At 47.0% G+C, this 56,561-nt stretch carries 56 protein-coding genes and 1 tRNA gene; 28 read left to right on the top strand and 29 right to left on the bottom strand.

Annotated features, from left to right (window positions below; all coding sequences use genetic code 11):
* Positions 1–2 precede the first annotated feature (2 nt).
* Both JW727_06350 and JW727_06345 read right to left on the bottom strand, forming a co-directional pair.
* On the bottom strand, positions 3–1,244 hold the full coding sequence (locus JW727_06350) for an AAA family ATPase (GenBank protein ID MBN2095645.1): 1,242 nt from the start codon (positions 1,242–1,244) through the stop codon (positions 3–5).
* A gap of 164 nt (positions 1,245–1,408) precedes the next feature.
* Positions 1,409–1,948, bottom strand: coding sequence for a hypothetical protein (locus JW727_06345; GenBank protein MBN2095644.1), 540 nt, complete (start codon positions 1,946–1,948; stop codon positions 1,409–1,411).
* A 30-nt stretch (positions 1,949–1,978) separates the two neighbouring features.
* On the opposite strand from JW727_06345, the gene JW727_06340 reads away from it, so the two are divergent.
* Entirely contained in the window at positions 1,979–2,662 is a 684-nt protein-coding gene (locus JW727_06340) for a hypothetical protein (GenBank protein ID MBN2095643.1), read from the top strand.
* 65 nt (positions 2,663–2,727) lie between these two features.
* Here the strand turns inward: JW727_06340 and JW727_06335 are convergent, their stop codons facing one another.
* Entirely contained in the window at positions 2,728–3,594 is an 867-nt protein-coding gene (locus tag JW727_06335; protein MBN2095642.1) for a hypothetical protein, read from the bottom strand.
* A gap of 28 nt (positions 3,595–3,622) precedes the next feature.
* A complete protein-coding gene (locus tag JW727_06330) occupies positions 3,623–5,875 on the bottom strand; it encodes a hypothetical protein (protein MBN2095641.1) in 2,253 nt (750 codons plus the stop codon).
* Positions 5,876–5,935: 60 nt separating this feature from the next.
* Between JW727_06330 and JW727_06325 the strand changes: the two genes are divergently transcribed.
* Positions 5,936–6,280 (top strand): hypothetical protein, encoded by a 345-nt coding sequence (locus JW727_06325; protein ID MBN2095640.1) that lies wholly within the window; start codon positions 5,936–5,938, stop codon positions 6,278–6,280.
* Positions 6,270–9,326: a hypothetical protein gene (locus JW727_06320; GenBank protein ID MBN2095639.1), complete on the top strand. Its 3,057-nt coding sequence runs from the start codon at positions 6,270–6,272 to the stop codon at positions 9,324–9,326. The genes JW727_06325 and JW727_06320 overlap by 11 nt, the downstream gene beginning before the upstream one ends.
* Before the next feature lie 20 nt (positions 9,327–9,346).
* Here JW727_06320 and JW727_06315 read toward each other — a convergent pair whose 3' ends face one another.
* The 5 genes from JW727_06315 to JW727_06295 form a co-directional block, all read right to left on the bottom strand.
* Positions 9,347–9,730, bottom strand: a complete 384-nt coding sequence (locus JW727_06315) for a hypothetical protein (GenBank protein ID MBN2095638.1) — start codon at positions 9,728–9,730, stop codon at positions 9,347–9,349.
* 4 nt (positions 9,731–9,734) lie between these two features.
* Positions 9,735–11,099 carry a hydroxymethylglutaryl-CoA synthase gene (locus tag JW727_06310; protein MBN2095637.1) on the bottom strand — a complete coding sequence of 455 codons (1,365 nt, stop codon included), beginning with the start codon at positions 11,097–11,099 and terminating at the stop codon, positions 9,735–9,737.
* A gap of 2 nt (positions 11,100–11,101) precedes the next feature.
* The gene (locus JW727_06305) at positions 11,102–12,295 is read right to left on the bottom strand and encodes a thiolase domain-containing protein (GenBank protein ID MBN2095636.1); all 1,194 of its coding nucleotides are present in this window, start codon (positions 12,293–12,295) and stop codon (positions 11,102–11,104) included.
* 161 nt (positions 12,296–12,456) lie between these two features.
* Positions 12,457–13,095: a hypothetical protein gene (locus tag JW727_06300; protein MBN2095635.1), complete on the bottom strand. Its 639-nt coding sequence runs from the start codon at positions 13,093–13,095 to the stop codon at positions 12,457–12,459.
* 80 nt (positions 13,096–13,175) lie between these two features.
* Positions 13,176–14,252 (bottom strand): Gfo/Idh/MocA family oxidoreductase, encoded by a 1,077-nt coding sequence (locus tag JW727_06295; GenBank protein MBN2095634.1) that lies wholly within the window; start codon positions 14,250–14,252, stop codon positions 13,176–13,178.
* Between the two features lie 116 nt (positions 14,253–14,368).
* Here JW727_06295 and JW727_06290 point away from each other — a divergent pair, with 116 nt between their 5' ends.
* Positions 14,369–15,949 (top strand): DUF262 domain-containing protein, encoded by a 1,581-nt coding sequence (locus tag JW727_06290; protein MBN2095633.1) that lies wholly within the window; start codon positions 14,369–14,371, stop codon positions 15,947–15,949.
* A gap of 170 nt (positions 15,950–16,119) precedes the next feature.
* Positions 16,120–16,785: a Type 1 glutamine amidotransferase-like domain-containing protein gene (locus tag JW727_06285; GenBank protein ID MBN2095632.1), complete on the top strand. Its 666-nt coding sequence runs from the start codon at positions 16,120–16,122 to the stop codon at positions 16,783–16,785.
* A 32-nt stretch (positions 16,786–16,817) separates the two neighbouring features.
* On the opposite strand, the gene JW727_06280 is transcribed toward JW727_06285, so the two are convergent.
* The 4 genes from JW727_06280 to JW727_06265 form a co-directional block, all read right to left on the bottom strand.
* Entirely contained in the window at positions 16,818–17,579 is a 762-nt protein-coding gene (locus JW727_06280; protein ID MBN2095631.1) for a glucosamine-6-phosphate deaminase, read from the bottom strand.
* Positions 17,580–17,688: 109 nt separating this feature from the next.
* Positions 17,689–20,775: an isoleucine--tRNA ligase gene (locus tag JW727_06275; protein MBN2095630.1), complete on the bottom strand. Its 3,087-nt coding sequence runs from the start codon at positions 20,773–20,775 to the stop codon at positions 17,689–17,691.
* A gap of 48 nt (positions 20,776–20,823) precedes the next feature.
* Positions 20,824–21,216, bottom strand: coding sequence for a 30S ribosomal protein S9 (gene rpsI / locus JW727_06270; protein ID MBN2095629.1), 393 nt, complete (start codon positions 21,214–21,216; stop codon positions 20,824–20,826).
* Positions 21,206–21,625 (bottom strand): 50S ribosomal protein L13, encoded by a 420-nt coding sequence (locus JW727_06265; GenBank protein MBN2095628.1) that lies wholly within the window; start codon positions 21,623–21,625, stop codon positions 21,206–21,208. Before JW727_06265 ends, rpsI begins: the two co-directional genes overlap by 11 nt.
* Positions 21,626–21,725: 100 nt before the next feature.
* Between JW727_06265 and JW727_06260 the strand changes: the two genes are divergently transcribed.
* Both JW727_06260 and trxA read left to right on the top strand, forming a co-directional pair.
* The gene (locus JW727_06260) at positions 21,726–21,920 is read left to right on the top strand and encodes a DNA-directed RNA polymerase subunit N (GenBank protein ID MBN2095627.1); all 195 of its coding nucleotides are present in this window, start codon (positions 21,726–21,728) and stop codon (positions 21,918–21,920) included.
* Position 21,921: 1 nt separating this feature from the next.
* Positions 21,922–22,230: a thioredoxin gene (gene trxA / locus JW727_06255; GenBank protein MBN2095626.1), complete on the top strand. Its 309-nt coding sequence runs from the start codon at positions 21,922–21,924 to the stop codon at positions 22,228–22,230.
* A gap of 27 nt (positions 22,231–22,257) precedes the next feature.
* On the opposite strand, the gene JW727_06250 is transcribed toward trxA, so the two are convergent.
* Complete coding sequence (locus JW727_06250) at positions 22,258–23,610, bottom strand: hypothetical protein (protein ID MBN2095625.1); 1,353 nt, start codon at positions 23,608–23,610, stop codon at positions 22,258–22,260.
* A gap of 191 nt (positions 23,611–23,801) precedes the next feature.
* Entirely contained in the window at positions 23,802–25,169 is a 1,368-nt protein-coding gene (gene secY / locus JW727_06245) for a preprotein translocase subunit SecY (protein MBN2095624.1), read from the bottom strand.
* 66 nt (positions 25,170–25,235) lie between these two features.
* Here secY and JW727_06240 point away from each other — a divergent pair, with 66 nt between their 5' ends.
* A complete protein-coding gene (locus JW727_06240) occupies positions 25,236–25,793 on the top strand; it encodes an HD domain-containing protein (GenBank protein ID MBN2095623.1) in 558 nt (185 codons plus the stop codon).
* A gap of 26 nt (positions 25,794–25,819) precedes the next feature.
* Here JW727_06240 and JW727_06235 read toward each other — a convergent pair whose 3' ends face one another.
* The 4 genes from JW727_06235 to JW727_06220 form a co-directional block, all read right to left on the bottom strand.
* Complete coding sequence (locus tag JW727_06235) at positions 25,820–26,767, bottom strand: hypothetical protein (protein MBN2095622.1); 948 nt, start codon at positions 26,765–26,767, stop codon at positions 25,820–25,822.
* Between the two features lie 477 nt (positions 26,768–27,244).
* The gene (locus tag JW727_06230; GenBank protein MBN2095621.1) at positions 27,245–27,733 is read right to left on the bottom strand and encodes a hypothetical protein; all 489 of its coding nucleotides are present in this window, start codon (positions 27,731–27,733) and stop codon (positions 27,245–27,247) included.
* A gap of 112 nt (positions 27,734–27,845) precedes the next feature.
* Positions 27,846–28,223, bottom strand: coding sequence for an uL15 family ribosomal protein (locus JW727_06225; protein MBN2095620.1), 378 nt, complete (start codon positions 28,221–28,223; stop codon positions 27,846–27,848).
* 52 nt (positions 28,224–28,275) lie between these two features.
* Positions 28,276–29,358 carry a hypothetical protein gene (locus JW727_06220; protein MBN2095619.1) on the bottom strand — a complete coding sequence of 361 codons (1,083 nt, stop codon included), beginning with the start codon at positions 29,356–29,358 and terminating at the stop codon, positions 28,276–28,278.
* 33 nt (positions 29,359–29,391) lie between these two features.
* Here JW727_06220 and JW727_06215 point away from each other — a divergent pair, with 33 nt between their 5' ends.
* Positions 29,392–29,949 (top strand): methyltransferase, encoded by a 558-nt coding sequence (locus JW727_06215; GenBank protein ID MBN2095618.1) that lies wholly within the window; start codon positions 29,392–29,394, stop codon positions 29,947–29,949.
* Between the two features lie 64 nt (positions 29,950–30,013).
* A complete protein-coding gene (locus JW727_06210) occupies positions 30,014–30,319 on the top strand; it encodes an MscL family protein (protein ID MBN2095617.1) in 306 nt (101 codons plus the stop codon).
* 62 nt (positions 30,320–30,381) lie between these two features.
* Here JW727_06210 and JW727_06205 read toward each other — a convergent pair whose 3' ends face one another.
* Entirely contained in the window at positions 30,382–31,797 is a 1,416-nt protein-coding gene (locus JW727_06205; protein ID MBN2095616.1) for a chloride channel protein, read from the bottom strand.
* Between the two features lie 113 nt (positions 31,798–31,910).
* Here JW727_06205 and JW727_06200 point away from each other — a divergent pair, with 113 nt between their 5' ends.
* The 10 genes from JW727_06200 to JW727_06155 all read left to right on the top strand — a co-directional run bounded on the left by JW727_06200 (position 31,911) and on the right by JW727_06155 (position 38,120).
* On the top strand, positions 31,911–32,549 hold the full coding sequence (locus tag JW727_06200) for a peptidylprolyl isomerase (protein MBN2095615.1): 639 nt from the start codon (positions 31,911–31,913) through the stop codon (positions 32,547–32,549).
* 19 nt (positions 32,550–32,568) lie between these two features.
* Positions 32,569–32,877, top strand: a complete 309-nt coding sequence (locus tag JW727_06195; GenBank protein MBN2095614.1) for a hypothetical protein — start codon at positions 32,569–32,571, stop codon at positions 32,875–32,877.
* 22 nt (positions 32,878–32,899) lie between these two features.
* On the top strand, positions 32,900–33,448 hold the full coding sequence (locus tag JW727_06190; protein ID MBN2095613.1) for a GNAT family N-acetyltransferase: 549 nt from the start codon (positions 32,900–32,902) through the stop codon (positions 33,446–33,448).
* A 23-nt stretch (positions 33,449–33,471) separates the two neighbouring features.
* A complete protein-coding gene (locus JW727_06185; protein MBN2095612.1) occupies positions 33,472–33,771 on the top strand; it encodes a 4Fe-4S binding protein in 300 nt (99 codons plus the stop codon).
* Between the two features lie 71 nt (positions 33,772–33,842).
* A complete protein-coding gene (locus tag JW727_06180) occupies positions 33,843–34,604 on the top strand; it encodes an HAD family hydrolase (GenBank protein ID MBN2095611.1) in 762 nt (253 codons plus the stop codon).
* Positions 34,605–34,626: 22 nt separating this feature from the next.
* Entirely contained in the window at positions 34,627–35,031 is a 405-nt protein-coding gene (locus JW727_06175) for a hypothetical protein (GenBank protein ID MBN2095610.1), read from the top strand.
* A gap of 35 nt (positions 35,032–35,066) precedes the next feature.
* A complete protein-coding gene (locus tag JW727_06170; GenBank protein ID MBN2095609.1) occupies positions 35,067–35,396 on the top strand; it encodes a hypothetical protein in 330 nt (109 codons plus the stop codon).
* Positions 35,397–35,458: 62 nt separating this feature from the next.
* On the top strand, positions 35,459–37,138 hold the full coding sequence (locus tag JW727_06165; GenBank protein MBN2095608.1) for a hypothetical protein: 1,680 nt from the start codon (positions 35,459–35,461) through the stop codon (positions 37,136–37,138).
* 105 nt (positions 37,139–37,243) lie between these two features.
* On the top strand, positions 37,244–37,831 hold the full coding sequence (locus JW727_06160) for a pyruvoyl-dependent arginine decarboxylase (protein MBN2095607.1): 588 nt from the start codon (positions 37,244–37,246) through the stop codon (positions 37,829–37,831).
* Between the two features lie 19 nt (positions 37,832–37,850).
* Positions 37,851–38,120 carry a hypothetical protein gene (locus tag JW727_06155; GenBank protein ID MBN2095606.1) on the top strand — a complete coding sequence of 90 codons (270 nt, stop codon included), beginning with the start codon at positions 37,851–37,853 and terminating at the stop codon, positions 38,118–38,120.
* Here JW727_06155 and JW727_06150 read toward each other — a convergent pair.
* From JW727_06150 to JW727_06140, 3 genes are read right to left on the bottom strand one after another with little or no spacing between them, the layout of a single operon-like run.
* Positions 38,117–38,263: a 30S ribosomal protein S14 gene (locus JW727_06150; GenBank protein MBN2095605.1), complete on the bottom strand. Its 147-nt coding sequence runs from the start codon at positions 38,261–38,263 to the stop codon at positions 38,117–38,119. The two genes, JW727_06155 and JW727_06150, sit on opposite strands and share 4 nt — an antisense overlap.
* 19 nt (positions 38,264–38,282) lie before the next feature.
* Positions 38,283–39,233: a pyruvate ferredoxin oxidoreductase gene (locus JW727_06145; protein MBN2095604.1), complete on the bottom strand. Its 951-nt coding sequence runs from the start codon at positions 39,231–39,233 to the stop codon at positions 38,283–38,285.
* A 49-nt stretch (positions 39,234–39,282) separates the two neighbouring features.
* Positions 39,283–40,839: a glycine--tRNA ligase gene (locus tag JW727_06140; GenBank protein MBN2095603.1), complete on the bottom strand. Its 1,557-nt coding sequence runs from the start codon at positions 40,837–40,839 to the stop codon at positions 39,283–39,285.
* A gap of 123 nt (positions 40,840–40,962) precedes the next feature.
* Here JW727_06140 and JW727_06135 point away from each other — a divergent pair, with 123 nt between their 5' ends.
* The 4 genes from JW727_06135 (at position 40,963) to JW727_06120 (ending at position 46,971) form a co-directional block, all read left to right on the top strand.
* Positions 40,963–41,949 (top strand): hypothetical protein, encoded by a 987-nt coding sequence (locus JW727_06135; GenBank protein MBN2095602.1) that lies wholly within the window; start codon positions 40,963–40,965, stop codon positions 41,947–41,949.
* 194 nt (positions 41,950–42,143) lie between these two features.
* Complete coding sequence (locus JW727_06130; GenBank protein ID MBN2095601.1) at positions 42,144–42,614, top strand: hypothetical protein; 471 nt, start codon at positions 42,144–42,146, stop codon at positions 42,612–42,614.
* Between the two features lie 530 nt (positions 42,615–43,144).
* Positions 43,145–44,566 carry a hypothetical protein gene (locus JW727_06125; GenBank protein MBN2095600.1) on the top strand — a complete coding sequence of 474 codons (1,422 nt, stop codon included), beginning with the start codon at positions 43,145–43,147 and terminating at the stop codon, positions 44,564–44,566.
* Positions 44,567–44,640: 74 nt separating this feature from the next.
* Entirely contained in the window at positions 44,641–46,971 is a 2,331-nt protein-coding gene (locus JW727_06120; protein ID MBN2095599.1) for a valine--tRNA ligase, read from the top strand.
* A gap of 43 nt (positions 46,972–47,014) precedes the next feature.
* Here JW727_06120 and JW727_06115 read toward each other — a convergent pair whose 3' ends face one another.
* The gene (locus tag JW727_06115; protein ID MBN2095598.1) at positions 47,015–49,690 is read right to left on the bottom strand and encodes a hypothetical protein; all 2,676 of its coding nucleotides are present in this window, start codon (positions 49,688–49,690) and stop codon (positions 47,015–47,017) included.
* A complete protein-coding gene (locus JW727_06110; protein MBN2095597.1) occupies positions 49,668–49,961 on the bottom strand; it encodes a DUF424 family protein in 294 nt (97 codons plus the stop codon). Before JW727_06110 ends, JW727_06115 begins: the two co-directional genes overlap by 23 nt.
* A gap of 148 nt (positions 49,962–50,109) precedes the next feature.
* Between JW727_06110 and JW727_06105 the strand changes: the two genes are divergently transcribed.
* On the top strand, positions 50,110–51,237 hold the full coding sequence (locus JW727_06105) for a hypothetical protein (GenBank protein ID MBN2095596.1): 1,128 nt from the start codon (positions 50,110–50,112) through the stop codon (positions 51,235–51,237).
* A 43-nt stretch (positions 51,238–51,280) separates the two neighbouring features.
* On the opposite strand, the gene JW727_06100 is transcribed toward JW727_06105, so the two are convergent.
* Positions 51,281–51,829, bottom strand: a complete 549-nt coding sequence (locus JW727_06100; protein ID MBN2095595.1) for a hypothetical protein — start codon at positions 51,827–51,829, stop codon at positions 51,281–51,283.
* A gap of 189 nt (positions 51,830–52,018) precedes the next feature.
* Positions 52,019–52,255 (bottom strand) — tRNA-Ala (locus tag JW727_06095).
* Positions 52,256–52,351: 96 nt separating this feature from the next.
* Here JW727_06095 and JW727_06090 point away from each other — a divergent pair.
* On the top strand, positions 52,352–52,906 hold the full coding sequence (locus JW727_06090; GenBank protein MBN2095594.1) for a DNA-directed RNA polymerase subunit D: 555 nt from the start codon (positions 52,352–52,354) through the stop codon (positions 52,904–52,906).
* A gap of 116 nt (positions 52,907–53,022) precedes the next feature.
* Entirely contained in the window at positions 53,023–54,075 is a 1,053-nt protein-coding gene (locus tag JW727_06085; protein MBN2095593.1) for an NAD(P)/FAD-dependent oxidoreductase, read from the top strand.
* Between the two features lie 48 nt (positions 54,076–54,123).
* Here the strand turns inward: JW727_06085 and JW727_06080 are convergent, their stop codons facing one another.
* Positions 54,124–54,705 (bottom strand): 30S ribosomal protein S3, encoded by a 582-nt coding sequence (locus JW727_06080; protein MBN2095592.1) that lies wholly within the window; start codon positions 54,703–54,705, stop codon positions 54,124–54,126.
* 32 nt (positions 54,706–54,737) lie between these two features.
* On the opposite strand from JW727_06080, the gene JW727_06075 reads away from it, so the two are divergent.
* Positions 54,738–54,953 carry a 30S ribosomal protein S27ae gene (locus tag JW727_06075; GenBank protein MBN2095591.1) on the top strand — a complete coding sequence of 72 codons (216 nt, stop codon included), beginning with the start codon at positions 54,738–54,740 and terminating at the stop codon, positions 54,951–54,953.
* A 62-nt stretch (positions 54,954–55,015) separates the two neighbouring features.
* Here the strand turns inward: JW727_06075 and JW727_06070 are convergent, their stop codons facing one another.
* On the bottom strand, positions 55,016–56,500 hold the full coding sequence (locus JW727_06070) for a hypothetical protein (GenBank protein MBN2095590.1): 1,485 nt from the start codon (positions 56,498–56,500) through the stop codon (positions 55,016–55,018).
* Between the last annotated feature and the right edge of the window lie 61 nt (positions 56,501–56,561).

Below are 56,561 nucleotides of genomic sequence, written 5' to 3'. Positions count from 1 at the left end.
CATCAAAATGACCAAATTTCTCCTTTATATAACCAATCTGGCACTTCATAAGATCTGGTTCTAGGATTATTTGCAAGAATTAATCTCAAAGTTCTTATTGCATTATATGCTTCAATAACTAACTCTCTTTGTTCTTTGAAATATTTTTGGTCAAAAACATCTTCATCAACTTTATGAGCAGGATGTTGACGCATAGTTCTAATATTTCTTATTGTTTTTATCATTTCTTCCTTAGGTTTTGGATCAGGAAATTTGACTACTTTATCTAACCAGTCTTTCAGTAGAGTAATCGTTGCTTTTTGTCTAACAATAATCTTACCATCTGTTCTAATTTCTTCAGATTCTAACTCAATATCATCCTTAAAAAAATCTTTATTGATATTGTCAGAAATCATTTTATCTAACAAATGAATAAATGAATTAAATTCTTTAAGTGTTGGTCGGATTAAAAATGCAAAATCTCTAGGTTTATTATTTTTGAAATCTTCCTTAAATAAAGTTGGTCTATTCATTAATTTAGAAAACTCATTAATCGTTTTTAGTTCTTCAATAAATGCTTCAAAAATTGAAACTTTTTCAGGCCAATGTCCCATAGAACTTCGGGCATAATCCGGGTGTAAAAAATAATCTCCACTCAAAAGTTTAGCATGCCATATTTTTTGATGTTCATCAGATAAATTAGCCAGATATCTATAAAATACTGCAACTGCTCTATTAAACTTTTCTTTTTCATAACAAAAACCAAACGTCTGAAGTAAAATTTTATCGGAGGATTTTACTTCTGTAGATTTATAGTAATCATCAGAGATGTTAATTTGCCCACCAACATCATCAGTAGAATATGAAAACCTAGGATCATTTCTATATATTTCTAGAACACTTAAATCAAACACCGCAAAGTTTAGTGTTGCTTCACCTAATGCAATCAATCTCGTAAATGGTTTATCTTTATATTTTCCATAAGGTATTTTTGTTTTGAGATATTTTTTTGTTGGATATGCACATGAATTATTAAGTCCCATTGAATCAATTTTTTTTAATTGAGTATCTACATTATCACAATCAAATGCTTTAATATGAAAATTCGGATGCCCATCACCAAAATTTATTTCAATTTTTTCATCCTTAACTAATTCAATTATCTTTTGTATTTCATTTTCCAAATTATAAAGAGCATAACCATTGAATTCTTCTGAACCAAGATATTTATCTGTTATCTCTTTCAATATTTCATCTTTTTCCATTATAAATTTAATAATGCTTACTTCTATATAAATATAATTGCAAACGCCTCTAGATTCTTGTTCTTGATGTATAGCATTCGCTCATTTGATAGAACGCCCTTTCTCCCGACTCTGCGGACGCAGGTTTCCAGAACTTCGTAACTGGAAACGAAACTAACAGGAATTTAGCGGCTCGCTAACGCTCGACCCAACTTTCTGCCCTTCCTAAACATCCTCTCGGCAGGGCAGCCAAGTTCTCTCTGCCTGCAGAACCTGCAGGCAAGTTTTCCCCGGACAAAGCCGTTCCCAGCAGAAGTAAGAACTGCCAGCAGGACAACAGAAGCCAGCACCGCCCAGCTGAAACTGAATATTAAAAGCCCGAGGCCTGCAATTAACGGAACGAGTGACGCGAGAAGCTCAGGAATTAGGTCCTTCGGGGAAATTTCCCTTTTGGCGAATTTGCCGGGGCTTCCCTTTTTGAAAAACAATGCGGCGAGTTTTCCCTTCCCAAAGGCGCAGGTTTTGCCATAGTAGTGGCAGCTCACGCAACTGTTTTTCATCACCCGGAATTCAAGGGCAAGGGCATAAAGGAGGTAAAGCCCAAGCCACAGGGCACCAAACTGGTAGAGAATGTATCCGCCCAGAAAGTAAATCGAAAGTGTCAGCAAATTGGAAAGCGCCAAAGTCCGGCAGGGATAATTTTCAAAGGGCTTTTGCTCCACCATAATCTAGTTTAATACTTCCAATAGTAAGTTATGGATGAAATATATCCAATTGTCCCTCAGGATCCGCCGCCCCAAAGCCCACCCCCGGAGGAAAACCAGAAAAACTATTCCACAAGCCGGAAGAAATACCTTCTGGCCGTGATTGGAATCATCATCGTAATTGTTTCGATTGCATTTCTAAGCAGCTACCTATTTGGAGGAAGTGGTGAAAATCTTGATGACAATAAAGACATCCCCCAGGAGAATAGTGAAAAAACGGAAAAACTGCAGAGCGTCAAAAATAACGGGGTCTGTGAATCCGGAGAAAACTGCCTTGACGACAGGGAAGACTGCACCTGCCGGCAGGGAGAGTACTGCTCGCTTGAGAAAAAATCCTGCGTATCTCCAATCTGCGGAAACGGAGAATGCGAATATTTTGAAGACCCAAACAACTGCAACAAGGACTGCGGGTGCTGGCAAGGCCAGGTTTACGACAGCGCTGCTGACTCCTGCGTAGAGAAGGCATTCACCCTTTCGGAAATGCGGATTGGCGAAGTCCTAGATGCCCACTACTCCGCAAAAGGCATGGCCCTCTCAAACTTCACGATAACGAACACAACAGTAACCTACCAAAACGAAGTCGGCATTGAAGTATTCGTATCCCTGAAAAGCCAAGAGGGGGTTGAGCCAGCAATCGTGCTTGAAAACGGAACAGTTGTTGAAAGCACAAATTAATCTGCAAGTTAACAAGAGGGAGGTTTGAAAAAGCGGCTTGAGTCTTCAAAGCGAAGACCAGAGGCCTATTGAGGATATTCCGGGTAAATAGGTTGGCTTTGTGCAGGCGCTTCAGGAGGAATCTCAGAAGTTTTGGAGGCTCGCCTCTTAAGGTAAACTGCAATTAAAATGAGAATGGCTAAGGCAAAAACAATGCCCAGGATAAGGCCATAATCCATTCCTTCCGAACCAGGCGACTCTGTATCTCCTGATTCCTCCGGATCCTGTGGCCTATCTACCCGGCAGTCCCCAGGGCAAGTTGACTCATCTTCTTTCGGGCTGCAAATACCATCCCCACAATACGGGCAATCCTCGTCGGATCCCTCTTCGCAATCAGGGTCGCATCTGCCGTCCGCTACAAGGTCACATATTCCGTCACTGGCGCCTGTAGGGCAGTCTTCAGGACAGTTGAAACAGTTCTCATTCAAAAGGGACTCGCAGTCCCCATTCTGATTGCAAATAACGCTGATACTTCCCGAATCCGAATAAATATATTCGTCCCCGACAATGACAGTTGCAGGAGAAAGCAGCACCTCCCCGGGAGAGGTAAGGTTTACACGGTAATAGACTGTTTCATTCTGCATAGGGCCAACCGTAACATTCCATTCAAAATAAGGCAGCCTAAACCCAATAATTCCAGGAGTGCCTACATAAGACACTGGCGTGGGCTCAATAACAGTATAGTCACCCACGTTTTCCTGAATGGTTGCTTCTATAACAGAAGCCCCTAAATTTTCCACGGTCAGGTTTATCTGAATCACAGAGCCAATCCGGGCTTCGCCAGGAAAGTCTCGGTAGACATGAACACTTTCAGCAAAAGAAATGGGGGCCAGGATAAGGCAAAAAACCAGGGCGCAAAAGACCCTTACCTTGAAAGCATCTTTGCAATGCATAATATTAGCTTATCTTTAACTAATATCCTCAGCACCCATAAACATTGCCCCTTGAAGGGCATGTGAACATCCCGGCATCATTGCCGCAGGTGTTGGAGATATAGCTGCAGTGAAGGTATCCGCCCGGAACAGACCCCAGCCTAACAGGACTGGGGCGATTATTAACCGTGTCTGCAAGAGTATATTTCGTGTCGCCAGGAAATTTCACCAGGTTGTATGCATGGTCATCTGAAGAAATTGAATATGCCTCTGAAGTCGTGTAGCCCACGCTTCTCAAAAGCGTGGTGAGCATCAGGGAATACCCGCTGCACATCCATGTTCCGCCGCTAAACATGACCGAAGCAGGCGCCTCTATATGGAGCATGTATCCCCTTGTCCATTTGGCGCCAGGGCCCATCCCATATATTGCGTAAAGGCCATAGCATTTCTTCAGTGTGTCGTCAGTTTCTGTCGAGGAAAGCCCTGAATTCTGGACTGCATTGGAACAATACTTCATGCAGCTTCCATGCCCTCCGCTATCAGTGCATTTTGAATTGCAGCAATTTATGATTTCCTCTGCAATGGGCTTGACCACGCTGGACTGGCAGACTTCAACATAATCGCAGCCATAGCACCGCTGAGACTGCGGCGCTGGCGTTGTCATGCCAGAATATATTTTGCATTCGCAGGCGCGGCCCACATTACTGAAAAAATTCCGTGAGCCATAATGCTCCCAATGGCCCTGGCCATAGCACTTTGAAATAGAACTCGAGCAGATTTCGGATTTTGAGCATTTAGAACCGTTCCATTCGGCTCCAGCAGGGCAGCAGCGCTTCTTATCCCCGCAAGACAGGCCGGGCTGGCACTGCCCTGTGCAAACGCACAGGCCCCCTTCCGGAACATCGCTTGTATTCTGGCAGACCTGCGGGCCTGAAGCGGAACATTGCTCAGAGCAGCAGGTACGCCCGCCGGCATGCTTTAGCTTTGTTCCAGGGCAGTCCTTTTCCTCGTCGCAGACAAAGCCATTTTGCTCTATGCAGGAACAGTCGGGGTCTCCCGAAGGGCAGTTCGGGTAACATAGCCTGTCAGAGCCGCACCCACCAACGCCGGAATCGCCTCCGCTTTCCTTCGGGTCATATATGCAAGTCTCCCTGAAGACAGCCGCGCCAAGCACGTTAAGAACGCTAAGCCCATCGCCAATGCCGCCCGCTTCAAGAACGGTCTGGTTAGTCGGCCTTCCTTCACAGCCGCAGACACAACTCGGCAACTGCTCAAGAGGATAGCCCAGCTCAATCAGGAGGGAGTTTATTAAGTCAAGCCCCATCTGGCCATAAACCCCATTTACAAGACCAGAATCGGTGACAAGCAAAATTTTGCCTCCGGAATCCGCATATTCGATAAGCCGCTTTTCCTCATTAACGCTCCACCGGTAATGCTGGCTGCAGTTCCTCGAAGAAAGCTCGCAAAATCCAGGTGTGACTAGCCAGACCTGGTCATACGCTGAAAAGTCAACAGCGGCTTCATGGAGCACAGAGTCTACGCTATACCCTTCAGAGATTACCTGATCTATTACCTGAGACGCCTGGGTCAGGGCAGGGTCAACTGAATCATCATCATAAAGGATGAGAATTGAATTTCCGCCAAGGTATCCGGCAATGTTAGAGAAGAGCTGAAGTGAGTCTTCATCTGGAGAAAGCCATGGCTCGGTATCGGCAAGGACAACCGAGTGATCCTTGGAAATAACTATGGGCTGGTGACCGTTATAGTCGCAGTAAACCGGGGTATCAAACTCCCCGAGCCCGCAGATGCAGCCAGACCGCTCACCTTTCAAAAGTACTGACACCCCACAGGAAGTCCTTACTGCTTCCACGGAATAGTCCCTGTAGCTTATGTCGCCTCGCATTTTGTCGATGAGGGAGAGGATTTTCTTCTCTGTTATTATCGTCGAAATCTCAAGGGGGCAGTCAAGCTCGCTGCAGGAGCTTTTCCCGGATATATTTACGCACAAAAGCTGCCCGTATGTCCTCCCGGAATCAATTTCAATAGAGCCATTATGTGAAGCATAAAACTCTGTTACAATGGTCGAGAACTTCATTTCCCGGTTCATCGCCTCGCCCTCCTTCATCGAGCAAAGCCGGTTTATGTCAGAAGCAAGGTTTCCAGAGGTCTCAACTGAGGCCTGTGTGTGGCTTTGAAGATTGATGCTCGCAAAAAGGTTTAAGAACAGAAACATGGAAAGGATTGTAACGATAATTCCTCCGACAAGCCAAATCCAGGTGTCCATGCCCTTCAAATGAGCCATAAAAGTATAGCTAACTAATCTATAAGAGAAAAGCCAAATAGATTCTATATTGCTATATTTATGGGTTTCCTCTCATCGGTACTCTGCATGTTCAACTCTGAAGGCGCCTTCAGGAGGAGAATAAGTAGACTTCGGAAAAAATGGGACCGCCTCCGGGAAAAAGTCGACAAGAAAGGGTATGCCTCAAAGAAAGACCTTCTACAGAAACTCGACGTGGCCGAGCAGAAAATCAGGACCCTTGAAGAAGAGGAAGGGATGAACCGCTGGGCAAAAAAAGACATGGCAGCAAAGGTCGAAATAGAGCTTGAGAAAATTGTCGAGGAGATAAAGACTGAAGAAGCTAAAGTCAAGGAAAATGAGGGTGTCGAAAAACTTGAGGGGAAGCTTAAGGAGTATGAGAAGTGAGATAGTTTTACCTTTGATTGTACTGTTCATAACCCTGACCTTAATAGCCCCGACAGCGCACTGTGAAGACGACTCTGAAGGGTTTCACTGTGAAGGAGATTGTAACTATTGCGACAGTCTTAGCAGGACGTTTGACTGCACACCCTTCGATGACCAATGTACTGATGGAAACCCAACCTATTCTGAAGCCAAAGAGGTCTGGTACTCTAGTGGGACGGAAAGCCAGCTGATCTCCTATGACCCAAAAAACTACCTTGAGACAATGAGTAAGTTCACGGACTATAAAACCAAACTCTATTTCTATTACTGTGAGGACGGGTGCGACAATTTATGCAAAATAGCAGCAATGACTGAGGGAAGTTCCTCAGTAAAAGACTGCCAGCCATGGCAAACGTGCATAGACGACAATGCAAATAAAAAAGTAACCTGCACGGATAGATGCGGCTACAGTTCTAGCCTGGACCACTTCCCCAGCGGCGATCCAGAGGGTCACTACTACCATGACGGCTCCTTTCTCACCCGCTACTTCACCGGCTGCCCCGGCGGAGAAGACGGCTCAACAGGCTGCCTGTGTGAGGACGAACTTTGCAAGGGCTGGTGCATGGATAACGCCCCTGTTTATGACGGGTTTGCAGGATGCAGCGACCAAAGCCAGAACTATAAAGACATGCAGGACAGCAACCCCGATGAGGCCTTCTGTGAAGTAAAGCTTGGCGGAGAGTGCGGGGGAAGCGGAAAGCAGCTTTTTATTTCCAGAGGGGTTGGCACAAATATGTGCCCGGCAGGAGTCAAGTGTACAATCGATGAGTCCAAAACCTGCTCTGACATAGGTGGCACCTGTATGGAAGTGGACTCCAGCATACCCTGGTACAAGAGAACAAGCTTATCCGTAAACAACTGGCAGTACTGCAACCAGCCCCTTCTTGACTACGGTGATTATCCAAATAGATATTCCTGGAAAATTTCCGTGGTTAAAAATGGGGGAGTAGTGAAGGGCTCCCTTTGCCCTGACGGCGAATACTGCTGCGTTCCGGTAGAAGAGCAGGCCTCCGACGAGGAAGATTTCATATACAACGAGAAGTACACGATGATTGCTGACCCCCGGGACAGCCCGACAAGCGTAGGCAAAACTTACCGCTGTGAGAGTGTAACGGGAAGCTCAGACCACAGCAGCTGCATTGGAGAAAGGGATGCCTACCTCAACTCAAAACAAGCCTGCTACTGCAATTATCTTGCCATAAAGGATTTCTACGAATGCGAAGACACGGTAATCGATGACTCTCACCCCTGTGCATCCGGAAACTGCGCAGCAGACTTTGCCGGCGGGCAGAGCTTTTGCTGCCCGACAGAGCAAATCAGCAATGTCCAAGACGATGGCGTAGTTATATCCCCCGGAATGGAGTCCTGGAGCGACTTCACCAGCACGGTTTCATACTGCGCCCATGTGGAAATCCCAGACAGCCCTACCCTATGCTGGGACAGCTCAGATTCGACCTGGAAAGATTGCAAGCAGGTTTTAGGAACGGATGGCTACGAATCGCTTAACGAAGATTCATCTGTCGGATGCTACAGGCATGGAACTGAAATCCTATATGGGGGGCTAAAGCTAAAGTGTGATAACGGCAAGTGGACTAACTCCCAGAGCTGTGGCGAAACCATATTCAATTATAAACTTGAATCAGAAACTGAAAAAATACCCCTCTACACCGAAATAAGCCACCCGTGTGACAATCACCGGGCAGACCATTATTATAAATACTATAACCTTTGCAATGGAGTAAACACACCGAAGAGCAGCTTCAGCAATGCTCCCTTAAGCTACAGCATAATCTTCGACAGGCCAAGGGACGCCATTGCCTACGTCATTCCACAGCCAAGCGCTGATGATGAAATACAGATAAAAGCTTCAAAGATTAGCCATTCAATGCAGGGATACGAGCAGTATGAGGATAACGGCAACAGCCCCTTCAGCGACTACATCTATGAGCTCAGCGAAAACAAAGAAGAAGTTCCTGCCGTTCCTGAGTCAAACGGAAAGCAAAAGCTTGAGCTGAAGGAGGCAACAGGCTCATATGAAATCAGCTTTGCAGGAAAGCCAACCGAAAATGTATATAATATTACCGTCGACTGCTATACCCCCGACAAGACATTCTGCTACTCTGAAAGCCCCGACTGCTATCCAAACTCGTTTTGTGTGGAGGACAGCCCCTCGACTCTTTCAAGCCCCGGAGAAAAAACCTGCCAGACCTACAAGATGGTGACCTATCGGCTAAGCGGATATACTTCCGGCAAACCCGGTTTCTACGAAACGGACACTTCCATAAAAAACGACACCTGCTTTTACTGCTGCCCTAAGGGGCAGTGCGCTCACGCCACAGGCCCTACAAATATAGAGTGCTACCCGGAAGGGCAAAACGACCTTAACGGGTGCATGTGGATGTGCAAGAACGGCGTCTGGGGTAAAGGCGGAGTCGGAAACGCGGAGTGCCTTCATGACTGCGACTGCAACCTTCCCGGAACGTCAGATTACACTTGCTCGCCCACCCTCATAGATGAATCAAAAAGCATATGCTGCTTCAATGGACAATGCGCCCTTGAAAATTCCTGTGTCGGAAACGGATACACTGCAATGAGAAAGGGCTCGCTCTATGTGTGCAGGGAAGGTGCCTGGGAGGGGTCTGGAATCAGGATAAAATCAAGCTACGAAACGGCGGTCCTTTCAAAGAAAAATCCTGAAAAAGACATAACGCTTAGCGTCACAAAGTCCGATATAAACCCTGGCGAAAGAGTGAAAATAAAGGTCTACCATTACTTCCAGACCGGAAACTTCGGCGGCAGTCTTGAAATAAGAATGACGGAAAGCCCCGTAGGGGCCTTGGATTATGAAGGCATCGCGCTTGAATCGATAGAGCTCCCTTTATCGGGTAGCGGCTATGAGACTACTGTGCCCTTCATATACAAGGCAAAAATTACTGCTGACATAAGCAGCGATTCGGAGTACCTGATTTATTCCGGTTCAGTGCTCGTCATGGAAGTTACAAGCTAAACGCCATACCAAAAAAATACTTACCTTCCTCCCTCTGAAAGGTACTTTTCAATCAGTTTTAGGTCTGCCTTATCCTTATCCCGACTCAGGTATGCTTTCCACTCCTGCACATACTCAAGCCGGACATAAGGCATGCCCTCTATAATCTCCGCAGAATCCACCAGAAAGCCCGTGTCCGTCCAGGGGCTCCAGTCGGCATATATCTCAACATTTCCCACGTAAATTCTCCTGCCTTCCGGAGCATATTTTTGGGACAGTTCCTGCCAGAGCCCATCCTTTACGACAAGGTCTATGTCCTGAGACTCCCTGACTCCCCTGACAGCAAGCGGCCCGCTCCCAAATATCGCATATTCACCCATTGGAAGATTAAGCTGCTTTAGCTCTTCAACAAAATCCTGAAACATCGTTCTAGATAAGCCCTTTGTTCCGAAGGTACCTTCCATACCCCTCAACAATGAGGTTTCCTATATCTGTCTGGCCTATCCAGCTCTTTACTGACCTTGCCCTTCTGCCGCGCTTTTTTTCTATCTCAGGAGTTGTTACAAGAGACATGGCATCGCTTCCTGCGCCTGACCCGTAGGAAACCACAAGTATTCTCTGGTAAGGCCCTGCAATATCCAGGACCTTTGCAAGCCCTAGCATGCAGTTTGCAGAATAGGTGTTTCCTATCCAGTCAAAAACAATTCCCGGCTCGAACTGCTCCTTATTGAAGCCAAGTATTGTGGCTGCGATTCTCGGGAACTTCGCGTTTGGCTGGTGGAAGACTACAAAATCAAAGTCCTGCGCCTCAAGCTTTAGCTTGTTGAATAAGTGCTTTGCCGAAGCAAGGACGTGCTTATAATAAGCCGGCTCGCCCGAAAACCTTCCTGCATGCTGCGGGAATCTATCCCCCTCGTTTCTCCAGAAGTCTGCCGTGTCTGTCGTGTAGCTTGTCATGCCCTCGACAAGCGCAATAGGGCTTTCCGCTCCAAGTACGAATGCAGCAGCCCCATCCCCGGCAGTCATTTCAAGCACGTCATTCGGCTCCCCCTGCGCGGAGTCCGCCCCGACTGCAATTCCAAAGCCCCCATGAGCCATGACAAAATTATGCGCATTCACAAAGCTCTGCAGGCCCGCTTTGCACGCAAACTCGTTATCCGCTGCAAAGCAGTTGCTTGTCCTAAGCATTCCCGCGATTATGCTTGCCGTCGGCTTTACAGCATAGACCTTGCTTTCGCTTCCGACCTCAATAAAGCGAACCTGCTGCTTGTCTACCCCGGCGTGCCTCATTGCCGAAAGAGTTGCATTGCACGCGTAGCTCGCCTGGTCATCGAAGCTTCCGGGAAAACTCTTGAAGCCGGCTGCATCCTTTCCCCAGACTTTTCCAAGCTGTGACAGGTCAAGCCGGTGGCGCGGGACATATACTCCATATCCCTCGATGCCTACAAAGTTGTACTTGGGAGCTTCTCTTTTGGTTGTTGGCGGCTTCATAAGCGGCTCCTCGAAGTAGTGCTTCTTTTCCCAGACAGAACCGTAAATCCTAAGACCCCTGTCATTAACCCCAATAAGCCCGGCTCTTGAAACAACCCAGTCACCAATCTCGACGTTGTGCTCATCGACAAGACCGAATATCGTCTTGGTCTCGGTCTTTATAAGCGCAGTTACATAGGGGAGCTTTTTTTCGAACTGGAACAGGTCGGACGCCACATGAAGCTTTGTCTTCGAGTAGACCTCTCCCTCAAGACCCACGTTTTCAAAATGGTTTATCCGCTGAGCTTTTGCTGGCCTTGGCATAATCACCTCCTCAGAACAGAAAAAACCGCTGTTCCTCCGGTCCCTCCGATATTGAGGGCTGCCCCAATATTGGGGTTTACGTTCCTGCCGCCCGCCTTTCCAAGAATCTGGTCGCAGACTTCGATAATCTGTGCAACTCCCGTCGCCCCGACAGGGTGTCCCTTTGCCTTCAGCCCGCCTGAAGTGTTGACATAAAGCTGCCTTCCATCCACTGTATAAGGAACCGGCGGGGTAAGCTGGTTTATGCTGTCATATGGAAGGATGCTCCTTATGAGATTGTACCCTTCACCGCGCTTTGCAAATCCCGCCGCCTCAAGGCACAAAATCTCGTTAATAGTAAAGCAGTCATGAACTTCTATCAGGTCAATGTCCCTAGGTGAAATGCCCATTCGCTTGTAAACACGCTTTGACGCGCAAACCCCGGCATCAAGCACAAGAGGGTCAAACCTTTTTGCCAGTGAAATCGAGGAGTTGCAGACCTCAATATCCTCGAGCTTCACGTACTCAACTCCAAGGTACTTGGCGCACTTTTCTGTAGTCACCAGCATCGCCGCTGCGCCGTCTGAAATCGGAGAGCAGTCGAAAAGCGAAAGCGGGGTTGCAACATGGCTCTTGAAGTGGCTCATCGTAATTTCCTTTCTGTACATCGCCTTCTTGTTTTGCGTTGCATTCTTGTGGTTTTTTATTGCAATTGCATGAAGGTCCTGCTCTGTTGCGCCTGTCTCGTGCAGGTACCTCTGGGCAAGAAGCGCGTAAAGCCCCGGAAAGGTAGCGCCATTCATGACCTCAGTGTCAAAGTGGGAAGCGCTTGCAAGGATGTTTGTTGTCCTGCCCGTCATCTGGTCGGTCATTTTTTCAAATCCGCAGACAAGGGCAACGTCATTTTCTCCCCGGAGTGCTGCAAGCTCGACTTGTGTTGCCGCAAGCTTCAGTGCAACGCTTCCGGATGCGCAGGCGGCCTCTGTCCTGAATACATGGCTTAGCCCCAAAAATTCATTTATCCTCGCAACTAAGTGGTCCTGCCCATCGAACCTTGAAAGGTTCATGTTTCCAAAATATCCGCAATCAATTTCGTTAACTTCAACATTGGCATTTTTTATCGCCTCCATGCATGCTTCTCTCACCAGCTCCTCCCAGGAGGAATCCCAAAGCTCGCCAAACTGCGTAATGCCTGTGCCTATTATAGCAATAGCCATAGGTAATCTTAGGCAAGTAATTAAATATTGTTTTGCCCAACTAAGTCAATTGACTTAGGGTTTGTGGTTGCAAAAGGATACGGCAGTGTTACTTTCGGACTACGTCATATTTGGCAGGAAAATTTTTCCAAAAATACCTGAGAGATAAAAACACCACATCCCTACCCAAGGAAGTTCTTGTCCTGCACAAAATCCCTTACGAACTTGAAAAGCCACTCGTGGCCGAGCGCGTTCGGGTGGAGCCCGTCGACAAGGTTGTCGAAATATTTTTTCTGGTTTAATTTCTCGAAAAGGCCGAGGAAATAAACCTGTTTTTTCTCGCATACTTCTTTTATAATTTCATTGTATTCCTGGATGGACTTGTTCTTGTAGTAGCTGTCGTGGTACCAGGGAACGGTAAGCGTCTTCTCCTCGTCTATCGGGGTGAGCCCCAGAAAAGCAACTTTCGACGTGTACTTCAAGGCGATTGCCGCCAAGTGGCCTATGTTTTTTTCGAACTCTTCCTTTGTGGACTTTAGGACGCTTTTTGCGGGGATGAACTGCGTATCATTTATCCCAATCTGGAAAATTATCGCGATGTCCTCGCCATCCCGAAACCTTGGCTTCAGGTCTGACTCGAATCGGTTCAAAAGACCTTCCGAAAAGTCGCCAGGCACGCCGAAGTTGAACGTCTCGTAGTAGCCGTGGCCTGAAAGGACTTTCTCGTCAAGCCAGACCCTCAAACGGTTTGCCCACCCGGCTTTTTCAGAGTCCCACTTGCCATAAGGCAAGCTGTCTCCAAAGATGAAAATTTTTGTCATATTGAAACCCTCATTATCTGGATTGGCTTTAAACCATAAGTTGGCGTTGCTGCGCTTATTAGGGCTGCTTATTTTCAGCTTCAGGGCGAAGACTCAAGAAGACCCGTCACCTGAAGGTCAAAGAGCGCACTATCGAGGCCGGCGATTCTTGGAGAGCGCTTTCCGGTTTTGTAGTAATCAAGGAAGTCCTCAAGCTCCATTCGGACGCGGTTTTTCCCGGGGGTGCTCATGTTCCACGAGCCGAGCATCTCCTCCCCAGCTTTACCCTCTCTCCTGACTGTCAGCTCGTCCTTTCCCGCCTTGTCGTAATAGGTGGTCAGGGTTTCGCCGTTTTCGCATGAAACCGAGATTCTCCTGACAAAATCAGGGTTCATGTAAGACGAAAAGCCGTGAAGAGGAATCAGCTTCCCGCCTTCGGTCAGGCACTTCAATGTGTACTCAACTTCCGCCATCGGGACCATCTTCTCTGAACCTTTTCCGTAAAGCTCGGTCTGCTTTTCCTTGTCGATGATGCTGTCGGTGTAAACCTGGCGGATTTTTTCAAGGGCTACTCCCTTTACGCGGTTTCCGGTCATCGGAAGTATGTACTGCAGAGCCGTGTCCGCCGAGTGGGTCGTCTCGTCTATGTGGACTCCCGCAGACGGGCGGGCCGGCTTTCGAAGCTTTCTCCAGGCGATGTCAACGCTTTCGACCGGAAGGTTTTTGTCGTTTATGTAAGAAATAAGGGCATCGGTGGCCGGAGAATACCTTATGAGGTAGGCAAAGCCCAGGGGGATTTCGCTTCCATAGCCAAGAGCGGTAAGCTTTTCTGCCAGGGGAAGCGCCTCAGAAAGAGACTCCGCGAAAGGGGTTTCGCAGTAGATTGCGGGGGATTTTTCCTTACCGGCGTATTCGATTAGCTCGCCGATAACCTCAGCGTGAGTATCCGTGTTGACCACGACCAGGGCGATGTCTGGCTTTGTCTCTTCAAGCGCCTGCTGCACGCTTTCGTATCCTATTGGGCCAAGCCCCTCCACCTTGGAATAGTCCCTGTCAACAACCGAGGAAATTTTTACCTTTCCCTCCTCCTGAAGGGGCAAAAGGTTTTTGTAGTGGATTTTTCCCATGTCTCCATAGCCAACAATCATAACGCCGGGGGGATTTCCATTTTCCGCCATAAAAAACCTTTTTTGAGTTATTTATTGCGTGTTTTTTGAACAGTGTTGCACTCAACAAGGGGTCTAAAATCAACAGAAAACGACCGAGTACAGAGGTATTCCATATAACTACTATAATGGGAGACCCTCTTACGATTAGGAAGTTGATTGAGAGAATTTCTTCAGGAGATATAAGAATCCCGGCCTTTCAACGAGATTTTGTTTGGGAACCTGATCAAGTAGCATTTTTGCTAGATAGCATTTACAAAGGTTTTCCGATAGGAACCATCATTTTATGGAAAACTGATACTCGCCTTACAACAGAAAAAGATCTGGGAAGATTTGTTCTGCCTCAACCGCTAAAAGATTATCCTGTAAATTATGTGTTAGATGGGCAACAAAGAATCACTAGCTTATTTAGCGTTTTTCAAACCACTCTTACACCAGTAGATGATGAATGGGTGGATATATATTTTGACTTGGAGGCTAAAGAAAGTATCCAAGAATCGTTATTTGTAGCGCTTGACGAATCAGAGGTTGATTCAAACAGATATTTTCCCATGAAGGTATTATTTGATACGGTAGGTTATAGAAAAGCAACGGAAAAGCTATCCGATAAGCAAAAATTAGAAATCGATAATCTTCAAGACCGATTTAAGGAATACTTAATACCCAACGAGACATTTGAGTCACAAGATCGGAATAGTGTAGCCATTGTTTTTGAAAGAATAAATCGGGCGGGTACAGAGCTAGACATCTTTCAACTTTTGTCCGCATGGAGCTGGTCGGAAGATTTTGACCTGGTTGAAAAATTTGACGAACTTCAAGAAGAAATTGCAGAGCATGGGTACGAAGGGTTGTGTAAAGATAGAGACCTACAATTAAGGATATGTGCAGGGATTATTAGAGGAGAAACTACTCCCAAGGCAATCCTTGAAATGCAAGGTCAAGAAATTAGAGAAAGATTTGAAGACATTAGGAGAGGTATGTTGGGTGCAATTGACTTCTTAAAAGGGGAATTAAACATTAAGAATTACAAATTGCTCCCGTTCCCAGGTCTCATTGTCCCATTAAGTGTTTTCTTTGAAACTTGTAGAACCGAAGGTTCACCTTATACTGATAAGCAAAAACAAAAAATGATGAAATGGTTTTGGAGATCGGTCTTTACTCGAAGATTTTCTGCAGGCGTTAATGAAAAGCAAGCTGTTGATATTACTGAGTTTAAAGCTTTAAAGGATGACGAAAATCATAGCTTCAATTACCCTTTGGATGAAATTAAGGTAGACTTTAAGAACAGTAAGTTCTCATCTGGAAGTGCCGATTCAAAAACGTTAATTCTTTTACTAGGTTCACTTGAGCCACATTCTTTTGTAAGTGGTACAACGATAAAGCTGGAAAGGGTATTAAATAAAGTAAATACCCATGAATTTCACCACATTTTTCCCAAAAAGCATTTGGAGCGAAGTAGTGTTGAGAAAAGAAAAATAAATGTGCTGGCCAATATTTGTTTCTTAACCCGAGGAGATAACAATACCATAAAGGATGAGGCACCAAGCGAATATATTCGGCGAATTGACAGGCGCCATTTTAATGAGTATATCGACGAATCGTTAATTCCAAGAGATTTTGCAGACCTCGATTATGACTCCTTTATTGACCAAAGAGCCAGTTTAATCATGGCTAAAGCAAAAGACTTGATGAATCTGTACACCGATTAGAAACACTCCGTTTACATCTTAGCTGTATTAACGAAGACCTACTCCAGAATTTAGCAGCCCACCCTCGCCTCTCCCAAATTCCCTTGTCCTTTGGCTAAGCCGGCTTTTGGTCTGCAAAAACTTCACCACCTCCCCTCAGGTTAGTTTTAATACCTCCCCCACCTAATATTATGAAACTGTTGCTGACATCAATGGGGCTTACCAATGATTCAATCGCCAGTGCCCTGTTTGAAATGACTGGCAAAAGACCAGAAGAAACAACCCTTGTTTTTATTCCAACCGCAAGCAATGCTGAAGCCGGGGACAAAAGCTGGCTAATTGCCGACCTGATTAACCTGAAAAAACTGAATTTCAAGGCCATCGAGATTACTGACATCTCGGCAGTCGATGAAACCATCTGGAAGCCAAGCCTGGAAAGGGCGGACGTTTTGTTTTTTGAAGGCGGAAACACCTACCACCTGATGAGATGGCTGAACAAGTCCGGCTTGGCTAAGGCATTGCCCGAACTATTGAAGGATAAGGTGTATGTCGGCCTTAGCGCCGGAAGCATGGTGACAAACCCCGACCTGTCATTAAAGCTATCGCAAGAGCTCTTTGAAGAAGACATGCTGGAAACCGAAGAATTAAAGGGCCTGAATTTCGTAGATTTTTATTTCCTGCCGCACCTGAACTCCGAATGGTTCAAGAAAGTGAGGAAAGAAAACATAGAAAAAGTCGGGCAGGAAATAAGCAGAAAAATCTATGCGCTTGACGATAATTCCGCGCTGAAAATTATTGGCAATAAGATTGAAGTGATTAGCGAAGGTGAATGGTTTGTCATCAATGAAAAGCAATAACGTTCTTTTTGCTCTGCTGACTTAGGGCCCCTTCAGTTAAGCTTGCTGGCCGCTGCCTTGTCCACAATCCAGTGGCAGTTGGGGTGTTTTGCAAGTATCGTGGCTGGAATTTCTTCTGTGGGCTCAGGGGAATACAGGACTTTTCGGAGAATATCCGCCTTTCTCTCCCCGCACACCAAAAACAGGATTTCCTTTGAAGCCATCCCCGTTTTCAGGCCAACCGTGACAGCGTGGCTGGGCGTTTCCAGCCCCGTCAAGCCCTGGTTGACGCTTTGCGTGTCTTCGGTCAATTTGACCATTCTTGTCACAGAGCCAAAGCCCGATTCGGGCGGGGAATTAAATCCAAAGATGTGCCCATCCTCGCCCATAGCATTCAGGCACAGGTCAATCCCTCCCAGGTTTTCAATCAATTCATCGTAATGGCCGGGCGTCTTTGCGTTCTCGATTCCCGGAAAATAATGCCTTGGCCGGGGGGCAATTTTCGAGAATAATCGCTCATTCATATATTTTCTGTATGATGCCGGGTGGTCTTCGGAAACAAACCTGAAAACCCCATTTTCCAGATGGCCGTATTCGTCCATATTGAAAAAAATGGCATTGGAAAGGACCTCTGCGCCCTGCCGGCTTAAAAGCTCATAAACCCCTTCGGGAGTTGTCCCTGTCGGCACCAACAGCTTTAGCGGATTTGCTGATTTCATCCTTTCCAGGATAATCTCTGCTGCAACTTTTGTCATCTCTTCCTTATCCTCGACCAGGGTCACATTTATTCCATTGAAGGTTTTGTTTTCCGCCATATAATTAGAAACCGGATACTATTTAACCCTTAAAGCCAGGTGGCTTGGAGTGCAATCGACGCACTGCTCAATGATTCATAAAAACGTTCTGCCTTAAGCCCGATAATCCCTACGCCTTCTTAAACCCAAACCCGACTTTCAGGTCCTTGTACTCCCCAAAGCCCTTCCCGTCAGTTACGGAATATTTCACTGAAGAAGCCCCGACTTCCTCCTTTATTTCCTCCTCGAACCGCTTCAAAAACGGCTTGTCCTCAAGTCCCAGTGCTATGCTGTCGGAAACCTTTAGCCCCGCGTCTTTTCTTGCCTTCTGGATTTCCCTGACAAGCTCCCTTAAAAGGCGCTCCTCCTTAAGCTCCTGCGTCTCGGTCAGGTCAAGTGCCACATACCCTTCAGAAAAGGTTGTCCCCTCAACCGGCTTTTGTCTGATTATGAGGTCAGACTTTTCCACCTTAAATCCTCCAAGGTCCATTTCGTCCTTGACCTGGCTTGAAGTAAGCGCCAAAATCAGCTTTGCAACAGCTTGAGTGTCTTTTCCGAATTTCTTTCCAAGGGTTGCAAAGTTCGGCTTTATCTCGACATTGTCGCTTTCCGTAAACTCCACGTTCTTCAGGTTTGACAAAGTAAGCACAATTTCTTTGGTCTGATTGACCGCTTCCTTTACGTTTTTTCCTCCATAAACGGTTGCCTTCAGGACCGGGTGCCTTAAGCCCACTCCATTCTTCTGCCTCTCGGCGTTTATCGCCTCGGTTATCTCTTTGGCAAGCTCAAAGCTTTCCTCGAGCTTTTTGTCAACCCTCTTTTTGTCACACTCCGGCCACTCTGACATATGGACCGAGCCCTCAAATGACCTCATCCAGATTTCGTCTGACAAAAACGGGGCAAAAGGCGCAAGAAGCTTTACGAGCCGCATAAGAGCGTACTGGAAGGCGCAGGAGACTTCCTCTTCCTTTGCAATCCTGCTCCTGACAAGCTTCACATAAAGCCGCGAAAAGTCGTTTATCAAAAACTTCATGAGCTTTCTTGACGCGTAGTGAAACCGGAAGTTCTCCAGGTCGTCAGTTACTTCCTCGACCAGGGTGTTGATTCTTGAAACAAGCCAAAGGTCAGCGATATTTTCAAGCGCCACACCATTTCCGCCCTCGATTTTCCTGCCATAAGTCTCAAGGTAAGCCGAAAGGTTCCAGAGGGTGTTCAGGGTATTTTTGAGTTGGCCTGCTTCCTCAAGCGAAAACCTCTGTGCCTCCCAGGGGGCATTTGTGTAGCAAACATATAGCCGCAGGATGTCAGCCCCAAGGTCATTGTATGCATCTTTCCCCCAAACGACGTTTCCAAGGGATTTCGACATTTTCTCCCCCTTCTCGTCCAGGTTCCAGCCACTAAGCCCAACTGCCTTGTAAGATCCCTCCCCAAAGGTAGCAACCGAATAGACCATCAGGGAATTAAACCAACCCCTTATCTGGTCTATCCCTTCCGTAATCATATCCACCTTCCACATCTTCTCAAACAGATCCTTGTTCTGGTAAGGGTAACCAATAGATGCCCAGGGGGCAATTCCTGAATCAAACCATACATCCATAACTTCCCTCTCCCTTTCCATAACGCCTCCGCACTCGCATTTGAACTTAATGCCATCAACATAGTCGACTGAAAGCTGCAGGTCGTCTGGCACTTTGCAAACTGCATTTTCCTTCAGTTCCTCGACGCTTCCAATCATCTTCATCCTGCCGCAATCCCTGCAGACCCAGAGAGGGAAAGGAATTCCCCAGTACCTCTGCCTAGTTATCGCCCAGTCAGGGGAAGACGCTACGACATTGTGGTATTGCTCGCCGGCAAATGAAGGAAGCCACCTCACAGACTTGTTTTCGTGAAGCATCTTGTCCCTAATCGTATCAAGCTTCAAAAACCACTGCTTGGTCTTCCTGTAGATAAGCGGGGTCTTGCACCTCCAGCAAAGCGGGTACGAGTGGACGATTCTTTCGCTGTGGAAAAGCGCGTTTTTCTCCTTCAGATAATCCAAAACTGAGACATTCGCCTCGTCGGTCGTGATTCCCTCGAACTTTCCGGTGCCTTCAGACAATTTTCCCGCCTCATCAACCGGGGAGATTGACGAAAGGCCATAGTGCTCTCCAATCCGGTAGTCCTCCTCACCGTGCCCGGGGGCGATGTGGACAATTCCTGTTCCGGTGCTTATGTCAACAAGGTGGCCAAACTGTGTCTCCTCGTCTGCCGCAGTTTCCTTTTTGGCAGCCACTTTTCCGGACACCTTCTTTTTCATCAAAGGAATCGAAAGAATTACGCGGTGGTCTATTTCCGCCTGGATTGGGATGTCAATAAGCGACTCGTAAGGGGTTCCTTCAAGCTTCTTTCCAGGGAACTCCTCTAAGATTCTGTAGCCCCACCCCAAATTTTCAAGAAGGTCAAGGCGGTCCTTTGCCATTATGAAAATCTCGCCGCCCACTTCAGCCCTTACATAAGTCTCGTCCGGGTGGACGCACAGGGAAACATTGGCAGGAAGCGTCCAGGGGGTGGTAGTCCAGGCAAGGAAGAACTCGTTTTCCTTTCCCTTGGCCTTGAACTTAATGTAAATCGAAGGGCTTTCGATTTCCTTGTAGGAGTCGGTAACATCATAGCCGCTTAGCACGGTCTCGCAGTGCGGGCACCAGAAGGTCGGCTTTTCGCCCCTCGCCAAAAGCCCCTTCTCGAAAATCTTCTTTATTGTCCACCAGCCGCTCTCCCGGTAGTAATTTTCAGAAGTCAGGTACGGCTCGACGTATCCCCTCCAGGCGCCGATTTTCCTGTAGAGGTCAAGCCATTCGGTCTCGTGCCCCCTGGCAAAAACCCTGCACTCCTTAATGAATTTCCCGATTCCCGCCTTTTCGATATCTGCCTTGCACCGGAGGCCAAGCTTTTGCTCCACCTTGTTTTCAATTGGAAGCCCGCCGCAATCGAATCCCGGCTGAAACCACACGCCATAGCCCTGCATGAACTTGAATTTTCCCCAGATATCCTTGAAGGTTGTTGTCTTTACGTGTCCCACGTGAGCCGGGGCGTTTACGTAAGGAGGGCCGTCAAGAAGGTAAAATTTTTTCTCCCTTTTTGAGGAAACTATGCTCTCGGGGACTTTCTTTTCACTCCACGCCAGAGAAACCCTTTTTTCGACAATTTTTGGGTCATAGCTTTTATCCTCAGATTCCATAACTTATTTAAAAAAAGTTCAAAAGCCCATCTCTACAAATTGGCTAAACTATCGCTTGCTTCTCTGCTTGTGGCGCCTGGCTCCCTTCTTTGACCTGGAGGGCTTGTGCGGCTCGGCCCTTCTGGGGTCCTGAACCAAGAGAGCCCGGTCATAATCCAAAAATGCCTTTTTTGCCTCGTCCCCTTTAAGGGAGACAATTGCACGGGCAATGCCCTGGGCTGCTGCCTCTGCCTGGGAGATTATTCCGCCTCCTGCAGCGTTTATCCTGATGTCAAAGCCATCTTCACCAATAACTATAAGCGGCTCCTGAATCTTGAGCTGAATTGTCTTCGGGTAGGCCTCAAGGAGCTTGTCATTAAGGACAATCCTCTTGTTTCCGGGGGTAAGCTTTACCCTTGAAACTGCCAAACGCCTTTTGCCAACGAAGATTTCACTTGCCATAATCATAACCCAAATGCTTACTTAATTCGCCGATAAGGACAAACTCGCAGTCTATCTTATCTGCGGTCTTCCCGAAAACCTCCAGTTTTTTGTCCTTGAACTCCTCAGGGACGCCAACGTAAACCTTGACTCTTGAAAAGGCCTGTTTTCCTTCAGGAGACCTTATCTGGACCATTCCCCTAACCGACCTTCTAACTATCTCTGCAGGGCCTCTTGGGAAAAAAGGGCCATGCTCAGGGCAACCCCTGTGCCTCCTTACTTCATATTTATGGAAAACCGCATCCCTTGCGCCTGAAATTATGGCCCTCTCTGCGTTTACGACTGCCACTTCCTCTCCGGAACGGGCAAGTTTTGCCACTTCAACGGCCATCCTCCCAAGGACGCACCCTTCAGCGTTTATAACTCTCATTTCATTATATGGAGGAAAAGCTTTTAATGGTGTTTTCCACGGCTTTGGAAAGCTAAAGGGGCTAAAATGCCTTTTTAAATTATTTAGCCAAGTATATTTAATGATAATACCTGTTCGATGTTTCACCTGCGGAAAAGTAATCGGCCATCTTTGGTCTGACTACAAGAAAAAGACCGAGAATGGAGAAAAGCCCGGAGAGGTCATGGACCAGATAGGGCTTAAAAGATACTGCTGCAGAACAACATTTCTTACGCACTCGGACAACATCAAGGAAATAGCCAAATTTAAGGTATAAGATGATAAAAGAAGTAACGGACAAAAACTTCAAAAATTTCGTAAAGGAAGGCGTATCTGTTGTCGACTGCTTTGCCGAATGGTGCCCTCCATGCAAGATGCTCAGCCCCGTTCTTGAAAATCTGTCTGGAGAGATTACCGAGATAAAGTTTGGAAAGCTGAATACTGACGAAAACCCCGAGGTGACAGGTGAGTACGAGATAAGGTCAATTCCCAATATCCTTGTCTTCAAAGACGGAAAGCTAATAGACCAGATTGTCGGCTTCTACCCTGAGCCGGCGCTCAAAAAGAAGCTTAAAACCTACATTTAGCTCACAGGCCCTTAAAACCTATTTGCTTCATTTTACTACAAATACTGACCACCAGGGGGCGTTATTAGCCACTACGCTTGCGCTTTCCGCACTGGCTTCGATTATCCTTTCATACTCTACCGGGAAAAGCCACAGGAATTTTCCTCTCTCTTCCTGAGTGAGCCGGTAAGCCAGACCTTCCCCCCTGGGCACGACCCGCATTTCCTTTGGCGTAATGCCAAGCTTTCTTGTTACCTGTGAAGGGAGAACTCGTATTTCCACTCCCTCTGCAAAGAGCTTACCCTCATTAAGCGTAATATTATCAATTTTGGCGTAAATGCCTTCAGAATCCAGGAATATTCCAGAAAGGTTGTACCTTATTGCAGTGGGAAGCCCATTCGCCCTGAAAACAATGCTGCCTGCCTTAGGATAAACTCTTATGCCCTCCACCTCAGTTGCCCCCTGCATTACGGAAATTTTCCTTACAAGGGGGCGGAGTTCACTGACATTGACCTGGCCCTGCTTTTCCACAAGAAGTGCCGCCAGCTGATTTGTTTCATTCTTAAGCCCGATAAATTGCCCTGCCTTTGCAGAAGGAGTCTCATTAGAGGCAGAAATCTCGGAAAGGCGCATCTGGTAGTAGACAAGTATATCTCCTGCTCCTGAGGTACTCTCCCCTACCGCCTCCATCAGAAGTTCGCCAAGGCCTGCTTTCTCCAAATCTTTGCAGCCCTCCCCCAGAAAAGCCGACTGGGCTTCCAATTGCCCAATTGTTGCAGAAATCGCCTCGGGAGAAACTCCGGAATATTTCTGCTTCTGCTGGTCTGAAAGGATGCCCTGAAGGTAAGCAACTTTCGCCCTTCTCGATTCTAAAGCGTCGCAGGCCCTAATCTGGGCAGCCACCGGGGTATCCAGAAGGTGGTCTGGGTCCTCTGAAGGCCTTGCCGGAAGCTTGGCAATACACCGGGCTCTTGCTGCTTCCACCGATAAGCTTAGCTTCTCAAGCTCCCTGGAAAGTTCATCATAAGCCGCCTTGTCGCCGCTATCTTCTGCTGCCTTCATTTCCTCCAAAATGCGGCTGATGTTTGAAACAACAGAGATTTCAAGACAGGGCTCAATTGAAAGGACCGTTAAGTTTGCGCTGTTTCCTGCAACAGAGCCAACCTTGGAGGGGTAAACACAGTCATACCCAACGACGCAGCCGCCCTGAACCCTTGGGCTTGCCTCAAGCCGATTCATCCTGCACCTTTCCTCTACGTCCACTGTCAGGGGCACGTCAATACAGGAACCTGCAGAAGAAGGATTTTGAAAATAAGGCGCGCCTGTGTCCACAGCCAAAGCTGCCGCTGGCAGGAAAATGATGGCAGCAACAATTGCCAGAGCGCGCAAATCAGGAGCCATAACTAATATCCTTCAAGATATTTGCCCTGCTCAATCCTTTTGATATTGTGGCCGTTTAGGGGAATCAAGGCAAAGTGTTTACTAAAAAAAGCCCGGGGCTTTTTCGAATCTGCTTCTTTTGGAGGTGTCGGCCCTTTCAGGGTGTCGAACCGAAGGTGAAGATGCCCTAAATGATAAAACTGTTTGCAGTTTTATTCGAAGAACTTCCTGACCGCAGGGTTCATGTCTTCAGCATACTGCTGGCCGATTCTCTCGTAGAAGTTGTAGAGAATCATTACCGTAAGAAGGATTCCGGTTCCGGTTCCAAAAGCGCCGGTAAGGTCGGCAATGGCTGCCAGAAGCCCAACGGCAATGGCGCCCATTATTGTAAGCGGGTAAATATATTTCGACAGAATCCCAACCAGGATTCTCTTGTCCTTTCTAAAGCCCGGAATCTGCATACCAACCGAAGTAATCTGGTCTGCCACCGGCTCAGGGCCCATATTGGTGGTTTCGACCCAGAAGAAGGCAAATACGACGCAAAGAGCCGTCAGGAATATCGTATAGGTTATCGCACGCACAAACTCTGCGGTAGGAATCTCTGCTCCGGACACAAGGCCAGACATTACTGTTGGAAGAAGGTTGTGCGGCGCTGAAAGGTAATAACCAAGCCCGCTTATCGGCTGGCCCGTGGTATCATCATAAGTGCCAAGAATAGATGTTATGCCCTGATTATCGAGAATTGAGCCGAAAAGGGAAATGTTAATAAGGAAGGCAGAAGCAAGGATTACCGGCATGTTGGAGGTATAGAACAGGTTTAAAGGCCACCTTCTTCCAAAGCCCCTCACCTGCGAGAAAGCAAGAGGGATTTCAACCTTTATGGACTGTGCGAACAATGAAAGGGCAAATATAAGAACCGTTGCAAGAATGGCGGTCAGGTAAAATGCGGCCAAGTCAATTCTTCCCACGGGAAGGCTTGCAAGAAGGCTTGGAATGGCGCCTGCAAAGTATTCTCCTGATGGGACAACGGACAGCATCCGGACAAATATGACTTTAGAAACCCCTGCGGCAATAAACAGGGAAACACCCGGCCCAAGGCCCCATTTTGTGCTTACCTCATCAAGGAATAGGATTATAAGGCCGCCTGCCGCAATCTGCAGGCCAACAAACAGGACCATTGACGGAACTTCCGCCTGTACGGCCCCAAACATTACGTACGCAAAACCTTCAAGGAAACAAAAAGCGATTGCAAGCATTTTCTGCGTGCCCTGGAACTTGACCCTACCTTCCCTTTTGCTCAGGTCCCAACCAAGAATCTTGGCCCCGACCAAAACCTGAAGAAGAATGGAAGCGGTAACAATCGGGCCAATACCAAGTGTCCCAAGAGTCCCGAATTCTGAACCCAAAAGCACGGATATATTCTTGAAGTAATCATAGCTTTGCTGTGCGACTCCGATAAGCGGGGTCTCACCCATCAAAAAGAAAAGAACAAGAACAAGCACAGTCCATTTAAGCCGGTCCTTGAAGTTAAGCCGGGATTTAGGGTTTACGACTCCCGGCATCTTGTTCACTAGGTTCATTAAATAACTCTTTTAAAAATAATAATTGCTCGAAAGAATCGTAGATAAAGCTTTCCTTATAAGCTTATGATTGCTGAAGAAGCCAGAAACCTCGTGGAATCGGCCTGTAGGAGTGAAAACAATGCCTATGGCTACGGGGCGTGGACGCACCACATAGAGTCGGTCGTAAAATACTCTAAAGCCCTGGCACGAAAGACCGGCGGTGACGAGGAAATCTGCGAGCTTGGAGCCCTTTTTCACGATTATTCATCTGTTCTGGACAAAGAGCTATACCCAGAGCACCACATACACAGCGCCCGGCTTGCCGGAGAGGTCCTTTATAGTATGTACTACCCTGAAGACCGCATAAAGCGCGTGCAGCACTGCATTCTGGCCCACCGGGCAAGCAAAAACATTCCAAGAGAGACCCTTGAGGCCGAAATTGTCGCCAGTAGCGACGCCATGGCGCATTTTGACAATGTCGCTTCCCTGCTCTACCTTGCCTACACAAAGCACGAAATGGGAATAGATGAAGGCAGGGACTGGGTTTTGGGAAAGCTTGAAAGAAGCTGGGAAAAGCTTATGCCTGAGGCACAGGAAATGCTTAGCGAAAAATATGAAGCAATAAAGAAAGCTCTCTTGTAAAACTATTACAAAACCTCAAAAGAAAATTATCTTTCATCCGTGCAGTCCTGAATTGAGATTTCTAAATCTGCAGTATTTCCGGATATGTCCTCTACCTTAACAGTTACCTGACCAAACGTATGGCTTGCGTGCTCTGCAATCTTGACGCCATTTATTGTTACCTTCTTATGTCCGCACGAAGTTTCTGTCCCTGAAGAAGTCAGTTTTGTTCCATCAATTGTTATTGATTCTGACTTGTCAAGCGTTACTTCTATCTCTATCTCGTTGCAGGCCTGGTCCGGGCAATATTCCTCACAGGAGTCTTCATTTATGTATGGCTTGCAGGTGTTGGCGTTGATGTATCCGCTGCAGGTGTTCATGTTTATGTAGGGTCTGCAGGAATTCATGTTTACGTAAGGTCTGCATGTGTTAGCGTTGATGTATCCGCTGCAGGTGTTAGCGTTGATGTAAGGCCGGCATGTCTGGTAGTTAACCGGGGTGCATCCTTCTTCCTCTGGGAAGTATTGCGCACAAGTATCCTCGTTTATGTATTCGCTGCAGGTTTCCTCATTTACCGGGGTGCATTCATCTGTCTCGCAGTCCTGTTCTGGGCAATACTGCTCACAGTTCTCCTCGTTTGCGGGTGTGCAGTCCTCACACTCGGTGCCTTCTCCATTTGGGCTTCCGCTAAGGCATGACTGCCACATATCATAGTAGCGCTGCCCTTCTGAGGTTATGGGCCCGCTTGAGCGTGGTTTCATAACCCTTTTAAGCTTTGTCTGGGTTTTATTGAGAGTTTCGTTGCAAACTGCCAATTCATCAAGGCATGCTCCAGTTTCAGCTCTGGCCGAAAGCATTGCAAGATAATATGGTCTTGCCCAGGCAATTCCTGTCTCTACATCGCTGCGCCCTTCTGCCATTGCAAATCCCGGCAGGACTATTCCTGCGACTATTGCTAAGGCAAGTAGGTCCAACCAAATAGTGGTTACTTTCATAGTTGTCACTAAATAATAATGTATATTTAGCTTATATACACCACCAAACCGCTTAAAAGCCGGCTAATTGACGTTTAGAGCCATTTTAGAGGTAGCTTACTTTGTAATTTTACTAAAGGGTAGTTATTTACAAGGCAAATGGCTGGAAACTGAGAGGAGATGCATATCGGGAAAAAAGCACATCCTTAGAGATAGAAACTACTGCAAGGCAACATAATTGGCGCGCTATGAAAACCCCTCACAAAAAGGAGGGGTCTGTAAAAAATACGTTTCGTGACGAATAAGACCCCCTAGCTACTTATAGCCCTTATTAAACTGTTTTTATGGGTGCCCTTCAAAGATACGGGCCTGGTCTATTTGGCTACCCTTGGCAAACAAGAAGGGAAAAATAGACAGAATAGTCCAACAATTATCCATCAGAAAGCGACAAACGCCAAAATCACCCTTCAATTATTCGCCCTCTTAAACTAACAAAGACTATCCTACAAACGGCCTATCCGACAGAGGGCTTGGTGGAGGTGTAGTTGGTGTATATTCGAGATTGCTAAGAGGGTTACCCATATCTGAGGCAATCAGGCCCAAAGTAAGTACCGCCTGGTCCAATTCCGGAACCTGAGCCGGCAGGATCGATTCCTGAAGCAATCGCATATCTTTCAATCTATCTCTCGCACGGCCCAACCTAGAATCATACGAAGTGTCATTATATCCATAATACCCCTCCGAGATAATACCCTCTGTAAGGGTAGTACTAGACCCAGGGATAGCCCTATGCTCGTCAGCATCAACCCAGGAAGAATACCTAAGGATACGACCATCACCCAGCTCCAGATTTGAACTATAGCTTCTGTCTCCAATAATCCTTGAAAAGTTAATGAGGTATGTGTCTCCAGTTCTATTGATGGTGACCATGCCTTTATCTGAAGGCAACCCTACATGAACTATCTCCGAATTATTGATACCTGCCATCTTTTTCACCTAAATAATTGCTACTTTAAAAGAATAAATAGTTTTAAAAGCCAAAAAGAATAGGATATTATCCCAGAAGAGAAAATCATCCAGAAGTAAAGTATACTATGAGCTAACCTTCAATTATCTCGCCGCCTGCTGCCTTTATCTTTTCCTCGGCGGATTTGCTCCATCGGGCAACGGTGACTTTAAGCTTCTTTTTCGGCTCGCCCAAGCCAAGGAGCTTTTCATAGCCCATTTCGGTCAGGTTTACCTCAGGCGTTTCGAACTTATTAAGGTCTTCCAGGTTTATGACTCTGCATACTGCCTTCTTTTTCAAAGCCCTGTGGTCGTAGTGCTCCGGGCACTTCATCTTGAACATCTGCATCCTGTGCTTTTTAGAGCCCGCAAAGCCGACTCCTCCTCTTGAGCCCTTTCCCCGGTGCTTTTTCTTAGACCCGTATCCGCAGGTGTTTGAACCGCGAAACTTCCTGTTCCTGACCTTTCCCATAACATAGAGCCGAAAGAAATAAATTAGCCAGATATTCCCGCAGGGGCGGGTGTTATTCTGAAGGGGGCTTTTTGCCCGAAAATTTCGGCCATAATTCCCTCAAAACGGCCAGAAGTCGCCAGCCCTTGTTCCTGCCAAATCCCTCCCTTCCGGCAAAGTACAGCGCCCCTCCGCCCATAAGCATCGATATAGCAAGAAGCCACCCGCCAAAAGGAAGCTCCCTGACCGCCAGGATAAACAGGAAGTAACCGATGATATAGGCCAGAAAATTGTGGTTTTTCAAGCCAAGAGCGCGGAAAATGTACCCCCCAACAGCATAAGAAATAACGAGGACGGAAACCATGAGTGAGAAGACAAATGCAAGGGCAAGGAAAAAGGCGACCGGGATGCCGACTATGGAAAGGAGAAACAGGATAACAAGCAGTGGGGAAACAAAGGCAAGGACAAAACCCATGAGAAATGACCTTACCGGCGACTCCCTGACAGTCTCCTCAGTGCTGGTGAAAAGAGAGGGAAATACCGCCAGGACTATAAGCCCGGTTACGAATATGCTCACAAGAAGGAGAATGTTTAGCGCCTGGGCCAAAAGCTCAAGGTCGCTTGTTCCGTTACTCTTTTTAACGATAACTTCTCCTGCGCTTCCGTTGTTTTCGAGGTTTCCGCCCTCGACTCTCAAATTACCTCCAACTTCCCCCTCATTTGAAACCATCCCCGCATAGAAAACTGCGTCACGCCCGATAACTGCGCCTGGAAGGATTTTTGCCGAGCCGCCAGCAAATAGCAGGTTCGTGGAAACGTTTCCCTTGACGTTAACTGTCCCCCCAATAGCAACCAGCCGGCCATATACCTCAGAATTAACGTCAATATCCCCGCCGATTGCCAGCACGTCTCCTTGAACCGGCTCGTTCAGCACAACCTTGCCTCCCCCAAGTATTGCGCCGCTGACGGGAGCATCCACATAGATTGTGCCTGCAGTTACGAATATATCATCCTGAATGGGCTCGCTTACATAGACAGTATCTCCGGAAATAACTTCCAGGGCAAAAGCAGCTTGTGAGAACAGCAGGAAAAGCAGAAGGGCAAGCACTGGCAAGTGACCTGAAAAAACGCCTGCCGACAAAAACCGCTTAGGCATAATCATCTAGAAAAAACAGCCATATATATCAGTATGGAGAAGGAAATCGTATACGAGGGGGGCGAAGACACCTACTTTCTTCTGGAGTGCATCGAAAAGGAAATTGGAAGCCGGAAAATTGAAAGTGCGATTGAAATAGGCACTGGAAGCGGAATCATCTCGATTGCACTTTCCCCAAAAATAGGGAAGATTATCGCAATAGACATCAATCCGGATGCCCTGAAGCGCGCAAAAAAGGAGGCATTGGAAAAAGGAGCAAAAAACATCGAGTTTGCCGAAAGCGACCTGTTCGAAAAAGTAGCCGGAAAATTTGACCTTGTTTTCTTCAACCCGCCATACCTGCCGGGAAAGGGGGAAAAATGCCTCTGCGGCGGAAAGAACGGGCAGGAGGTGACAGAAAGGTTTTTGCAGAATGTCGGAAATCACCTAGAAAATACGGGCGAGGCAATAGTTCTGCTTTCAAGTTTTAACCAAGTGGAAATGCTGAAGAAAAAATACGGGCTGGAAATAATTGCCGAAAAAAAACTTTGGTTTGAGTCGCTTTGGTGTGCAAAACTTTCCTCTAAGCACCCAAAATTAAGACTTTCCTAAACACCCCCTCACTTATTCTGCGGCTCTCTCCCAAACAGCATATATAGCAGGCACTTGGATAATTATGGCACTAGTAAAAGAATTCAAGGATTTCCTGAAGGAATACAAGGTTGTGGGGCTTGCAGTGGCGTTCATAATGGGCGTTGCAGTAACTGCTCTTGTCAAGTCCCTTGTCGACAATGTCATAATGCCCGTGGTGACGTTTTTCATACCCGGAGGCGCATGGAAAACAGCAACCTTTGCGTTAGGCCCTGTCATAATTGGGTGGGGGCCTTTCCTGGCCGAGCTCATAAATTTCGTCATAATAGCCGCAGTTGTATTCCTAATCGCAAAGATGGTCCTAAAGGAAGAGAAAGTGACCAAAAAGTAGCCCAAACCACACCTGCAAAGCAATTTTTTCTTTTTTAAAAAATTCCAAAAAAGGCAAAATTTTCAGTCCTCCCAGACATAGCTTTTCGCCTTTTTCACCTTGTCGGAAATCTTCTGCTTCAGCGTCTTCCTCCGAAATTCATACTTTCCCGGGCGCACCTTTTCGCTCAGCGCTTCGCCCGCACCCACCAGGAGCTGGTAGCCCTTGTCAATGTGGGGCTTGACCCTTCCAATTTCCTCGTCAATGCTTATAGGCACATATGTCCTCTTGACCGACGTCACCTGCGAAGGGAAAATGCTCCTGTTTCCCACGACTATGAAACTGATGAGGCAGCCAATTGCAGCGTAAGGCGCGACGTGGGAGCCGAAAAGCTCGACTGCAAGAATGCTTGCGGCAATCGGCGTTCCGGTAACGCCCGCCAAAACCGCGACAAGCCCTATTGCAGAAAAGGTGGCCATGTCCTCACTAAAAACCTGCGCAAAAAAATTTCCTGAAGTCGCCCCGACAAAAAACACCGGAGTGATTACCCCCCCGCTTCCCCCAAATCCGAGAGTTATCGAAGTAAATATCGTCTTAAGCGCGAAAGCTTCCGGGTCGGCCGGGTTTCCCTGCAAGGAGGACTGCACCGAGCCAAGGCCAAGGCCCAGATACTGGGTGGAAAAAGAGAATGCAAGGACAACCAGGACAAGCCCCGCCACAAAGCCCTTCAAGGGTGCCCAGATGTTGAACTTGCCTGAAAAGGACTTGCAGCTTTTCAAGGCAAACATGAAAAACGCTGAGCACACGCCAAAAAACAGTCCAGCAATTATAAGGTCAAAAAAGAAGCTCTGGCTGAATACAGGCACAATGTCAATTGGCTGGTAAAAATAAGTTATGCCCATTGCAGAAGAAACCTGGTAGCCAATAACCCCCGCAATAAACGCCGGCAGAAGAATTTCATAGAGAAGGCTTCCCATAAAAAGCACTTCGACTCCGAAAATCGCGCCTGCAATCGGCGTTCCAAAGACAGACGCAAATCCCGCGCTTATGCCGCAGATAGTAAGCTTTCGCCTGTCTTCGTCATTCAGGTTCATGAAGCTCCCAAAAAGAGAGCCAAGACCCGCGCCGACATCCGCCGCCGGCGCTTCTTTTCCCGCGGAGCCGCCGGAAGCAATAGTGAGTATCGGCATAATAAAGGCCTTTGGAATCGACATGGCCGGAATTTTCTTCAGGTGGTGCACGTATTTTATGACCCCATCCGTGCTGCATGCGTCCGCCTCGGGAAAGACATATTTTCTTATGAAAGCGACCAGAAACAGCGAAAAGGGGAGGAAGAGAAAATACATCGGGTGGCCTGCCCCAAGCCGGAGCGCCCATTCCAAAACCCTGAGAAAGAATGCCGTGGAAAGGCCTACCAGAATCCCAACTGCTCCTGCCAGAAGGGACCATTTCAGTATGCCTGCAAAGAGAAGGGTTTCCTCGTAAATCTGGCGGGACATAATTTAAGACCCATTTCCTAAAAATAATACACCTGTCGGCAAAATCCAGCCCGAATTGTCAAGATGCCTTCCTGGCGAGCTTCTGGCTAATTAAAACTTTTCAAAGTCTTGTTATGCAGGACGGAGACTTTGTGGAAATCGAATATACCGGGACTTTAAAGGACACCGGAGAGATTTTTGACCTTACAAGCGAATCGCTTGCAAAAGAAAAGGACATTTACAACAAGGACGCCCGCTACGGTCCGCTCAAAATTATAATGGGCGAGGGCTTTGTGATAAAAGGTCTTGAAGATGCCATAAGGCAGATGAAAGTGGGCGAGGAGAAAAAAATAGAGCTTGAGGCAAAAGACGCGTTTGGCGAAAGAAAGGCAGACCTCATAAAAGTCGTGTCCGAGTCGGAGTTGAGGCGGCAGAAGATTATGCCTTACCCGGGAATGATTCTTGATATGGGCGAGGTAAAGGCAAAAATCCAGTCAGTAAACTCCGGAAGGGTAAGGATTGACTTCAACAATCCCCTTGCGGGAAGGGACGTGGAGTATGTCGTAAAAGTCAACAAGAAGCTCGAAGGCGCGCCTGAAAAAGCCGCGGCGATATCGGAATTCTTCTGCAAGGATGCCCCGGTAAAGGTTGAGGAGAAAGTAGCAGTAATCGAGGAGAAAACCCAGCTTCCGGAAGCCCTGAAGCAAAGAGTGGCGGAACTTATGAAAAAATACGTTCCTGTCGAGAAGGTTGAGTTTAAGCGGGTTTTCTAGAAAGGCGTTTTTAAGAATTATGTTTGAGCGGCTTGGACAGTACAGGGATTCTGCAAACCGGTTTATACAGGCCAAATCGGAAATGGCCCAGCTCACTCCAAAGGCGTATGTTTCCAAGGGAGTTGCTGCGGGCGCCATAGTTCTTGGCGGGCTACCTATTGCCAACTGTTATCTCCACCAGCCACCAGTGGAACTTATGAACGTTTACGGCAGAAGCATCTATGATACTTACCTATTTGGAGCCTCAATCCTTGTGATGGAGCTCTTCGGGCTAAACACCCTCAGGAATCTTGCAAAAGGCAAAAATCCCTGCAGCAGGCGCAAATAATAGCAGAGTTTGATATTAGGTTATGCTCTGCGGCAAAGTTGTCAGGGTTATTGAGAGTGATGGGAAAAAATACACTTTCCGCTACCCCTGTTTTGAAGACTACCCTGAAACGAGAAAATATTTCAACCGGCTTATAGCGGAAGGCGCAATGATTGGCTCTGACCGGAAAAGCAGCACAAGTGAAGAGATGGAGCATACTGCAGCCACCCTCAAAAGAATTGAAGGGAAAACAAAAGTCCTCCTGCTGGTGGAGCATGAGGGCAGAATCTTCGGAGAAGCAAAGGTAGACAAAAAGACAGGCGTCAAAAGCCATGTCGGGGAACTGGGAATAAACCTCGACAAAGCTCTTCGCGGAAAAGGCCTGGGGCAGGCGCTGATGGAAGAAATAATCAAAGAGGCAAAAAAGCGCCTCAGAATTGAAATGCTCGAACTTCAGGGGTTTTCCCAAAACAAGGCGGCAATCGGGCTTTACAAAAAGATGGGCTTTAGGGAAGCGGGAACCATAAAACGGGCACTCAAAAGAAACGGAAAATATTATGACCAGATAACAATGGTGAAGTATCTCAAGTAATAAGTTAGGTATAGATATTTATTATGGCAGCTAAGAAAAAGCAGGCCCCCTTCAAGAAGCCCGGATGGAAAGCCCTTCCTGAGGGAGCCGTAATTCCACAGTCCATTTCAAGAACCCGAAATACTGGAAGCTGGAGTTCCGTAAAGCCCGTATGGGACAAGAAAAAATGCGTTAATTGCATGCTTTGCGCACTCTACTGCCCCGAAAGCTGCATTCCGGAGAAGGATGGAAAGCGGCTCGAGACAGACCTGACACACTGCAAAGGCTGCGGAATCTGCGCTCTGGAATGCCCGGTCAAAGCCATAAAGATGGAGCATAAATAAGTAGGGAACCCCAGGAAAGGCTCAATTTTGAAATCATAAAACCGTAAATATATCTTGCAGCCAATATACTTATGGCAAAACCCAAGCTATTTATTTTCGACGTAGACGGCTCATTTAGAGATTCATCTAAAGCCATAAGCGAAGGCATTTCCTCGGGTTTTATTTCTATAGGCCAGAGATACCCTTACAAGACAAAGGAAGTCTGGAACCTGATGGGGGTTGGAAAGTACAACTCCCGCTTAAAGCTAATTGAAGCGCTTTACGCCATCAGCATGCTCAAAAAAGACATAAATGAAATTCTCTCAAACCCCGATGCCGAAAAAGAGCTGGACTACATGACACAAAACAACCTAAATGACGCCGACAGGGCAAGAATAGAGAAAATCTGCGAGATAAGCACAAAGTTTCTTACAACCAGCATGGCGCGACAACTCATAGAGGTCTACCCTTATGGAGTTGGGGCAATTGACCTACTCAAAAGCAAAAATTACAAGGTTGCAATACTTACAAACTCCGGGATTGAAACTGTCAGGCGAGACCTAAATCACCTTGGCCTGGAGGGATTTTCCGGAATAGTTGCAAAAGAGGACCTGCCCGGCAACAAGCCGTCAGGAGAAGGCATAAAAAAGCTCATGGACTCTCTAGGTATGGGTCCTGAGGAAACTCTGCACACTGGAGACTCAGCAGTCGACATACGCGCCGCCAAAGATGCAGGATGCCTTTCGGCAGCCATTCTTTGCGGAACGGGCCTCGACCACCACCTCAGAAAAGAAAACCCAGACCACATATTCCAGAATGTCTGGGACTTAAGCAAGCATTTCTGCAGGGATTAAGTGGGAGCAGGGAATATATATTATGAGATATAACTTTATGAGGAAAGACCCTGAAAAGGTTTTGAAATTCATTGTCATTTCCGGGGTCGTCCTGATTGCAATCGGCTTTTTCGCCTTTATTTCCCTTAAATCAACTGACGATGTGCAAAAGCCGGACAATTCAAGCCAGGACCTTGATCCCTCAGAAGAAGAGCTCTATGCATGCGAGTCAGACAGCGACTGCCTGATGGTTAACGGAGACTGCTGCGGCTGCGAGCTTGGCGGAAGCTCCATTGCAATAAACGCAAAATATGCTGATTACTGGAATAAAAAACTGGTGCCTGAGTGCAAGGAGTTTTCCTGCCCGGATATTACGCCCGAAGACATCCGGTGCGACTTCTTCCCACAGTGCCTTAAAAACAAATGCTCAGTTACTTACGCAATGTAAAAGCGCTTCTTACTTATTAGCCAATACCTAAAGTTATGATACTGGTTGACGCAAATGTTGCTTTGGAGTACAAAAAAATACCCTTGTTTTTCCACAAGAGCCAGATAGCGTTCACCGGCCCAGTGCTTGGAGAAATAAAGCGGCTTGCGGGGGAGGAAAATGAAAAAGTTCTCCTTACCCTTGTCGAAGGCGTAAAAGTCGTAGAAACTGAGGCAAAAAATGCAGACCTGTCGATTGTCGAGGCGGCTTCAAAATACAGGTGCAGCGTAGCAACGCTTGACAAGCAGCTCATAGGTAAGCTCAAAAAGGGAGGCATTACCGTTTTAAAGTCAAGAGGCGAGATAATACAGGCGCTAAACGACTGAAAGAAATGATTTTTGGCGGTTTAAGAAGGTTTTCCAAAAAATAGATAATATCTAGTATAATTATGGCCAATCTGGGTTATACCATAGGCGTAAGCTCCGGGGTTTTCAGCATGGCGTCTCCGCAGGAAAAGATAGGCCAGATTGACCTTGCCCAGAAGGGCTTTTATACTGCATTTAAGGGCGTTACATTTACACAGATTGACCTCGAAACTTCCGCAGAGTTTCTTGCGCCAGGAGTCATGAAAAAGCTAGAGCAGCTAAGGGAGATGAATATCCATTACGGAATACACGGCCTCTCCACTGCAATGGGCGCAAACGGAATCCTCCTGGATTCGGCTGTAAAAGAAGACTGGGAAAGGACGCACGCATGCCTCCTTCGTGATATAGAGAGAAGCGGCAAGGCAAAAGCAATGTACCTTCTTCAGCACGCCTCTGAAACCAAGCCCTATGGCTGGCTTGGTAAAGACTTCCAGTCAACTCAGGTAGTTGATATCTGGGGAAGGCCGCTCTGGATTTTCCTGCAGGAAAACGAGAATGTCTTCAACTGGCTCATACACCAGGAAGAGATAAGGATAGTTGCAGGAAGCACTGTGGAAGACATCATAGAAGATCCCCGGAACCCAGAAAAATACAGCCCAAAGGCCAAGGAAGAAGTAAAAGCTGAAATGGACAAAGAAGGGAAAACTATTACACAGTCAACGCCACCCGAACAGGCTCAGAAACTATTGCAGGAATTCCAGAAGAGGGTTGACGAAAGGATAAAAAAGCTTATTGAGAAATCCGCTCCAGAAATTGTAAAGTTCTATACTGTAGAAAAGCTAAAAAGATCTGAGCTTAGCTATGGCCCTGAAAGACTGGCATATCTCTCGATTGGAAAGTGGATGTCCGACAAGGGCGACCCGCTCTGGAAAGACATTACAAAAGGCAAAAAGATGGAAAACGTGAAAAACGACCCTTACATCTGGGTCCCGGCAGTTTCGCTGAAGTATATCTGGGGGCATTTTTTCCCGGAAGAGGCAAAAGGGAAGTGCGGTGAGCACTGCTTCAAGGACCCTAAACCCTTCCTAAGCCAATACCAAATCCCATTCGTAATCGAGACCGAAACAATGAAGTCAGGAATGGAGGACCTGCCAAGAGCTGCCAACCCCGCGCACTTTGTGATACTTTGCAGGGAGATGGAAAAGGCAGGGTGCAAGTGGTTTAGGACTGCAATCGACTTTGAGCACTGCCTTGGAGCCGAGCTTGACCCTGACAAGTTCATAGAAGAAATGGGCTCTGGAAGCGCAAGGTATGTGAACACGCTTCACGTCGGCTGGCCCACTCCGCTTGGCCCGGCTCACGTCCCAATCTACCTTGGCTCCGAGCAGCAGGAGCAGCTCTACAGGTGGATGTATATGCTCAGGAAAAGGGGCTTTGACGAAAGCGAAACTAGATTCATAATTTTCGAGAGAGCCGGCGGCGTCGGCGGCGACCCTGTTGACCAGAGCACGATGTCCCTCAAGAAAAACGTGGAGTTTCTCCGAAAAGATGTTCCCCCCGAAAAGCTTTCCGAGCCCGAAAATCTACATTTTTACGGGCTGGAGGATTCGGCCATCAAGATGCAGGAAACCCAAATCCAGGAGCACTTCATGGACCCGATAAAGGGGCTCTTGCAGGTCGTGGAAGAGCAGCACGGATTCATCGGAGGGCAGGCCGTAGGAAAGGGCAAGATGAAGGAATGGGAAGCAGGCAAGATGAGGTAAGCGACTTTTCAGGAAATATGCTGTAGTGGAGCTATTTGGCAAGCAGAATCCGATTTTAATTTTAAATCAATTTACGCATAATCATATTTGTATGTTGCGCTAAAGATGACGGGAAAAACTTTTTGTGCTGGTGAAACTAGCAATGAAAAGAAGGCGCAGCTAAACGGACCGCTCATAGGGTGCAGAATTCCAAAGGACTTTTTTACGACCCAGGGAAAGGGCGAAAGCGACATAACGGTCCACGCCGGCTCGTACCACCTCGCCCTCAAGGATGCCGGAATTGAAATGTGCAACATCATGACTTACTCGTCCATCCTTCCAGGAATAGCAAGAGAAATCGAGCGGCCAAACGAGCTTGCCCACGGCTCGGTCATGGAAACCATAATGGCGGTTTCAACTGCCGAGAAAGGAACGCGCGCAACTGCCGCGATAATTTTCGGCTGGCTTTATGACAGGAAAACCGGAGAAAAGTTCGGCGGGCTTGTCTGCGAGTACAACGGCGACCTGCCTGAAGCGGAGGCAGAAAAGCAGCTTCGCTCAAGCATAGAAGAATTGTATTTCAACGGGTTTTCGGAAAAGTACGAGCTAAAAAACATAAAGCTCCTGGCGGAAAGCTTCGTCCCCAAAAAGAAGTTTGGAACAGCAATGGTGGTCATCGGCTTTGTCAATTACGTTTATCCTGTGCTTGAATAAGGTTTGGCTTTCTGTATTTATGGTCTGCACAGAAAAAGAAAGGGAACTTGCTGAAAAATTTCTGGCACTTGTCGAACGAACCGACATCGAGCCGGATGGGGTCTGCGCCAGTATCATAATGGAGCTTAGAAAGTGCAAGAAGCTCAACCAGGAGATGAAACGAATCAGGGAAATGGCTGAAGAGGTTGCTTCCCTATGGATTCCCTACGACGAGGAGAACCGGGAAAAGGCAAAGGGATTATTTATGGAACTGACGGATAAGCTAGTAAAAATCGCAGATAAGACCTAATTATACTTCTTAAACCCAATTCTCTGGGCGACCTGCCTGAAGCAGTGCCTACAGTAGAAAAGCTTGTATTTAGATATCACTCCTGTGGTGCATCCGCATCTCCTGCAGGTAGCTGGAGTTTCATGGGTTTTCTTTTCTGCCATAAATAGTGCTGTATAAGTTTTAATTAATTTCTTCTATGGCTTCAGAGGTGGAAACCCTGGTAAATTCCTCCAATTTCTGCAGGTTTTCCCAGTTTTTGTCGACTTCCTCCTGGATTTTCTCGACCACATGGCGGTTTTGTTCGGTCAGAAGGTGCCTGAAGCGCCCCTGCATCCTCAGGAATTCCTCAACAGGCGCCTTTCTCTTGGGGACGTAATTTATCTTGTAAACTCCCCGGTTGTACTCGTAAAGCGGCCAGTAGCAGGTTTCGGCGGCAAGCTTTGAAAGCTCGACTGTCCTTCCGGAGTCGAATTTCCAGTTTGTGGGGCACGGTTGGAGCACCACAAGAACAGCAGGGGTGTTTTCAAAGGCGGTTTTTACCTTTCTGGTAAGGTCTGCGTAGTTGTGAAGCGCCATCTGCGCTACATAGGGTATATTGTGGGCAATCGCAATCTTTGCAAGGTCTTTTCTTGGAACCTCCTTTCCGTAGCTCACCTTTCCGGCGGGGGTTGTCGTGGAGCTTGCGCCAAGAGGGGTTGCAGAGCTTCTCTGGCTTCCGGTATTTTGGTAGGCCTCGTTGTCGTAAACAATGTAAACACAATCATGTCCTCTCTCAAGGGCGCCTGAAAGGGACTGAAGGCCAATGTCAAAAAAGCCCCCGTCGCCGCCTATTGCAAGGAAGTTAATCTTCTTTTTTATCTTGCCTTTCCTCCTGAAGACCTGATAAGCAGCTTCCGCACCGGAAATTGTTGCCGCTGCGTTTTCAAAAGCGTTATGAATCCAGGGAACTTTCCAGGAAGAGTAAGGGTAAGCGGTTGTTGCAACCTCAAGGCAGCCGGTCGCGTTAGCAACGACAAGATTATCGACCGACGAAAGAATCTGCTTTACAATTATCGGAACTCCGCAGCCCGCGCACATGCTGTGGCCCGGCTCGAGCCCGCATTTTTTTGCCACGATTTCCTTGGCGTTCATAAGTATATGTAGATAAAATAATTATCAAGGCAAATATTAAGTTTCAGATTTATTTCTTCCTCGTCTCGGCGATTTCCCCCGCCTTTTCGAAGTCCCCTCCTGTGTAGAGGAGGCCCCACAAAATACTCTTAAGCTCAGCTATCGGGACCCTGATTTGCTTTGTCGTGTCCCTGTCCCTCAGGGTCACGGTATCATCCTTGAGCGTGTCATAATCCACGGCGATGCAGATGGGAATTCCAACCTCATCAGACCTTGCGTACCTTTTCCCTATGCTTCCCTTGTCGTCGTACATGCTTGAAAAGCAATCCTTCAGGGACTCGTAAATTTCCCTTCCTTTCTCGGCAAGCCCGTCTTTTTTGACAATCGGGAAAACGCCAATCTTTGTTGGAGCTAAAGTCGGGTGAAGCTTAAGGTAAACCCGTTCTCCATCCTCTCTGTAAGCGTCTATCAGGACTGACAAAAACGCCCGGTCAAGACCCTGTGACGGCTCGATGACATGAGGTATGACTTTTTCGTGCGTTTCCTCCTCAAAGTAAGTGAGGTCTTTTCCGCTGAATTTTATGTGCTGCTTCAAGTCGAAGTCAGTCCTGTTGGACATGCCATGTATTTCCTTCCAGCCGAAAGGGAACTTGTATTCTATGTCCCAGCAGTCCACTGCATAGTGCGCCCGCTCGTCAGACAAGTGCTGGCGAAGACGGAGCTTCTCAGGCGAAATGCCAAGTTCCAAGAACCAGTTAAGAGTCTCATAAAGCCAGTAGGCGTGCCAGCCCGTGCTTATCACCTTGTTTTCAACAGCAGAGCCAATTGTCATTTTCACCGGCTCGCCCTCCTTTTCCTGGGCTTCTGCGCTGTAAATCATCACTTCAAACTTCAGGACATCGCCCTTGAGATATGGGCACTCGTCAAGCTTTTTTGGGTGGACAAAAAACTCGATTTCCATCTGCTCGAATTCCCGCAAGCGAAACAAAAAGTCCCGTGGCGAAATCTCGTTTCGGTAAGCCCTTCCCATCTGGGCGATTCCAAATGGAAGCTTTACCCTTGCCGTCTCGACAACGGACTTGAAGTTGGTAAAAATCATCTGCGCGGTTTCAGGGCGAAGGTATGCTATGTGCGCATCGTCCTCGATTGGCCCGACAAAAGTCTTGAACATCAGGTTGAACTTTCTTGCAGGGCTCAGTTCCCCCTTGCACTTGGGGCAGACAAGATTGCACTCCCTTATCTTTTCGTTGAACTGCTCCAAAGTCCAGCCGTCGGCTGAAACTCCAAGAACATCCTCAATCAGGTGGTCTGCACGTATCCTGTAGCCGCACTTCCTGCAGTCCACAAGCGGGTCAGCAAAGCCGTCGACGTGGCCTGATGCGGTCCAGACCTGGGGGTGGTTTACCGTGCAGGCGTCAACCCCCACAACATCTTCCCTGCCTCTTACAAACCTCTTCCACCAGGATTCCTTCAGGTTAAGCTTCATCTCGGAGCCAAGCGGGCCATAGTCATAAAACCCGGCAAAACCGCCGTAAATCTCGCAGGAAGGAAAAACAAACGCTCTCCTTTTGCATAAATTCGCAATTTTCTGGAGTGTTTCGACCTTCTCTTTCTCTACCTGCGCCATAATAAAAATGGGGATTTTAATATAGCAAGCTACTTTTTAGCCCGCTGGTTTCAAGCCAGAATGCGCATAGGCGCCAGAGTCTTGCAAATATGAGTATTAATCATTTTTGTGTAGTTATCGTATATGTCCAGCAAAACATATGGGGGATTAACAGAAGGCATTTCCAGCCGCCTTAAGGAAAGAGAAGTGCTTCAGAACTATTCTAAATGGAGGGGAGAGCTCAGAAAGTACATGTTGGAAGAGGAAATTAGACCCGTTTGGGGGAGAGGCCTTGAGGAAGCTGAAGTTGCCACATTTTATGATAACGCTAAGGACTTATTGTACTCTACAGATTTGCCTCCTGAAAGAATCCCCATCGTCGCCCGGAAGATTGGTGGAAACTGGAAACATATTCAAGAGGATGGAATTTATCTGTCCTGCCTTATAAACAACTGCAAAGATAGCGAAACTATCACTCTGGAGATACCGCCAAGCGGTACCTTTGAAAACCAGCTAGCCCAGTATCTATCAAAGAATATTTTCCTTCATGACTGGTGCTATTTTGGCATGAATACTTCTGAAGGAACAATTAAAGTTATTAATCCGGGAGGGAATATCCTCCACGATTTAGGATATAGGATGAGTGGGGGGAAAATAATTCTGGAAGGAAATGCGTCCGTGAATGTTGGCCAATTGATGACTGGAGGAGAAATCACCGTGAATGGGAACACGGGGCATAAATTGGGCAATCAAATGAAAGGCGGAAGAATAACTGTCAACGGCAAAGCAGACGACGTGAGCAGAATGAAGGGTGGACATGTGCTTGTTGAAGGAGATGCTCATTCTCTGGGGCGCGACATGAGCGGTGGAGAAATACTCGTAAAGGGAAATTTACTTGTATCGGAAAATGCTGGCCCTCAAATTGGGGCGGGAATGACGGGTGGAAAAATAACCATCGAAGGCAAGATAATAGACCTGACGGACAAAAAGAGATATCTGGGGTTAAAAGGCAAATGCAATGTAGGGCTTATAAGCAAAGATTTTAAGGGCGGGGAAATATACTTGGGAGACACGCTGATTGCAAAAGACGGAGAAGTCTATTGGCAAGACCTCTATCGGCACTTTAGTTAGGGTTAATGCCAAGAGGCCTGATTTTTGGTTGAAAATTGCACCTTGAAAGAAACGATGCTATAGGAAGCATTCTCTCATCAATTCCAAAACACTCTCGTAAAATGAAGGAGCAAGACCCTATTTGCCCATAAGGCCTTTTCAGCACCAACTAATTTCTGGCAAAACACTGCATTGTATTTATAGGAAGCTATATTATGATATCTGCGAAGGAGCGGGATACCTTATTTATAAAACTCTCCGGAAATGAAAGCTTAAATGACCTCCAGAACGCCATCGAAGTGCACGAGATTACCTCAGGCACCCTGAGGGGCTTTGGCAATCTCAAGGTGATGGAGGGGGAAAACAAAATCGTGGACGGCGGAGACGGCATCATCGAGGGGGTCATCTCAGAAATGGATGGAAAGCCGCTTTTGGACATTTACTGCTACGCAAACAACTTCGCGGGAAAGGTGAAAAACTTCGTGGTAAACGACTTCACGGTAACTGTCACGTGCTTTTACGAAGTCGCCCTCATTTCCAGGGCAAACGAGAAAGGGGAAGTGCAGATGACTATTGCGCCGGAGAAAATCCGGTTCTCGGGAATATCCGAAAAGAAGGAAGAGGGGCCTGCAGAGCAAACCAAAACGCCTGAAGCAAGCCCCCGGCAGGATGCTCCCCCAAATTAAGGGAATCTCTCTTGGAGAGGCAAAAAATCAGCCAGTTTTAAAATCTGAAACTACCTCCAAGTATTTACAGTTTTCATTTGGATTATTATGGTGCTAAGCAGCAGACAGATTGCAACTATGCCAAATCCTCCAAAGAGCACCATATCCACTACAGGGGCACCGAAAGAAATAGATTTTTACTGGCATCAACCCAAGGAAAGCACCAGAAGGCTTTATTCGGACCGTGTCAACAATGCAACCACCCTAACAGAACTTTACGGCATTGAACAAGCAAGGGCTACCTATAGCTCAGGAGCTTCTCCCTTAGGCCAATTCGTCCGTGAGCTGAGGGGTTTTGATGAATTTCTGGAAGATGGTCCCATTAATACAACAAAATTCCTTCTTTACACCGCCCGTGATGGCAAGAAGCTCATTAGTTCAAAACGAGAAAACCCCGACCGGGATATAGAACATACCCTCGATAAATTTGGGCTTATTGTAAATGAGGACATGGTGATGATGAGCCCCGATCTCTTGTGCTGGATGCCGAAATGGCTGAATTCCTTAGGATGCCTGCCCTTCCTATGTCCGAGAAAACAGTCGATAAGGCCCAAAGAATTGCAAGACATTACCCTTTGGACATACAAGAAAAACTCAATGGGCCGAAAACCTTCTTTGAAGGCCTTATGCAAGGCGCTGCTTACGAGATGGGCCTGGACCACACATTGCTGCGTGGGCCTGACTATGAGCAGGAGTCGCTGGAAGATTTTATGTGGAGGAATGGGCGTACGCCTTATAAAGCACTTCGCGAAGACCCCATGACCCTACTGGGAAGAAGCATATACGAAGAGCATATGCAAGAATTGAATGGAGGGGGGAAAGAAACCAAACCTGTAAAAAAGAGAAAAACACCCCCCCAGAAGCCAAGAATTAAGCGAACCCCCCAAACCCAGGTTGACTTGAAAAAAGCTCAAGAGACACCTGTAAGTTCAAATGCAGAAATCGCCCAAATCAAATTCAAAGAATATGGCGACCCGGGAAAATCTCTTGGTCCCGCAAAAGACCCCAAGGCAAGAGGTTCTGTACAATTCATGAATAGCTTGTATGCATACCCGACATTCGACCCGGAAAGCCCGCTGCTAAAAAGACATCTTGGCGGTTTTTCTGCGACTAGCACAGGAAGCGCCGCAAGAGAACTTCGGCTTAGGGAACTTCAGAAAAGTGGCAAAAGCATAATTGATATTAAGCCATACGAAGACCCGGGAAAATCTATGGGGGTTGCAAACGACCAAATAGCAAGAAGGTCAGTAGTTCAGCAGTCAGGAAGCCTGTATGGCCCGCTAGATGTTGACCCTGCCGCTTCACTTCTAGATCGCTTCCACACCGGAACTGCACAGGGAACCGGAAGCTCATCGAGAAATGCCGAGTTTCGGAAAAAGTACAGAGAGCGGCTCGATCAACAAGAAACCCCACTAAGCCCAGCACCAACTCTCACGCCAGAGCACCCGGAAAGTGACCTCTATCAGGATATTCCAAGACGTGCGAGTCAGCCACCAGAGAAGCTTATGCCTTTAAACCTCAGTACTTCCCCCACCAATGAACCCATAAAAAGAAGACGGTCTCGAAAGACTAAACCTGCATTGGGAGAAAGCCCTAAGGTTTCAGAGCCCCTCATCTCACCGCCCTCACCGGGAAACCCAGAAATCATATCCAGGATATATCCTCTGGCAAGACTAGCTCTGGAATACCGTTTGGAAGCCACGGGTAGTCATTTAGCAAGTTATGACCTAAGAAAATTAAAAACAGAAGCCCTGTCCACCGGTGACGAAGAGTTTTCTAGACTATGCAGGACTTACCTGGACCGGCACGGCTACAACGGCCAGGGGCCAGAAATACTCAAGGTGCTAGACAGTTGCACAGGCCCGGAATGGAGAGGGGTAAGAAAAATGTTCTATGAGTCAGCAAAATCCTGAAAACCCATATATCCGTCTCAGAGAGGGGCCTCTTCCAGAAACTGACCTAAAAAAGCTTTAATCAGCAATAATTTATGGATAAATCTTACAAGGAGAACCCGGAACTCATTAAAAAATGGGAGAAGCTTGAGGTTTCAAACTTCAAAAACAAGGGCGAAAAATACGTGATTGACTCCCCTCCGCCATACCCCTCAGGCGAGCTTCACCTGGGAAACACGCTTAACTGGACATGGATGGATGCGATTGCAAGGTTCCAGAGAATGAGCGGAAAGGATGTTTTCTTTGCCCAGGGCTGGGACGTCCATGGGATGCCAACCGAGGTAAAAGTCGAGATGGCCTTTGGAAAGAAAGCCCACGAGGTCGAAAGAACTTTGTGGAGAAAGATGTGCAGGGACTGGTCCGAGAAAAATATTTCCGGGATGAAAGAGATGATAATAAAGCTTGGCTCCTCTATCGACTGGTCAAGCGAATTTCGAACATCTGACCCCAATTACATCAAGCACGTGCAAAAATCCTTCCTTGACCTCCAGAAAAAGGGGTACATCTACCAGGCAAAGCACCCGGTAAACTTCTGCACTACCTGCAGCACTGCCATATCCGACGCTGAGGTAGAGTATGCTGAAAGGGCGACAAAAATCAGCTACATAATTTTCGAAGCAGAAGGCGGGGAAAAGGTGGAGATTGCAACAACCCGGCCTGAGCTGATGGCAAGCTGCGTCGCTGTCGCGGTAAACCCTGAAGATAGGCCAGAGCTTGTCGGAAAGAAAATAAAAGTCCCGATATTTGGGCGGCAGGTAAAGATTATTGCCTCAAAAGAGGTAGACCCAAAGTTTGGAACAGGGGTCGTAATGATTTGCGCTTTTGGCGACAAGCAGGATGTCGAGTGGATTTTGTCAAACAATCTTCCGATAATCGAGAGCATCGACGAAGAGGGGAAAATGGTTGTCGAACCCTACAAAGGGCTCACTACAGCAGAAGCAAAGGAGAAAATTCTTGCAGACCTTAAGGAAAAAGGGCTTGTAACAAAAATCGAGCCCTTGCAGCAAAAGGTAGGAACCTGCTGGAGGTGCCACAAGCCAATAGAAATACTGAGCAGGGAGCAGTGGTTTGTAGCTGCCACAAAATTCAAGGACAAGGTTATCGAGGAGACAAAGAAAGTCAACTGGATTCCTGATTACATGCAGCACCGCCAGATAGACTGGACAAACAACATGAACTGGGACTGGTGCATCTCGAGAAAAAAGGTTTACGGCACGCCCATCCCGGTCTGGTACTGCCCACGGTGCGGAGAGCTTTACCTGCCTAAAGCCGAGGAGCTTCCTGTCGACCCCGCAACAGACACTAGGGAGATAAAATGCAAGTGCGGCTCTCTTATGAGGGGAGAGACAAACACGCTTGATACCTGGATGGACTCTTCAGTCACTATTGCCTACATCTGCTCACTTAAGGGAGAATTTGACAAGATGTACCCGGCAGACCTCCAGCCAAACGGAAGCGACATAATCAGGACATGGGACTATTACCTGATGCTTAGGCACCTTATGTGGCTAGGCAAAAGGCCATATGAAAACTGCCTCATAAATGGAATGGTTTTGGGGGCAGACGGAAAGAAAATGTCAAAATCGCTTGGAAATTATGTTACTGCAAAGGAGCTTCTTGAAAAGTATCCTGTTGACGCGGTAAGGTACTGGACATACCTTGCAACCCCCGGCTCGAACATTATCTACTCTGAAGACCAGATTAAGAGAGGGGAATACCTGCTGATAAAGCTATGGAACTCTGCAAGGTTCTGCTCGCAGATGATGGAAAAGACAGAAAACCCAAAACTGATGCCAGTTGACCTCTGGATACTGTCGCGGCTCAAGGAGACAAATGAAAGGGTGAAAAAACACCTTGAGGACTATGAAATCTCAAAAGCAATGCTTGAAACCGAGCAGTTCTTCGTGTCGGAATTCTGCGATTATTACCTTGAGTTCATCAAATATAGGATTTACCAGGACATGGACGCGGCAGGCGCAAAGTCAACTCTTTACACAGTCCTGCTGTCCGTAATAGAAATGCTTGCCCCATTCTTCCCTTACATAACCGACTCCATCTACTCTGAGCTTTTCTCGGAAAAGGAAGAGGAAGACTCGATTCACCAGAGAAGATTCCCAAGCATAGAAGTGTTCGACGAGGAATCCCTGAAAACTGGGGAAGCCCTTAAGAAGGCAATATCCGAGGTGAGAAAATGGAAAATCTCGAAGCAAGTGTCCCTTGGAAAGGAAGTCGAAATGGTCGAGGTATCGCTCCCTAAAGAAGACCTTGAGAGAATCAAAAAAATCGAAACGGATGTGAAGATGATTTCAAGGGCTAAATCGGTAAAGTTGTGTGAAGGAGAACTCAGCGCTCAAGGCCACCTGTAGCCACACTTCAATGGTTTGAATACTAAAACTAAATTATCTGTCACTAGCCAAGGTATTCCGCAGGCCCATAGGCGTATGTGGGCTCAGGCGAAGCGTATTTGCGGACTCTGGCATTGGGGACATTCCAGGCAGTAACTGAACAGGTTTCAGCCACCTGGTGCTCAGTACACCATATTGCAATTGCATTCTCGCCAACCCGAAGGCCTGAGGTAATTGTTGCAGAGGAACTGCATGTTCCAGGGCAATGGCAACTGCCGCAACCGCAATTTCGTATGTATGTGCCGTCACCGGCATAAACCCACTGGCCGTCGTCGCTTAAAACTGAGATAGTCGATGCAGAAACCGAAGGCAACATAATTTTCGTCCGGATATACATGTCGCAATCCTCACACTGGTTCCAAAAGTCCGCAGAAACATCCGTAATTGCAGTCCATGGGGAGTCGTCATAGCCGACATTTGTCCAACCGGAAGGTCCAGAACAAGCACTGTTCTGAGTACGCGTCCAGATAGTCTTCCAGTCGGGCAGGGAATCAAATGTGCCTGCAAAATTACTTGTCGTGCTTACGGTGGCATTCCCATAATACATATAGATTGTCGTGTTCGTGGTTGCAGGGCTGCTGCAAACAACAGTAAGGTATCCCGTCTTTACATAGCCATAGCAGGTATCGCCACAGTTGGCATTGTTAAAAGTCCAGGTGCACGAACTTTGCCCAATGCAGTTTGGCTGGCCGGCACAACTTGCGCCCGCAGAACTATCACAGGCACCAAGATTGCTGCAGGCAGATGCACCGTACTTTATATACTTTACTTGCGATACAGTCGTGCCTGCCGGACAGGTCGCAGTGCAGGTGCCTCCTTCAGACGCCGAACAGCACTTAGTTGAAGTTGACGAGCCGCTGGAAGGAATCGAGGGAACCTCTACCCAGAATACGGCGCCCAAAGTGAATTTTTTCCTGATAAAGACATCATCCGGGGCAGAAGTCAGCGCATTCGCGCATCCCCAGGTGGATGTTGGAGCAAAAGGCCCATAGCCGGTATTCCAAGCAGAGTCATCGTAGGCCTTCTTGTACCAGTTTGTCGGCTCGCACGGATGGCTGCAGGTATAATACTTGAAGGAAGGGTTTGAAGAACAACTGGAATCCTTTGTAGACGCGCTTGAATCATCATCCGACTGGGCGATTACTGTCCTCCCATCAACAACCAGCTTAAGGTCAAGGCCCCCCTGGACAGTGCCCGTGTTCTCACCTCCATTTGCAACCCAGCAGGCAAGAGTGTTTTCCCCGGATTGCAGGGCACTTGAAACATCCACCTGCTTGTTCCACCAACCGGGCCCATGAGCTTCCGAAAGCACATTTACAACCATCTGATCGTTCAGGTAACACCTTACTCCATCATCATACGCGAGGTAAAGGGTTCCAGAAGATCCCATGCTGGCGCTTTCCCGCCAGTAGTCGACAAGCGTAAAACCGTCCGAAAGCGTAAAGCGCACATCGTCAAAATCGGCTTGCATGGCACTTGCACGAGGCACTTCGAGGCGAACCTGATAATTGGTCAGGCCAGAGGTTCCAAGATTACTGATGTAAACTGGCATCTTATAGGCATATCCAGGAAGCCCGCAGTGCCCGCAGTAGCTGCCGCCGCAGTTAAGCCCTGTTTCGTCGCAGTTCTGAACCAGGTCATTGCAGTGGAATGAAGTCCAGACTCCATTCACGCACGAGCCGTTGCCCGTATTGCACCAATTGTCTGTCGGGTCATCCCCACAACACTTCATCTGTATCGGGTCCCATGTCCCAGAATAGCAGTCCGTGCAGACAGTAGGGCTCAGATCAGGGTCGGCGCAGTTCCCCCCAGCCGATTCGCACCTTCCCTGCCCGGTACACTCGTCATAGGCACATTTGAGCCGATTGACATATTCGCACTGCTTGGATGAATTACAATTTTCGACAATGCAGTCGTCCTGGACACACTGCGAGACCCCACCCGGGCAACAGACCCATCCAGAAGAATCATTCTTCCCCGCACACTCCTCATCGTAGCAGTCCGATTTGCCGTCATTATCCTCATCACCGGGAACATTGCAAAGCTCCGTGTAACTGCACTCGCTGCTGTCTGCATAATCTGTCCGGCCATCGCAATCGTTGTCTATGCCATCATCACAATGTCCCGCTTCTGTAACTCCATAACCTCCGCACTGGCATGAGCAGTCGCCAGAGCAGGTGTCGCTTATAAGCTCAAAGTACCCAGAGCCAAAATCGCCGCACGTCCATTTCGTGTCACCTTCGCAATAGGAGCCCAAAACCGTGCATTCATCGGAACCTGAATTGCTCTGCGAAATCTCGCCAAGCCGGATGTCTTTTCCATACATCTCAAAATTTTTTATGTTTATCAGCCCACCGATGCTTTTAAGCTCATAGTTGAATAGAACCCCCTTGCCAAGGAGGTTTCCCCTCACCATTTGCGCGTAATCCGACAGGTCCCCCTGGCGGTTTTCCGAATAAGTAGTTTGCGTTATGTGCTCCAGACCTGTGAAGATATTGTAATAAAGTAGATCTTCGTCCCTTCGCACAATTGAGGTGTAATCTATCTGGGAATAGCTGTTGAAGATGCTGAAAAAAGTCAGGAGCGAATATGAAAACAGAACTGCGGCGATTATGTACCACTGGCCTTTCTGAATCCGGCCTTTCCTGAGGAATTTTTTAAATCCGGTAAATCTGGACATGGGGTACCCCATCTATAAGTTTAACGCTATTCCTATTAACAATGCCGCTTGCTATGGAACACTCGACGGCTTTTTCCCCGACAAGGTTTACGATGTGGCTGGCCCGAAGGAGTTCAGCCAATTCAGGTGACCCAACAAAACGCTCGAAGTAAAAGCTCTCCCGCACCAGAAAATCAAGCTCCCCATTCTTCAATGTTTTTCCGAGAAGCTCCCTATCACATGCGGCTAGGAGTGAAGGGTTTCCAGGGTAGAATTTGCATGCGATTTGCATAATATATTTCCCGATGCTTTATCTTGGGGCGCTGGTCGGTCCGGGTATTTGCTTAAATATCTATGTTTCCGAAGACTTAATACCTTCAAGGATTAGTTTTACTATGGTGCGCTCAAAAATATTGAAAAACTTTCGGATCCAGGTCCCTATGAAGAGATACGACGCTAGTTGCCGCTTTGAAGGAGAGGTACCGTCCCATCTCGCCGAGATGCTTCCCCTCTTCGGTTCAAGAAATGGAGATGCTTACACTAATTCTGGGGGCAGGGGAGCCATCATCACAAGCCCAGGCAGAAAAAATTCAGAGGAATGCTATCGGATTAAAGGCGCCGACCCCTTTGGATTCACAACCAAGCTTGTCTCCGATTCCGACAAAAACCGAATAGACTTTGTAAATATTGCACGTTCGTCTATTCCCGATAAAACGTTATCTGAAAGGGTTATACTTAATGGCGGGGATTATCCTTTCTGCCTCGACAACAGGAACCTGCCTTTCAACTTTCTTAACCTAACTAGCGCACATTGGGAAGAAACTGCTTTACAGGATCTGTCTAAAAAATATGAAAATTGGGGCCTAACTCACCCCTGCCAATACGTAGGCAGGATAGTTTACGACAAAGTACTATGGCAAGGAAGCCCCGTTTCTACAATGATATTCCTGATTCCAAACGCTGGAAGCGACCTGAGGGAAGAGGAGATTATGTCCCAAATTTGGAGAGAATTATTCAGGGCCCCCTACGACAAGCTTGAAAAATATGGTGGGATGGTGATGGACTTTTACGAAAAGCTCCTTCGAGGTCACGGATTCGAATGCAAGCTTATGAATGATTGCGGGATAAACCCCTCCATAGGATCAAACCGAATGCAGAATTATGTCCTGGGGAATGTTTCAAAAGGAGAAATAGGTCTATCCAGAATTGACCACGAGTTAAGTGAAAAGAAAGGTTCTGCCGCCCTAACCTCGTGCATATTTCCTGTAGTTCCAGACATCAAAAGCTGCATGGCCCAGTTGTCTCTGGCCACCCAAAGCTTAGAGCTTGATGAAGGCTCGTCTATTCCTGATATGGGTCCCTTCCCATCCGGAGGAAAATGCTATTACACTGCAGAGCAGTGCTATGTTGATGGAGAGCCTAATAGACGCGTAGAAATCACACCCCACACAAAGAAGCTCATTAGAGACACTGACAGAATATTTTTCGAAGCTTATAGAACAGGTTCTCCCGAACCGATAAAGGAAACAGAACTGATTCGTCTATGCGAAGCATTAAACATAATCTAACCCAGGCATAATTCTTGATGTATAAGTTCGATAGCTTGATCCCTTAAATCATTCCGCCAAGGGCCAGAACTGTAAAAATCCCCGCAGTGTTCAGGATAAAAGAGAGCATTGAAAATGTCCTTATAGAAACAACTCCGGTAGCCGCGAAAAGAAGGACGGCCATTTCATCGGGAAGGGGGGAAGCCATCACGAAAATGGCAAGAAGGATTATGAGGTGGCTCCTAAGAAAGCACGGCACAAAGCTGCCTATGCGGACACAGACCTTTTCTTCCGAAAGCATCTTAAGCTCATCCGAAAAAGAGTGAGTTACGAACCGGAAGATGATAAGGTCTGCAACCAGCGCGCCGATGCCGCCAATCAGCCCGGCAATAACAAGATTCTGGCTTTTCCCGAGCACAAGCAGGATTGCAGTTGCAGGGGCAGCGGTAAACCCATATGCATAGCCGACTCCGGCAAGAAAAGTCCCGGCATAGCCCAAAGAAGCAAGAGTTTCCCTCACCAAAAACATGCTCCTGGAAGAGAAAATCCAGAAAGCCAGGACAAACGTGAAGCAGAGCAAAAGGAGCTTTGGGTACTTAAGCTTCTGCGCCATACTGCTGGGATTAACCTTCAAAAAAGCCTGCAAAGCCATAAAATATAGCTTTAATTTAGACGTAAACCTACTGTAAGAGGAAGAAATATAAAAACTAATGGACCTGGTGGGATGCTCGTTCTTCACTAAAGCTCGGATGGCACCCAAAGCATCTTCGGGGCTTCAGGTTCGATTATGAAATAAGACTAATGGACCCGGTGGGATTCGATTGTGGAAACCCTTTTCCGGATAACTTGGCTAAAAAGGTCTTCACCCCAAAAGTAAACTTAACGGAGGCCTTATCGGCGTTCCACTAAATTCACGGTGCTATTCCGCAAAGCGGAAACTGCTTTCTTTTGGGATTGAAACCTTTTCTTCGCAAGAAAAGGGCTCACCCACGGCCTCTGCGTTGCAAACGCAGCGCTCTACCAGCTGAGCTACAGGCCCATAACTATAACAAGCGATAAATTTATGGATAATGCTTGAAATGCTTGTCTTGTGAAGATTTCACCGCTATAAAAGGTTTTCTTCGGTAGTTAATAAATGGAAATGAAGGTTAAAAAGAGCAAGAGCTGTGCTGAAATAGAGTTTACAGACTCAACCCCCAGCTTCGCAAATGCTCTCAGAAGGATAATGATAAGCGAAATACCGCTTAACGCCATAGAGGAGGTAAATATTACGGAAAACAACTCAGCACTCCAGGACGAGATGCTCTCCCACCGGCTTGGGCTCATCCCTGTAAAGGGGGAAGGAAGCTTCAAGCTAAAGGTTGAGGGGCCTCTGACCGTAATGTCTGCCAATATGCAGCCAATAGACGGAAACGTATCAATAGAGAACCTGGAAATACCTATCGTAGAGCTGCTTGAAAACCAGCGGCTTGACCTAACCTGCAAGACCCAGACAGGAACCGGAAAAGAGCACGCCAAATGGCAGGCAGCAGTGGTTTCATACGAGTACAAAAACCCTTCTAAAATAAAGCTCTGCGTCGAAAGCTGCTCAACCCTGCCGGAAGAAGAGATTATCAAAAGGGGCCTGGTCATACTCAAGAACAAGGTTCAGGAATTCAAGGACTCAGTTTCCAAGTACAAGTCAATCTAAGCCACTTTTAATTTGATTCTTAGGTAATTTTTAGCTCAGTTTAGCGGCAGGTATAAGCCATTTGGGCTGCAGTGTTATTAATGGAATGCCAAAGTCATTCCTTAAGGGATAAATAAATGCACGACTACCTAATTGTCGGGGGCGGTGTTGCTGGGCTCCGGCTTGGGAGCATCCTGAGAAACAAGAATGCCCTCCTGCTGGAAGAGCACAAAAACCTTGGGCCCCTGCGCTGCTCCGGGCTGGTTTCCTCACGAATACATGATTTTCTCGACCTTGAACGGGGCATAATCGAAAAAGAGGTCAAACAGGCGATTATCAGGTGCGGCCCCAAAAGATATGAACTTAACATAGACTCCCTTGTGCTGGACAAGGAAAAGCTCGAAAAATCCCTTTTGAAGCAGGCAAGGAAAAACCTGGAGGTAATGCCCGAGAGGGCTATTAAGATTACAGAAAGCGAAAACTGCGCCACGGTCCACACGAACAGAGGCACTCACCAGGCAAAGTACATTATCGGCTGTGACGGGGCAAATTCCCTAGTGGGAAGACATTTTCTGAAAAATATGCCAAAAAAAACCTACCTGGGGCAGTTTTTTTACTCAAAAGAGCCGCCAGGAGACGCTTATGAGGTCTTTTTCGACTCCCGGTATTCCGACCTTTTCGCCTGGACTGCCCCACGCAAAGGGCATGTCGAATACGGGCTTATCTCTGAAAAGGACCCCAAAAGGTACGGAAAGGTATTTTTGGGGGAAAAGATGCCCCTAAGGATTATCAAAGACGGCTGCGGGACAATCCCTGTAGGTCTCCAGCGGGCTTCTTTTGGCAAAGGAATTCTTCTGGGAAACGCTGCGGGACAGACAAAACCCCTCACTGGGGGCGGTATCATCTACTCCCTTATCGCTGCTGGTATCGCCTCAGAAGAGCTGGAAGGCGCAAAACCCTCTGGATTTTTGAGGTACGAAAAACGGTGCAAAAAGGCCTTCGGACGCGAGGTATTGCTTCAAAACTGGTTGAGAAAAGCGTACCGGCTTATGGGTGATCCGCAGAAATGCTGGTTTTTAGATCTGCTTTTTGGCAGGAAACGGCGCCTGGATATGGATTTCCCCCTAACCGGGCTACTAGGTTCAATATTTGGAATAAAGAGCCAGAAGCAATCCTCTAAGGCATTTTAAGCCAAATTCATAAAAATCAGCAAAAACCAGAGCATTAAACAGGAAAACCTATTTCCTCATCTCGACTGCTTCCGGCTTCATGAAAATGTTGACTTTGACTCCTATTGAGCCCATCTTTGGAAGAGCCATCGCATAGCCCTTTCTTACGTATTTGTCGGCCATATCCCCGGATTTCTTCATGTAGCCCCTCATAAACTTGTCCTTGTGCGTCTTTGCGCCGCTGAATTTGCCCTGGAAGATTATTTCCGCCCCCAGGACGTTGTCATTTCTCATTATCCGGTTCATGTGGAATTCCGCCAGCTTTCGGTAGTTTTTCCTGTTTTCAAGGCCTCTTGCGATATTGTGGGCGATAATCCTTGGCGCTAAAACGTCGTTAGCAATCCTCTGGATATCTATCTGAGCGTTTTCAATCCCAAATTTCCTCCTTATTTCATCCGTAAGCAAGGATATGGTCTGGCCACCCTCACCGATAATCATTCCCGGCTGGGTTGTGTATATAAGAACCCTGAGGGAAGTCGGCAGGTGTTGGACCTGTACGTCCTCGAAATTGACGTCCTTAAGCCGTGCGACAAGATAATCATAAATCTCTTCTTCCAGAACTCCGTTTTTTATGAAGATTTTTTCTTTCATTACTTATCTTATAAAATTTTTAAATCTAGATTATGGCAAAGAAAGAGAAGAAGAACCCGTCAAAGTCCAAGCACAAGCTTGTAAAGAAGAGTTCCTTCTATAAGGTGGAAGGCGAAAAAGTGGTCCGGAGCAGGGAATTCTGCCCAAAATGCGGCCCTGGTGTCTTTATGGGCAAAAGGAAGCTTGCTGACGGCAAAATCAGGCACTACTGCGGAAAGTGCTTTATGACGATTGAGAAAAAAGAGTGATTTAACACTACATTAAAATATATATTTGGGAGTAGTTTTTTATCTGCAATATGTTTATAAAACTACTTTTTACCTCGCAAGAATTTTTTGCTTTCTATGGGAAAATCTTTAGCCAAATTATCCAGATACCATCTCATACCCTCACATATTGCAACTGCTCCTGCCGGAACTGTTTTTCCATTATTGAGGTGGATTCTTAAGAACTTTTCGAAAAAATCTCCACCCCCCATGTTGCCAGCCAAATCATATTCTACAATTCCGCCCTCCCAGCTCGAAAGAAGGTACTTTTGCACTATGTTATGAAGTTCAGGAGTTTTGATATGTAAAATGAATGTCAATTCAGGCTTAAATGAAGATATATCTATAAAGAATCCAGTAGGAATTATCTCATAGTTCTTTGTAGACAGCTTTTTCAGATTAGGATTGCCTTCAAGGAAATATTTTCCTGGAAAAACCTGTTTGAGAGATTTCTTTTCAACAGGTAAGCAAAAAATGCCGAGAGGGTCTCCTCCATCATAAGTTTTGACTGCCCCCTCAAGCTTAAAAAATTCTTCCAACAATTCTCTGAAAATGGAGTACGCAAAAGAGTACTCCTCGTAAGCTCCCCTAACTGCGCTCATCGGCTGAAAAGTACCTGAGGGCACGACTCCAAGGTATCCCGGATATTCCATCAACCTATCACTTCTCTGTTGAAGGAATGTTGAGTAACCCCCGTCCTTTCGCTTCATTATCAAAAAAACATTCAGCCCGACTTTTGCAGGTCTTTTTCTGAAATCCTCAAGGAAATTGAATTTTATGGCTTTTCTAAGGACAAAAGTATTTTTCCTGTGAGCATGATTATAATAAAATTCTTTCTGGCACAATTCATAGGTCTTTATAAAATTGAAGTAACTTCCACTGCAACAGGACAAGACAATACCATCACTAACCTCCCTTACTTTAAATATATCGTAGGTATCCTGATCCCAGAAATTATCCCCCATTTCGCAGTCCTTCCTCAGAAAATCTACGTAATCAGAAATGCCAAAGTGTTTAAGGAATTGCTTTCCTTTTCCCCCGCCAAGCTCATGACCTTTGGCATTGTCTGAATCTTCATGTCCAAGCTCTCTCTCCAGATAACCCAAATCAAGAGGTGTTAAGCTTACTCCAAATCTACCCTTGCTCATGCTTCTAATCCAACTTTTCTTATAGAACAGAGGATAACTGTACAAAGATTTGTCCTTGATGTCCAAATTTACGCCCGAAAGAGTTTTCTGGAAGTATATGGGGTTTACCTGAAAATACTTGTTTTTGGCTCTTTTTATATCTTCGGAATGATGTCTAGATAATTCCTGATAAAGGTAAGCGTACGTGCGTTTTTCCGGCTTTTTCTGCCCGACAGCATTTAGGACTCCCCTAGTATGTATTTCCTTGAATTTTTGCTTTTCATCTTCCTTACTGTTGCTCAAACAAGACCTAACCCCACTAAAAAAATTAAATATATTATTAAAGAAACCGGTTAACCTATCTAAGAAAATTACTGCAAGAAAAAGTATAGCAATGCCCACCGACAAATCCGCTGCCATAATAACCCTTTGGGCATATATAACTTATTTGGGCGATTTATCC

It is taken from the genome of Candidatus Aenigmatarchaeota archaeon, from assembly GCA_016932615.1.
GTDB lineage: Archaea > Aenigmatarchaeota > Aenigmatarchaeia > QMZS01 > QMZS01 > JAFGCN01.
This window is presented reverse-complemented; position numbering and strand designations above follow the sequence as displayed.

Coding starts and splice junctions, on each gene's coding strand:
- JW727_06350 (MBN2095645.1), bottom strand. CDS start 1,244: ATGGAAAAAGATGAAATATTGAAAGAGATAACAGATAAATATCTTGGT.
- JW727_06345 (MBN2095644.1), bottom strand. CDS start 1,948: ATGGTGGAGCAAAAGCCCTTTGAAAATTATCCCTGCCGGACTTTGGCG.
- JW727_06340 (MBN2095643.1), top strand. CDS start 1,979: ATGGATGAAATATATCCAATTGTCCCTCAGGATCCGCCGCCCCAAAGC.
- JW727_06335 (MBN2095642.1), bottom strand. CDS start 3,594: ATGCATTGCAAAGATGCTTTCAAGGTAAGGGTCTTTTGCGCCCTGGTT.
- JW727_06330 (MBN2095641.1), bottom strand. CDS start 5,875: ATGGCTCATTTGAAGGGCATGGACACCTGGATTTGGCTTGTCGGAGGA.
- JW727_06325 (MBN2095640.1), top strand. CDS start 5,936: ATGGGTTTCCTCTCATCGGTACTCTGCATGTTCAACTCTGAAGGCGCC.
- JW727_06320 (MBN2095639.1), top strand. CDS start 6,270: ATGAGAAGTGAGATAGTTTTACCTTTGATTGTACTGTTCATAACCCTG.
- JW727_06315 (MBN2095638.1), bottom strand. CDS start 9,730: ATGTTTCAGGATTTTGTTGAAGAGCTAAAGCAGCTTAATCTTCCAATG.
- JW727_06310 (MBN2095637.1), bottom strand. CDS start 11,099: ATGCCAAGGCCAGCAAAAGCTCAGCGGATAAACCATTTTGAAAACGTG.
- JW727_06305 (MBN2095636.1), bottom strand. CDS start 12,295: ATGGCTATTGCTATAATAGGCACAGGCATTACGCAGTTTGGCGAGCTT.
- JW727_06300 (MBN2095635.1), bottom strand. CDS start 13,095: ATGACAAAAATTTTCATCTTTGGAGACAGCTTGCCTTATGGCAAGTGG.
- JW727_06295 (MBN2095634.1), bottom strand. CDS start 14,252: ATGGCGGAAAATGGAAATCCCCCCGGCGTTATGATTGTTGGCTATGGA.
- JW727_06290 (MBN2095633.1), top strand. CDS start 14,369: ATGGGAGACCCTCTTACGATTAGGAAGTTGATTGAGAGAATTTCTTCA.
- JW727_06285 (MBN2095632.1), top strand. CDS start 16,120: ATGAAACTGTTGCTGACATCAATGGGGCTTACCAATGATTCAATCGCC.
- JW727_06280 (MBN2095631.1), bottom strand. CDS start 17,579: ATGGCGGAAAACAAAACCTTCAATGGAATAAATGTGACCCTGGTCGAG.
- JW727_06275 (MBN2095630.1), bottom strand. CDS start 20,775: ATGGAATCTGAGGATAAAAGCTATGACCCAAAAATTGTCGAAAAAAGG.
- rpsI (MBN2095629.1), bottom strand. CDS start 21,216: ATGGCAAGTGAAATCTTCGTTGGCAAAAGGCGTTTGGCAGTTTCAAGG.
- JW727_06265 (MBN2095628.1), bottom strand. CDS start 21,625: ATGAGAGTTATAAACGCTGAAGGGTGCGTCCTTGGGAGGATGGCCGTT.
- JW727_06260 (MBN2095627.1), top strand. CDS start 21,726: ATGATAATACCTGTTCGATGTTTCACCTGCGGAAAAGTAATCGGCCAT.
- trxA (MBN2095626.1), top strand. CDS start 21,922: ATGATAAAAGAAGTAACGGACAAAAACTTCAAAAATTTCGTAAAGGAA.
- JW727_06250 (MBN2095625.1), bottom strand. CDS start 23,610: ATGGCTCCTGATTTGCGCGCTCTGGCAATTGTTGCTGCCATCATTTTC.
- secY (MBN2095624.1), bottom strand. CDS start 25,169: ATGAACCTAGTGAACAAGATGCCGGGAGTCGTAAACCCTAAATCCCGG.
- JW727_06240 (MBN2095623.1), top strand. CDS start 25,236: ATGATTGCTGAAGAAGCCAGAAACCTCGTGGAATCGGCCTGTAGGAGT.
- JW727_06235 (MBN2095622.1), bottom strand. CDS start 26,767: ATGAAAGTAACCACTATTTGGTTGGACCTACTTGCCTTAGCAATAGTC.
- JW727_06230 (MBN2095621.1), bottom strand. CDS start 27,733: ATGGCAGGTATCAATAATTCGGAGATAGTTCATGTAGGGTTGCCTTCA.
- JW727_06225 (MBN2095620.1), bottom strand. CDS start 28,223: ATGGGAAAGGTCAGGAACAGGAAGTTTCGCGGTTCAAACACCTGCGGA.
- JW727_06220 (MBN2095619.1), bottom strand. CDS start 29,358: ATGCCTAAGCGGTTTTTGTCGGCAGGCGTTTTTTCAGGTCACTTGCCA.
- JW727_06215 (MBN2095618.1), top strand. CDS start 29,392: ATGGAGAAGGAAATCGTATACGAGGGGGGCGAAGACACCTACTTTCTT.
- JW727_06210 (MBN2095617.1), top strand. CDS start 30,014: ATGGCACTAGTAAAAGAATTCAAGGATTTCCTGAAGGAATACAAGGTT.
- JW727_06205 (MBN2095616.1), bottom strand. CDS start 31,797: ATGTCCCGCCAGATTTACGAGGAAACCCTTCTCTTTGCAGGCATACTG.
- JW727_06200 (MBN2095615.1), top strand. CDS start 31,911: ATGCAGGACGGAGACTTTGTGGAAATCGAATATACCGGGACTTTAAAG.
- JW727_06195 (MBN2095614.1), top strand. CDS start 32,569: ATGTTTGAGCGGCTTGGACAGTACAGGGATTCTGCAAACCGGTTTATA.
- JW727_06190 (MBN2095613.1), top strand. CDS start 32,900: ATGCTCTGCGGCAAAGTTGTCAGGGTTATTGAGAGTGATGGGAAAAAA.
- JW727_06185 (MBN2095612.1), top strand. CDS start 33,472: ATGGCAGCTAAGAAAAAGCAGGCCCCCTTCAAGAAGCCCGGATGGAAA.
- JW727_06180 (MBN2095611.1), top strand. CDS start 33,843: ATGGCAAAACCCAAGCTATTTATTTTCGACGTAGACGGCTCATTTAGA.
- JW727_06175 (MBN2095610.1), top strand. CDS start 34,627: ATGAGATATAACTTTATGAGGAAAGACCCTGAAAAGGTTTTGAAATTC.
- JW727_06170 (MBN2095609.1), top strand. CDS start 35,067: ATGATACTGGTTGACGCAAATGTTGCTTTGGAGTACAAAAAAATACCC.
- JW727_06165 (MBN2095608.1), top strand. CDS start 35,459: ATGGCCAATCTGGGTTATACCATAGGCGTAAGCTCCGGGGTTTTCAGC.
- JW727_06160 (MBN2095607.1), top strand. CDS start 37,244: ATGACGGGAAAAACTTTTTGTGCTGGTGAAACTAGCAATGAAAAGAAG.
- JW727_06155 (MBN2095606.1), top strand. CDS start 37,851: ATGGTCTGCACAGAAAAAGAAAGGGAACTTGCTGAAAAATTTCTGGCA.
- JW727_06150 (MBN2095605.1), bottom strand. CDS start 38,263: ATGGCAGAAAAGAAAACCCATGAAACTCCAGCTACCTGCAGGAGATGC.
- JW727_06145 (MBN2095604.1), bottom strand. CDS start 39,233: ATGAACGCCAAGGAAATCGTGGCAAAAAAATGCGGGCTCGAGCCGGGC.
- JW727_06140 (MBN2095603.1), bottom strand. CDS start 40,839: ATGGCGCAGGTAGAGAAAGAGAAGGTCGAAACACTCCAGAAAATTGCG.
- JW727_06135 (MBN2095602.1), top strand. CDS start 40,963: ATGTCCAGCAAAACATATGGGGGATTAACAGAAGGCATTTCCAGCCGC.
- JW727_06130 (MBN2095601.1), top strand. CDS start 42,144: ATGATATCTGCGAAGGAGCGGGATACCTTATTTATAAAACTCTCCGGA.
- JW727_06125 (MBN2095600.1), top strand. CDS start 43,145: ATGGCTGAATTCCTTAGGATGCCTGCCCTTCCTATGTCCGAGAAAACA.
- JW727_06120 (MBN2095599.1), top strand. CDS start 44,641: ATGGATAAATCTTACAAGGAGAACCCGGAACTCATTAAAAAATGGGAG.
- JW727_06115 (MBN2095598.1), bottom strand. CDS start 49,690: ATGTCCAGATTTACCGGATTTAAAAAATTCCTCAGGAAAGGCCGGATT.
- JW727_06110 (MBN2095597.1), bottom strand. CDS start 49,961: ATGCAAATCGCATGCAAATTCTACCCTGGAAACCCTTCACTCCTAGCC.
- JW727_06105 (MBN2095596.1), top strand. CDS start 50,110: ATGAAGAGATACGACGCTAGTTGCCGCTTTGAAGGAGAGGTACCGTCC.
- JW727_06100 (MBN2095595.1), bottom strand. CDS start 51,829: ATGGCGCAGAAGCTTAAGTACCCAAAGCTCCTTTTGCTCTGCTTCACG.
- JW727_06090 (MBN2095594.1), top strand. CDS start 52,352: ATGGAAATGAAGGTTAAAAAGAGCAAGAGCTGTGCTGAAATAGAGTTT.
- JW727_06085 (MBN2095593.1), top strand. CDS start 53,023: ATGCACGACTACCTAATTGTCGGGGGCGGTGTTGCTGGGCTCCGGCTT.
- JW727_06080 (MBN2095592.1), bottom strand. CDS start 54,705: ATGAAAGAAAAAATCTTCATAAAAAACGGAGTTCTGGAAGAAGAGATT.
- JW727_06075 (MBN2095591.1), top strand. CDS start 54,738: ATGGCAAAGAAAGAGAAGAAGAACCCGTCAAAGTCCAAGCACAAGCTT.